Annotated in this window: 52 protein-coding genes (2 of these 52 only partly in view); 24 read left to right on the top strand and 28 right to left on the bottom strand. The window is 63.9% G+C overall.

Annotated elements, in window-relative coordinates:
* The 9 genes from FGK63_RS07605 to FGK63_RS07565 form a co-directional block, all read left to right on the top strand.
* Window positions 1-1,155 carry the 3' portion of a Zn-dependent hydrolase gene (locus tag FGK63_RS07605; RefSeq protein ID WP_138841007.1) on the top strand. Its footprint begins 96 nt before the window's first position, so the window shows 1,155 of its 1,251 coding nt (coding positions 97-1,251); its start codon lies off the left edge, out of view; the stop codon is at window positions 1,153-1,155.
* A gap of 83 nt (window positions 1,156-1,238) precedes the next feature.
* Window positions 1,239-2,693 (top strand): dihydropyrimidinase, encoded by a 1,455-nt coding sequence (gene hydA / locus FGK63_RS07600; RefSeq protein WP_138841006.1) that lies wholly within the window; start codon window positions 1,239-1,241, stop codon window positions 2,691-2,693.
* A gap of 54 nt (window positions 2,694-2,747) precedes the next feature.
* Window positions 2,748-3,542 (top strand): ABC transporter ATP-binding protein, encoded by a 795-nt coding sequence (locus tag FGK63_RS07595; RefSeq protein WP_138841005.1) that lies wholly within the window; start codon window positions 2,748-2,750, stop codon window positions 3,540-3,542.
* 27 nt (window positions 3,543-3,569) lie between these two features.
* Window positions 3,570-4,487 (top strand): ABC transporter permease, encoded by a 918-nt coding sequence (locus FGK63_RS07590; protein ID WP_138841004.1) that lies wholly within the window; start codon window positions 3,570-3,572, stop codon window positions 4,485-4,487.
* 58 nt (window positions 4,488-4,545) lie between these two features.
* Window positions 4,546-5,391 carry an ABC transporter permease gene (locus FGK63_RS07585; RefSeq protein WP_138841003.1) on the top strand — a complete coding sequence of 282 codons (846 nt, stop codon included), beginning with the start codon at window positions 4,546-4,548 and terminating at the stop codon, window positions 5,389-5,391.
* Between the two features lie 61 nt (window positions 5,392-5,452).
* Window positions 5,453-6,442: an ABC transporter substrate-binding protein gene (locus FGK63_RS07580; protein ID WP_138841002.1), complete on the top strand. Its 990-nt coding sequence runs from the start codon at window positions 5,453-5,455 to the stop codon at window positions 6,440-6,442.
* Between the two features lie 174 nt (window positions 6,443-6,616).
* Window positions 6,617-7,330: an ABC transporter permease gene (locus FGK63_RS07575; RefSeq protein ID WP_138841001.1), complete on the top strand. Its 714-nt coding sequence runs from the start codon at window positions 6,617-6,619 to the stop codon at window positions 7,328-7,330.
* Window positions 7,323-8,057 (top strand): ATP-binding cassette domain-containing protein, encoded by a 735-nt coding sequence (locus tag FGK63_RS07570; RefSeq protein WP_138841000.1) that lies wholly within the window; start codon window positions 7,323-7,325, stop codon window positions 8,055-8,057. The genes FGK63_RS07575 and FGK63_RS07570 overlap by 8 nt, the downstream gene beginning before the upstream one ends.
* Window positions 8,058-8,079: 22 nt before the next feature.
* Window positions 8,080-8,895 (top strand): ABC transporter substrate-binding protein, encoded by an 816-nt coding sequence (locus FGK63_RS07565; RefSeq protein WP_138840999.1) that lies wholly within the window; start codon window positions 8,080-8,082, stop codon window positions 8,893-8,895.
* A 48-nt stretch (window positions 8,896-8,943) separates the two neighbouring features.
* Here the strand turns inward: FGK63_RS07565 and FGK63_RS07560 are convergent, their stop codons facing one another.
* The 11 genes from FGK63_RS07560 to FGK63_RS07515 all read right to left on the bottom strand — a co-directional run bounded on the left by FGK63_RS07560 (window position 8,944) and on the right by FGK63_RS07515 (window position 18,461).
* Window positions 8,944-9,816 (bottom strand): helix-turn-helix transcriptional regulator, encoded by an 873-nt coding sequence (locus FGK63_RS07560; protein WP_138840998.1) that lies wholly within the window; start codon window positions 9,814-9,816, stop codon window positions 8,944-8,946.
* On the bottom strand, window positions 9,817-9,939 hold the full coding sequence (locus FGK63_RS21115; RefSeq protein WP_281282109.1) for a hypothetical protein: 123 nt from the start codon (window positions 9,937-9,939) through the stop codon (window positions 9,817-9,819). It lies immediately after the preceding gene.
* Window positions 9,936-11,207, bottom strand: a complete 1,272-nt coding sequence (locus FGK63_RS07555; RefSeq protein ID WP_138840997.1) for a c-type cytochrome — start codon at window positions 11,205-11,207, stop codon at window positions 9,936-9,938. The genes FGK63_RS21115 and FGK63_RS07555 overlap by 4 nt, the downstream gene beginning before the upstream one ends.
* Window positions 11,208-12,410 (bottom strand): formate dehydrogenase subunit gamma, encoded by a 1,203-nt coding sequence (locus FGK63_RS07550; protein WP_138840996.1) that lies wholly within the window; start codon window positions 12,408-12,410, stop codon window positions 11,208-11,210.
* Window positions 12,411-12,437: 27 nt separating this feature from the next.
* Window positions 12,438-12,788: a putative quinol monooxygenase gene (locus FGK63_RS07545; protein WP_138840995.1), complete on the bottom strand. Its 351-nt coding sequence runs from the start codon at window positions 12,786-12,788 to the stop codon at window positions 12,438-12,440.
* A gap of 76 nt (window positions 12,789-12,864) precedes the next feature.
* A complete protein-coding gene (gene fdh3B / locus FGK63_RS07540; RefSeq protein ID WP_138840994.1) occupies window positions 12,865-13,458 on the bottom strand; it encodes a formate dehydrogenase FDH3 subunit beta in 594 nt (197 codons plus the stop codon).
* Between the two features lie 11 nt (window positions 13,459-13,469).
* The gene (locus FGK63_RS07535; protein ID WP_138840993.1) at window positions 13,470-16,364 is read right to left on the bottom strand and encodes a formate dehydrogenase subunit alpha; all 2,895 of its coding nucleotides are present in this window, start codon (window positions 16,362-16,364) and stop codon (window positions 13,470-13,472) included.
* Window positions 16,365-16,470: 106 nt separating this feature from the next.
* On the bottom strand, window positions 16,471-16,659 hold the full coding sequence (locus tag FGK63_RS07530; protein ID WP_138840992.1) for a twin-arginine translocation signal domain-containing protein: 189 nt from the start codon (window positions 16,657-16,659) through the stop codon (window positions 16,471-16,473).
* 59 nt (window positions 16,660-16,718) lie between these two features.
* Window positions 16,719-17,330 carry a TorD/DmsD family molecular chaperone gene (locus tag FGK63_RS07525; protein ID WP_138840991.1) on the bottom strand — a complete coding sequence of 204 codons (612 nt, stop codon included), beginning with the start codon at window positions 17,328-17,330 and terminating at the stop codon, window positions 16,719-16,721.
* A 4-nt stretch (window positions 17,331-17,334) separates the two neighbouring features.
* Window positions 17,335-17,910 (bottom strand): DUF3306 domain-containing protein, encoded by a 576-nt coding sequence (locus tag FGK63_RS07520; protein ID WP_138840990.1) that lies wholly within the window; start codon window positions 17,908-17,910, stop codon window positions 17,335-17,337.
* Window positions 17,907-18,461, bottom strand: coding sequence for a DUF3305 domain-containing protein (locus FGK63_RS07515; RefSeq protein ID WP_138840989.1), 555 nt, complete (start codon window positions 18,459-18,461; stop codon window positions 17,907-17,909). Before FGK63_RS07515 ends, FGK63_RS07520 begins: the two co-directional genes overlap by 4 nt.
* Window positions 18,462-18,750: 289 nt before the next feature.
* Here FGK63_RS07515 and FGK63_RS07510 point away from each other — a divergent pair, with 289 nt between their 5' ends.
* Entirely contained in the window at window positions 18,751-20,706 is a 1,956-nt protein-coding gene (locus FGK63_RS07510; RefSeq protein ID WP_138840988.1) for a 4Fe-4S binding protein, read from the top strand.
* Here FGK63_RS07510 and FGK63_RS07505 read toward each other — a convergent pair.
* The gene (locus FGK63_RS07505; protein ID WP_138840987.1) at window positions 20,700-21,428 is read right to left on the bottom strand and encodes a cytochrome c family protein; all 729 of its coding nucleotides are present in this window, start codon (window positions 21,426-21,428) and stop codon (window positions 20,700-20,702) included. The two genes, FGK63_RS07510 and FGK63_RS07505, sit on opposite strands and share 7 nt — an antisense overlap.
* Before the next feature lie 64 nt (window positions 21,429-21,492).
* Here FGK63_RS07505 and FGK63_RS07500 point away from each other — a divergent pair, with 64 nt between their 5' ends.
* Genes FGK63_RS07500 through FGK63_RS07485 form a run of 4 tightly spaced genes read left to right on the top strand, consistent with a single transcriptional unit; the run spans window position 21,493 to window position 23,928 of the window.
* Window positions 21,493-21,690 carry a DUF6494 family protein gene (locus tag FGK63_RS07500; RefSeq protein WP_138840986.1) on the top strand — a complete coding sequence of 66 codons (198 nt, stop codon included), beginning with the start codon at window positions 21,493-21,495 and terminating at the stop codon, window positions 21,688-21,690.
* Window positions 21,687-22,748, top strand: a complete 1,062-nt coding sequence (locus FGK63_RS07495) for an Mrp/NBP35 family ATP-binding protein (protein ID WP_138840985.1) — start codon at window positions 21,687-21,689, stop codon at window positions 22,746-22,748. The genes FGK63_RS07500 and FGK63_RS07495 overlap by 4 nt, the downstream gene beginning before the upstream one ends.
* On the top strand, window positions 22,745-23,452 hold the full coding sequence (locus FGK63_RS07490) for a biotin/lipoate--protein ligase family protein (RefSeq protein WP_138840984.1): 708 nt from the start codon (window positions 22,745-22,747) through the stop codon (window positions 23,450-23,452). Before FGK63_RS07495 ends, FGK63_RS07490 begins: the two co-directional genes overlap by 4 nt.
* Complete coding sequence (locus FGK63_RS07485) at window positions 23,449-23,928, top strand: DUF6505 family protein (protein WP_138840983.1); 480 nt, start codon at window positions 23,449-23,451, stop codon at window positions 23,926-23,928. The genes FGK63_RS07490 and FGK63_RS07485 overlap by 4 nt, the downstream gene beginning before the upstream one ends.
* Before the next feature lie 8 nt (window positions 23,929-23,936).
* Here the strand turns inward: FGK63_RS07485 and FGK63_RS07480 are convergent, their stop codons facing one another.
* From FGK63_RS07480 to acs, 8 genes are all read right to left on the bottom strand, one after another.
* Complete coding sequence (locus FGK63_RS07480) at window positions 23,937-24,437, bottom strand: flavin reductase family protein (protein ID WP_138841211.1); 501 nt, start codon at window positions 24,435-24,437, stop codon at window positions 23,937-23,939.
* Window positions 24,438-24,545: 108 nt separating this feature from the next.
* A complete protein-coding gene (locus FGK63_RS07475; RefSeq protein ID WP_138840982.1) occupies window positions 24,546-25,961 on the bottom strand; it encodes a 3'-5' exonuclease in 1,416 nt (471 codons plus the stop codon).
* Window positions 25,958-26,482 carry a hypothetical protein gene (locus tag FGK63_RS07470; RefSeq protein WP_138840981.1) on the bottom strand — a complete coding sequence of 175 codons (525 nt, stop codon included), beginning with the start codon at window positions 26,480-26,482 and terminating at the stop codon, window positions 25,958-25,960. Before FGK63_RS07470 ends, FGK63_RS07475 begins: the two co-directional genes overlap by 4 nt.
* 82 nt (window positions 26,483-26,564) lie before the next feature.
* Complete coding sequence (locus tag FGK63_RS07465) at window positions 26,565-28,388, bottom strand: DUF294 nucleotidyltransferase-like domain-containing protein (protein WP_138840980.1); 1,824 nt, start codon at window positions 28,386-28,388, stop codon at window positions 26,565-26,567.
* A 115-nt stretch (window positions 28,389-28,503) separates the two neighbouring features.
* Window positions 28,504-30,288, bottom strand: coding sequence for a sodium:solute symporter family protein (locus FGK63_RS07460; RefSeq protein ID WP_138840979.1), 1,785 nt, complete (start codon window positions 30,286-30,288; stop codon window positions 28,504-28,506).
* Window positions 30,289-30,294: 6 nt separating this feature from the next.
* Window positions 30,295-30,576 (bottom strand): DUF4212 domain-containing protein, encoded by a 282-nt coding sequence (locus FGK63_RS07455; RefSeq protein WP_138840978.1) that lies wholly within the window; start codon window positions 30,574-30,576, stop codon window positions 30,295-30,297.
* 179 nt (window positions 30,577-30,755) lie between these two features.
* The gene (locus tag FGK63_RS07450) at window positions 30,756-31,445 is read right to left on the bottom strand and encodes an adenylate kinase (RefSeq protein ID WP_138840977.1); all 690 of its coding nucleotides are present in this window, start codon (window positions 31,443-31,445) and stop codon (window positions 30,756-30,758) included.
* A 7-nt stretch (window positions 31,446-31,452) separates the two neighbouring features.
* Window positions 31,453-33,417 (bottom strand): acetate--CoA ligase, encoded by a 1,965-nt coding sequence (gene acs, locus FGK63_RS07445; protein WP_138840976.1) that lies wholly within the window; start codon window positions 33,415-33,417, stop codon window positions 31,453-31,455.
* Between the two features lie 468 nt (window positions 33,418-33,885).
* Here acs and FGK63_RS07440 point away from each other — a divergent pair, with 468 nt between their 5' ends.
* From FGK63_RS07440 to FGK63_RS07430, 3 genes are all read left to right on the top strand, one after another.
* On the top strand, window positions 33,886-34,890 hold the full coding sequence (locus FGK63_RS07440; protein WP_138840975.1) for a C4-dicarboxylate TRAP transporter substrate-binding protein: 1,005 nt from the start codon (window positions 33,886-33,888) through the stop codon (window positions 34,888-34,890).
* A gap of 74 nt (window positions 34,891-34,964) precedes the next feature.
* Window positions 34,965-35,600 (top strand): TRAP transporter small permease subunit, encoded by a 636-nt coding sequence (locus FGK63_RS07435; RefSeq protein ID WP_138840974.1) that lies wholly within the window; start codon window positions 34,965-34,967, stop codon window positions 35,598-35,600.
* Window positions 35,600-37,000, top strand: coding sequence for a TRAP transporter large permease (locus FGK63_RS07430; RefSeq protein ID WP_138840973.1), 1,401 nt, complete (start codon window positions 35,600-35,602; stop codon window positions 36,998-37,000). Before FGK63_RS07435 ends, FGK63_RS07430 begins: the two co-directional genes overlap by 1 nt.
* Before the next feature lie 259 nt (window positions 37,001-37,259).
* On the opposite strand, the gene FGK63_RS07425 is transcribed toward FGK63_RS07430, so the two are convergent.
* The gene (locus FGK63_RS07425) at window positions 37,260-38,303 is read right to left on the bottom strand and encodes an ornithine cyclodeaminase (RefSeq protein WP_138840972.1); all 1,044 of its coding nucleotides are present in this window, start codon (window positions 38,301-38,303) and stop codon (window positions 37,260-37,262) included.
* Window positions 38,304-39,224, bottom strand: a complete 921-nt coding sequence (rocF, locus tag FGK63_RS07420) for an arginase (protein ID WP_138840971.1) — start codon at window positions 39,222-39,224, stop codon at window positions 38,304-38,306.
* An 86-nt stretch (window positions 39,225-39,310) separates the two neighbouring features.
* Between rocF and FGK63_RS07415 the strand changes: the two genes are divergently transcribed.
* The gene (locus FGK63_RS07415) at window positions 39,311-39,739 is read left to right on the top strand and encodes an Lrp/AsnC family transcriptional regulator (protein WP_138840970.1); all 429 of its coding nucleotides are present in this window, start codon (window positions 39,311-39,313) and stop codon (window positions 39,737-39,739) included.
* 11 nt (window positions 39,740-39,750) lie between these two features.
* On the opposite strand, the gene FGK63_RS07410 is transcribed toward FGK63_RS07415, so the two are convergent.
* A complete protein-coding gene (locus FGK63_RS07410) occupies window positions 39,751-43,926 on the bottom strand; it encodes a response regulator (RefSeq protein WP_138840969.1) in 4,176 nt (1,391 codons plus the stop codon).
* 49 nt (window positions 43,927-43,975) lie between these two features.
* Window positions 43,976-45,625 (bottom strand): Glu/Leu/Phe/Val dehydrogenase dimerization domain-containing protein, encoded by a 1,650-nt coding sequence (locus FGK63_RS07405; protein WP_138840968.1) that lies wholly within the window; start codon window positions 45,623-45,625, stop codon window positions 43,976-43,978.
* Between the two features lie 267 nt (window positions 45,626-45,892).
* On the opposite strand from FGK63_RS07405, the gene FGK63_RS07400 reads away from it, so the two are divergent.
* Genes FGK63_RS07400 through FGK63_RS07385 form a run of 4 tightly spaced genes read left to right on the top strand, consistent with a single transcriptional unit; the run spans window position 45,893 to window position 50,087 of the window.
* Complete coding sequence (locus FGK63_RS07400; protein WP_138840967.1) at window positions 45,893-47,449, top strand: trimethylamine methyltransferase family protein; 1,557 nt, start codon at window positions 45,893-45,895, stop codon at window positions 47,447-47,449.
* A 55-nt stretch (window positions 47,450-47,504) separates the two neighbouring features.
* Window positions 47,505-48,608 carry a mandelate racemase/muconate lactonizing enzyme family protein gene (locus FGK63_RS07395; RefSeq protein ID WP_138840966.1) on the top strand — a complete coding sequence of 368 codons (1,104 nt, stop codon included), beginning with the start codon at window positions 47,505-47,507 and terminating at the stop codon, window positions 48,606-48,608.
* A gap of 16 nt (window positions 48,609-48,624) precedes the next feature.
* The gene (locus FGK63_RS07390) at window positions 48,625-49,356 is read left to right on the top strand and encodes an SDR family NAD(P)-dependent oxidoreductase (RefSeq protein ID WP_171052591.1); all 732 of its coding nucleotides are present in this window, start codon (window positions 48,625-48,627) and stop codon (window positions 49,354-49,356) included.
* The gene (locus tag FGK63_RS07385) at window positions 49,353-50,087 is read left to right on the top strand and encodes an SDR family NAD(P)-dependent oxidoreductase (protein ID WP_138840965.1); all 735 of its coding nucleotides are present in this window, start codon (window positions 49,353-49,355) and stop codon (window positions 50,085-50,087) included. Before FGK63_RS07390 ends, FGK63_RS07385 begins: the two co-directional genes overlap by 4 nt.
* 17 nt (window positions 50,088-50,104) lie before the next feature.
* Here FGK63_RS07385 and FGK63_RS07380 read toward each other — a convergent pair whose 3' ends face one another.
* From FGK63_RS07380 to FGK63_RS07365, 4 genes are read right to left on the bottom strand one after another with little or no spacing between them, the layout of a single operon-like run.
* Entirely contained in the window at window positions 50,105-51,445 is a 1,341-nt protein-coding gene (locus FGK63_RS07380) for an NAD(P)/FAD-dependent oxidoreductase (protein WP_138840964.1), read from the bottom strand.
* Window positions 51,442-52,938 (bottom strand): aldehyde dehydrogenase, encoded by a 1,497-nt coding sequence (locus FGK63_RS07375; protein ID WP_138840963.1) that lies wholly within the window; start codon window positions 52,936-52,938, stop codon window positions 51,442-51,444. The genes FGK63_RS07380 and FGK63_RS07375 overlap by 4 nt, the downstream gene beginning before the upstream one ends.
* A gap of 5 nt (window positions 52,939-52,943) precedes the next feature.
* Window positions 52,944-53,861, bottom strand: coding sequence for a dihydrodipicolinate synthase family protein (locus FGK63_RS07370; RefSeq protein ID WP_138840962.1), 918 nt, complete (start codon window positions 53,859-53,861; stop codon window positions 52,944-52,946).
* A gap of 7 nt (window positions 53,862-53,868) precedes the next feature.
* The gene (locus FGK63_RS07365) at window positions 53,869-54,579 is read right to left on the bottom strand and encodes a GntR family transcriptional regulator (protein WP_138840961.1); all 711 of its coding nucleotides are present in this window, start codon (window positions 54,577-54,579) and stop codon (window positions 53,869-53,871) included.
* Window positions 54,580-54,741: 162 nt separating this feature from the next.
* Between FGK63_RS07365 and FGK63_RS07360 the strand changes: the two genes are divergently transcribed.
* Entirely contained in the window at window positions 54,742-55,824 is a 1,083-nt protein-coding gene (locus tag FGK63_RS07360; protein ID WP_138840960.1) for a quaternary amine ABC transporter ATP-binding protein, read from the top strand.
* An 11-nt stretch (window positions 55,825-55,835) separates the two neighbouring features.
* Window positions 55,836-56,680: the 5' portion of an ABC transporter permease gene (locus tag FGK63_RS07355; protein ID WP_138840959.1), read on the top strand. The gene runs 91 nt beyond the window's last position; 845 of the gene's 936 nt are visible here — the first part of the coding sequence; it begins with the start codon at window positions 55,836-55,838; the stop codon falls past the right edge of the window.

The raw sequence follows: 56,680 nt of genomic DNA, 5'->3' as shown, positions 1-56,680 counted from the left end.
AATAACCGCCAGACGCTGACCGACGAGGATGCCGAAGGCCGGGCGCTGTTCCGGACATGGTGCGAGGATGCCGGGTGCGAGATGGGCCTAGACCAGATGGGCAACATGTTCGCGCGGCGCGAGGGTGCCGACCCAGATGCCTTGCCGGTCTATGTGGGGTCGCACCTCGATACGCAGCCCACCGGCGGCAAGTATGACGGCGTCCTGGGCGTATTGGGCGGGCTCGAGATCATACGCACGCTGAACGATCTGGGCATCCGGACCAAGCACCCGATCGTGGTGACCAACTGGACCAACGAAGAGGGCACGCGGTTTGCCCCGGCCATGCTGGCCTCTGGCGTTTTTGCGGGGATGCACACGCAGGACTGGGCCTATGCGCGCGAAGATGCCGACGGCAAGAAATTCGGGGACGAATTGCAACGCATCGGCTGGCGCGGCGACGAAGAGGTTGGCGCACGCAAGATGCACGCCTTTTTCGAACTGCATATCGAACAGGGTCCGATCCTGGAAGCCGAGGGCAAGGATATCGGTGTCGTCACCCACGGGCAGGGCCTCAGCTGGACGCAGGTGACGATCACCGGCAAGGATGCCCATACCGGCTCGACCCCCATGCCCATGCGCAAGAATGCGGGGCTCGCCATGGCGCGGGTGCTGGAGAAGGTGGACGAAATCGCATGGTCCCACGCGCCTCACGCCGTCGGCGCTGCGGGGCATATCGACGTCTATCCCAACTCGCGCAACGTGATCCCTGGAAAGGCGGTGTTCACGGTCGATTTCCGCTCGCCCGATCTGGAGGTGATCCGGGACATGGAGAACCGCCTGCGCGTCGCCGCCGAGGACATCGCCGACGAAATGGGGCTGCAGATCGAATTCGAGAAAGTGGGCGGCTTCGACCCGGTCAAATTCGACGAAAACTGCGTGGCCGCCGTGCGCAACGCGACCGAGCGGCTGGGCTATTCGCATACGGACATCATCTCGGGAGCCGGTCATGACGCCTGCTGGATCAACCGGGTGGCGCCGACCGCCATGGTCATGTGCCCCTGCGTGGACGGGCTGAGCCATAACGAGGCCGAAGAAATCAGCAAGGATTGGGCCGCCGCCGGGGCCGATGTGCTGTTCCATGCGGTCGTGGAGACGGCGGAGGTCGTGGAATAGCCGGGGGCTCTGCCCCCGGACCCCCGGAGTATTTAAAAAAAGATGAAGAGAGGCGTGCTTGACGCGCCCGCAGGGAGAACAAAATGACCACAGTCATCAAGAACGGAACCATCGTCACCGCCGATCTGACCTACAAGGCGGATGTGCTGATCGAGGGCGGGGTGATCACCCAGATCGGACCCGACCTGAAGGGTGACGAGCAACTGGACGCGACAGGCTGCTACGTGATGCCGGGCGGCATCGATCCGCATACCCATCTGGAGATGCCCTTCATGGGCACTTACAGTTCGGACGATTTCGAAAGCGGAACGCGGGCCGGCTTGGCGGGCGGCACAACGATGGTGGTGGACTTCGCGCTGCCCAATCCGGGCGAGAGCCTGCTGGACGCGCTGAAACGCTGGGACAACAAGTCGACGCGCGCCAATTGCGACTATTCTTTCCACATGGCCGTGACCTGGTGGGGCGAGCAGGTTTTCGACGACATCAAGACGGTGATCGAACAGCGCGGGATCAACACGTTCAAGCATTTCATGGCCTACAAGGGCGCGCTGATGGTGAACGACGACGAATTGTTCGCCTCGTTCAAGCGGCTGGCCGAGTTGGGTGGCATCGCTCTGGTCCATGCGGAAAACGGCGACGTGGTGGCTGAATTGCAGGCCAAGCTGATGGCCGAGGGCAATACAGGCCCCGAGGCACATGCCTATTCCCGGCCACCCCAGGTCGAGGGCGAGGCCACCAACCGCGCCATCATGATCGCCGACACGGCCGGCGTGCCGCTTTATGTCGTGCATACCTCGTGCGAGGAGGCGCACGAGGCGATCCGCCGCGCGCGGATGCAGGGCAAGCGGGTCTGGGGCGAGCCGTTGATCCAGCATCTGACGCTTGACGAGAGCGAGTATTTCAACCCCGACTGGGATCATGCCGCCCGCCGCGTGATGTCGCCACCCTTCCGCAACAAGCAGCATCAGGACAGCCTTTGGGCCGGGTTGCAGTCCGGTTCGCTGTCGGTCGTCGCCACCGATCACTGCGCCTTCACGACCGAACAGAAACGCTATGGCGTCGGTGATTTCACCAAGATCCCGAACGGGACCGGGGGGCTGGAGGACCGGATGCCGATGCTTTGGACCCATGGTGTGAACACGGGCCGTCTGACTCCGAACGAATTCGTGGCAGTCACGTCAACAAACATCGCCAAGATATTGAATTGTTATCCGAAAAAGGGCGCGGTTTTGGTCGGCGCCGATGCGGACTTGGTGGTCTGGGATCCGGAGAAATCCAAGACGATCCGCGCGTCGTCTCAGCAGTCTTCGATCGACTACAACGTGTTCGAGGGGCACGAGGTCAAGGGCCTGCCGCGCTTTACCCTGACCCGCGGTCAGGTCGCGGTGCATGACGGGGAAATCCGCACCCAGGAAGGCCATGGCAAATTCGTGGCGCGCGAGGCGAACACCACCGTGAACAAGGCGCTCAGCACCTGGAAGGAACTGACCGCGCCGCGGCCGGTGGAACGGACGGGGATTCCGGCGACAGGTGTGTGATTCGAAGTCGGGCCGTTTCGGCGGTTCGGACCTTCATCTTTTCAAGGCGATAGAATGAATACTGAAAGCAATACCCAGCCCGTCATCGAGGCAAGGCAGTTGGATCTGGTGTTCCAGACCAATGACGGGCCGGTGCAGGCGCTCAAGGACGTGAACCTGACGGTGAACAAGGGTGATTTCGTCAGCTTCATCGGCCCCTCGGGCTGCGGCAAGACCACCTTTCTGCGCTGCGTGGCGGCGCTTGAAACCCCGACTGGCGGGGAATTGTCGGTCAACGGCATGACTCCGGACGAGGCGCGGAGGAAGCGCGCCTATGGGTATGTGTTTCAGGCAGCGGGACTGTATCCCTGGCGGACCATCGCCAAGAACATCAAACTGCCGTTGGAGATCATGGGATACTCTCGGGACGAGCAGGAAAGTCGCGTGAGAAATGTCCTGGAACTCGTTGATCTGGAAGGGTTCGGCGAGAAATTTCCCTGGCAGCTTTCCGGCGGGATGCAGCAGCGCGCCTCGATCGCGCGGGCACTCGCCTTTGACGCGGACATCCTTCTGATGGACGAACCCTTCGGGGCGCTGGACGAGATCGTGCGCGATCACCTGAACGAACAATTGCTGGCGCTGTGGACGCGAACGGAAAAGACCATCGGCTTTGTCACCCACTCCATCCCCGAGGCCGTCTATCTCAGCACCCGGATCGTGGTGATGAGCCCGCGGCCAGGGCGGATCACCGACATCATCGACAGCCCGCTGCCGAAGGAGCGTCCGCTCGACATTCGCGACACGCCGGAATTCATCGAGGTGGCGCACAGGGTTCGCGAAGGTCTGCGCGCGGGGCATTCCGATGACTGATCGCGGCACTGGAACGGGAGAGGTGTCATGAAATCGGTGCTGGCCGTTCTGACGGTTGTCGCGGCGATCGTCGTCCTCTGGTACGGCGCCTGCGTTCCGATGAACATCAAGGGCGTTCTGACCGAGGTCGAGCGTGCCGGCGCCGAGGTCGTACCGCCCGGCGCGAAAGAGCGGCGCGACCTGAGCGAATTCGCGCTTGCGGCGCGCAACAGTTTCGCGATCCCGGCCACTTGGGCGCAAGAGCGGCCTCGTCTGCCTGCACCGCATCAGGTCGCCGCCGAACTGTGGGACACCACCGTTGCAAAGAAGATCACGTCTAAACGATCGCTGATCTATCATGGCTGGGTCACGTTGAGCGCGACGGTGCTGGGCTTTGCCATCGGTACGGGATTGGGAATCCTGCTGGCGGTCGGGATCGTGCATTCCCGGGTCATGGACATGTCGGTAATGCCCTGGGCCATCGTCAGCCAGACCATTCCGATCATCGCGCTTGCGCCGATGATCATCGTGGTGCTCTATTCGGTCGGCGTGCAGGGGATCATCCCCAAGGCGGTGATCTCGGCCTATCTCAGTTTCTTTCCGGTCGTCGTCGGCATGGTGAAGGGGCTGCGCAGCCCTGACATGATGCAGCTCGACCTGCTGCGCACCTACAACGCCACGAACGCACAAGGCTTCTGGAAACTGAGGCTGCCGGCGTCGATGCCCTATCTCTTCGCTTCTCTCAAGATCGGGATCGCGGCCTCGCTGGTGGGCGCGATTGTCGGTGAGTTGCCGACCGGGGCCGTTGCGGGCCTTGGCGCGCGGCTGCTGGCGGGGAGTTATTATGGCCAGACCGTCCAGATCTGGTCGGCGCTGTTTGCCGCAGCCATCCTGGCCGCCTGTCTGGTGGGCCTTCTCGGTCTGATCGAGCGTGCGGTGCTAAGGCGAATGGGGATCGCGGCATGAGGCGGATGCGGTACACACCCAGTTCCTTCGGGAAAAAACAGCAGGGGGACGGCGCGTCATGGTGATGGTTGCCTTTGCGGTCGCTCTTTGGGGGGTGGGCTGGTGGGTGAATACCCGGTTGGCCGAGGGTCCGAACTCCGGTTCGCGGGCGGTGCAGCTTGCGGTGCCCTTGATCTTTGGACTGACCGTCATCGGCGTCTGGGAATTGCTCGTGCGCGGGCTCGACGTGCCGCTGGTGATCCTTCCGGCCCCATCGACCATCGCGGTGCGGTTCTCCGATAGCATTCCGATCTTGTGGGCGGATTTCGTGCAGACGATCCTGAAGGGCGCGCTCAGCGGGTATCTGATCGGCTGCATCGCGGCCTTTCTGACGGCGATCGCGGTGGACCGCTCGGATTTCCTGCGCATGGGCCTGTTGCCCGTTGGCAGTTTCGCGGCCGCCTTGCCCATCGTCGGAACCGCGCCCATCCTGGTGATGTGGTTCGGCTTCGACTGGGAGTCCAAGGCTGCCGTCGTCGTCGTCATGGTGTTCTTCCCGATGTTGGTCAACACCGTGGCGGGCCTGCGCGAGGCAACCGCCATGCAGCGGGACCTGATGGAGACCTATGCGGCCTCCTACTGGCAAAGCTTCTTCAAGCTGCGCCTGCCGGCGGCGATGCCGTTCATCTTCAACGGGCTCAAGATTTCGACCACGCTGTCCCTGATCGGGGCGATCGTGGCCGAGTTCTTCGGCTCGCCGACGGTCGGGATGGGCTTCCGCATATCGACAAGCGTGGGGCAATTGTCCCTGGATATGGTCTGGGCCGAGATCGTCGTCGCGGCGCTGGCGGGAACTGCGTTCTACGGTATGGTGGCAATGATCGAAAAGGCGGTCACTTTTTGGCATCCGTCACAGCGCGGATAAGATTAGAATAACCAAACAGACCCCGGGAACGGGGCGGAAATCGCAACAAGGAGAGTCGAATATGAAAAAGATGATGTGTGGGGCGGTCGCCGCCTTTGGTCTGGCTGCTGGCAGCGCATGGGCGGCGGACGAGGTGACGCTGCAACTGAAATGGGTGACCCAGGCGCAATTCGCCGGGTATTACGTGGCGCTGGATCAGGGATTCTACGAAGAGGAAGGTCTGGATGTGACCATCCTGCCCGGTGGTCCGGACATCGCGCCCACGCAGGTGATCGCGGGCGGCGGCGCCGACGTGACGGTCGAATGGATGCCGGCCGCGCTGGCGGCGCGCGAAAAAGGGCTGCCGCTGGTCAACATCGCGCAACCTTTCAAGAGTTCGGGCATGATGCTCACCTGCTGGAAGGACGCGGGCATCACATCGCCCGAAGACCTCAAGAACCGGACGCTGGGCGTCTGGTTCTTCGGCAACGAGTTTCCGTTCATGAGCTGGATGAGCCAGCTGGGCATCGATACTGGCGGCAAGGGCGAAAACGGCGTCGAAGTACTCAAGCAGGGTTTCAACGTGGACCCGCTGCTGCAGCGGCAGGCCGATTGCATCAGCACCATGACCTACAATGAATACTGGCAGGTCATTGATGCAGGCGTCAGCCCGGATGAGTTGGTGACGTTCAAGTACGAGGATCAGGGCGTGGCGACGCTGGAGGACGGTCTGTACGTGCTGGAGGAAAATCTGAGCGACCCGGCGTTTGTCGACAAGATGGAACGTTTCGTGCGGGCCTCGATGAAGGGCTGGAAATGGGCCGAGGAGAATCCGGAAGACGCGGCGATGATCGTGCTGGACAACGATGCGACCGGCGCTCAGACCGAAGAGCACCAGAAGCGCATGATGGGCGAGATCGCCAAATTGACTGCCGGTTCGAACGGTTCGCTTGATCCGGCCGATTTCGAGCGCACGGTAAGCACGTTGCTGGCAGGAGGTTCGGATCCGGTGATCACCAAAGAGCCCGAAGGCGCCTGGACTCACCAGATCACGGATGCGGCGTTGAACTGACGATCACCTTTTGAGTCCGCTTAGACGGACAAAAAAGCGCAGAACGCGGTCCCGAAAGGGGCCGCGTTTTTTCATGCGAGCGTCGGTTTTGTTGATGGAGATTTAGCGCCAATGGGTTAGAATAATAAGGCAAATTGGCGCACATTGTCCGGTTGGGTGAAAACTCGGTAGAAAATGCAGGATTTCGCAGCAGAAATCAGCGATGCGATGCTCTTGATCCTTCAAGGGGATGCCGAGTTGTGGGCGATCGTTCTGCTGTCCTTGCGCGTTTCTCTTCTGGCGGTTCTGGTTTCGGCGGTGATCGGGATGCCGCTGGGGGCGGCTTTGGCCGTCGGACGCTTCCCGGGCCGGCGCGCGGTGATCGTGCTGCTGAACGCGCTGATGGGTCTGCCGCCGGTGGTCGTTGGTCTGCTGGTCTATCTGATGCTGTCGCGCTCGGGGCCGCTCGGGGTCCTGGAATTGCTTTATACCCCGACCGCCATGATCATAGCGCAGGTGGTTCTGGTCTCGCCCATCATCGCCGCCCTGACCCGGCAGGTGGTCGAAATGCTGGCCGAGGAATATTCCGAGCAGTTGCGCTCGCTGGGCGTATCCCGTCTGGCTTCGGTCCCCGTACTGTTGTGGGACGCCCGACTGGCTCTGATCACCGCGCTGCTGGCCGGTTTCGGACGGGCGATTGCCGAGGTTGGAGCGGTGATCATCGTCGGCGGCAACATCAACCACGTGACCCGCGTGATGACCACCACCATCGCGCTTGAGACTTCCAAGGGCAATCTGGCGTTGGCGCTGGCCCTGGGCGTGATCCTGATCGGCATCGCCGTGGCGGTGAATGCACTCGTCAGTGCGCTGAGTCTGCGGGCCGAGCAGGAGGGGCTGACCCATGCGTGACCTGGCATTGGAACCGCTTGCGGGTCTCGAAGTCCGGGACATTCGCATAGGGCGCAACGGCGGAACTTTGCTGAATGTTCCGCATCTGATGCTCGACGGACCCGGGCCGACCCTGATCCTTGGGCCAAACGGCGCGGGCAAAAGCCTGTTGTTGCGCTGTCTGCACGGGCTTATCGCCCCGGACGTGGGGCAGGTGCTGCAGGACGGCATGCCGCTCGGAGCACGGCAAAAAGCGCAACAGGCGATGGTGTTCCAGCAGCCGGTCCTGCTGCGGCGGTCGGTGGCGGGCAACTTGGACTTCGTGCTCAGGCGGCAGGGGTTGAACCGGACGGCACGGCGCGCCCGGATCGAGACGCTTTTGCAAGAGGGCGGCCTGACGGCGAAGGCCAGGCAGTCGGCGCGGTCGCTTTCCGGCGGCGAGGCGCAGCGGCTTGCGATCCTGCGGGCGCTGGCCACCGGACCCGAGATCCTGTTTCTCGACGAACCGACAAGCGCGCTGGACCCGGCGGCCACGCAGACGATCGAGCGGATGGTCCTGCATGCCTCGGCGCAGGGCGTGCGGATCGTGATGGTGACACACGACATCGGTCAGGCGCGGCGCCTGGCTGCGGACGTGGTGATGATGCAGGGCGGTCGCGTGGTCGAACATGGCCCGGCCAGCGAAGTGCTGGACACCCCGCGAAGCCAGGCGGCGCAACTTTACCTCGCCGGCGGATTGATCATCTGAAAAAACAACAGGAGAGCAGGCAATGATCGGAACTTGGATCCGGGCGGGCGCGGTCGCGCTTGGGCTGGCGGCAGGCACCGCGCAGGCCGAAGAGTCCTTCATCGTGGTGCAGTCGACCACTTCGACGCAGAATTCGGGACTGCTGGATTACATCCTGCCGGGCTTCGAAGCCGAGACCGGTATCGATGTCCGGGTGGTTGCCGTCGGCACGGGGCAGGCGATCAAGAATGCGATGAACGGGGACGGTGATGTCCTGCTTGTCCACGCCAAGCAGGCGGAAGAGAAATTCGTCGCCGAAGGCTGGGGCGTCGAGCGGTTCGACGTCATGTACAACGACTTCGTTCTGGTGGGTCCAAGATCAGACCCGGCCAAGGTCAAGGGAGGCACGGATATCGTGGCGGCCTTGACCGCGATTTCCGACACCAGGGCCCCCTTCGTCTCGCGCGGTGACAACAGCGGGACACACAAGGCCGAGTTGCGGCACTGGAAAGAGGCGGGGATCGACGTGGCCGATGCCTCGGGCAACTGGTACCGCGAAACCGGTTCGGGAATGGGGGCGACGTTGAACGTGGCCTCGGGAATGGACGCCTATGCGCTGACCGACAGGGCCACGTGGCTGGCCTTTGGCAACAAGGGTAAACTGAATATCCTCGTCGAAGGCGATCCGAAGCTCTTCAACCAGTATGGCGTGATCCTCGTGAACCCCGACAAGCACCCTGGCGTTCGCGTTGCGGCTGCCCAGAGGTTCATCGACTGGCTGCTGAGCGAAGAGGGGCAGGCGGCGATCGCCTCTTTCAAGCTTGACGGGGAACAGTTGTTCTTTCCGAACGCGCAGTGATCGGTCCGCGGCGGGAACGGATGGTGCCGGTGACGGCGTCTACTGTGCCTAACCGCTGGCGCCGTTGTGATGGACGGTGCCCAGCCCGGTAAGGTCGTAACCACCAAGTTCTTCGGCCCGTTTCGCAAAGCGGGAAGAACGCAGGAAATCCATCAAGCTTTGCATCGGCGGATCGAAATAGGCGCGGCGCCACACTGCAAGGTCAAAGCGTTCCTCGTGAGTGGGAACGAAGCCAAGACCGTAAAGCCCCGCCAAAGCGCCCAGTCCGAAACCGGCCTCGGCCTTGCCGTCATGGAGCGCGATGGCCAGTTCCTCCTCGGTGCGGGCGCAGGCGGGCAGGGTTTTCAGGTCATCGCGTTTCAAGCCGTGCGCATCGAGTTGCGCATCGAACAGTCGCTGGCTGGCGGCGCTGTCCTGGCGGAGAACCACACGGCGGCCCCCGAGGTTGGCAAATCCGGCAATTCCTGTGGTGCCCGGGGCAAGCAACAGACCACGCCGGCGGTGCGCGATCTCGATCAGAACGACCGGAGATTCACCGACCGCCTGACGCAGGGCGGTCGTGTTGAAGCCGCCATCCTCATGTATGTGCAGCGCCGCAGCCTGCGCGCTGCGATCCCTGAGCCGTTCCAGACCGTCAAAGGAGCCGTCGTAGTAGGTGGCCAGCCCCGATCCGCTTTCGCGCAGGGCCCAATCCAGAAGCGGATCGTGGCTGCCCGCGACGATCGGGGGCAGGGGTGGGTCCGCGACCTGCGGCCCCGACCGCGAGGCGTTCAGCCAGGCCAGGATCTCGGAGCGTGGGAACAGCAGTTTGCCCATGGCGCGCACATGCGGAATTTCACCGGATGATGCCAGGTCATAAGCCTTGCGCTCGCCGATGCGCAGCAGGTCGGCCAGCTCTCGGGTGGTCAGGAATTCGGGCATTCAGTCGAGGCGAACGGAAGAACTTGTCGAGCCGTCGGCGGAAAACCCTGCCTGTTCCAGTGCCATTGGTGCGACCGCGGCGATCACGACCATGGTGGCGACGGCGGCCAGAAACGCTTTCATCTCTCCTCCTCCTGCGAAGTGGCGCGGCGTAGAAAATCGACCAGGTCGGCGCGGTCCTGCGCAGCCGTGATCCTCTGCATCGGCATCTTGGAGCCCGGAATGTAATGGTCCGGGCCCAGATCGAAAAGAGCATTAATGCTGTCGTCATTCCAGACGATATCGGAATTTTTCAGCGTATCGGAATAGAGATAGCCGGGAACGGTTCCTGCCGGTCGCCCGAACACCCCGTGCAGCGTCGGCCCGGCGCGGCGGCCGCCGTCGTGTGTCAGCGCGTGGCAGATCGAGCATTTGCGGGCAAACTGCCGCTCGCCGTTTTCCATCTCGCCCGGGTCTTTCAGAAAACTTTGCTCGACTTTGGCCATCTGCTGGTGTTCGCCTAGCGCGGATACGGGCCAGCTGTACATGGCATCGTCGATGCCGCCCGCATGGATGTTCTCGCCATCGGGCGAATAGGCCAGCGCCCAGACCGGCCCGCGCAGGGTGGCGCGGAAATCCCGGGCGATGTTCCAGGTCCGGGTGTCGATCACCATGATGAATCCTTCGCCATCGCCAACGGCAAGCTGGCTGCGGTCGGGGCTGAGGGCAAGCGCCAGGATCGGTCGGCGTTCGAGGGTGAAGTCGCGCTCTTCGCCGGTGCTCAGGTCAAGTATCCGGGTCACGCCGTCCACGGCACCATAGGCGATCCATCCGTCGGCCTCGTTCAGGATCAATTCGTTGATCCCGAACCCGTGCTTGAGGACCCGATTGGTCTCGGTGCCGCTGGCCAGATCCCAGAGGCGGAGCGCGCCATCGGCACCGGCGGAATACAGCTGCGTGCCGTCCGCCGTGAACGCCACCGCGTTCACGCCGCTGCCGATGGGACCAAGCATCCGGGGTTCCGAGCCGTCAACCGGCCACACTCCGATGGTCCCGTCCCAACTGGCAGTCGCCACATGCATCTTGGACGCAGCGATCCCCACGATCTTGCCCTGATGCCGCCCGACCACCTCGCCGTCCGGCCACCGGCGCAGGGTAAAGTCGTCGCCAGCGGAATAGACGGCGGTGCCGTTGAATACCACGGCATTGACGGCGGCCTCATGCCCTTCGAGCCAGTTCGGGTTGTGGCCATTCCACAGGCCCACGGAATTGTCGAAGCTGGCCGTGGCGATCCGCCCGTCCGCCGCGGCGGCAATGTCCATGATCGGCCCGCCATGCCCCTTGAGCGTGAAAAATTCGGCCGCCCACAAGGGCAGCGGACAGAACGCCAGCGCGAAGGCCAGCGCTCGCATCTATTCCGCCGGTGAGGCCGCGCCCTTGGAGGCCTCGGCCTCCTCGACCTCCTCCAGCCACAGCGAATGGTGCTCGCGCGCCCATTGTTCTTCGACCTCGCCGGTTCCCATCGCGTCAAACGCGCCCTCCATGCCAACCGAGCCCAGGTAGATATGGGCCAGGATGATGGCGATGAAGCCGTAGGCGACCATAACGTGCCAGATCTGCGCGTATTGCATCTCTTCATGCGGCGACATCTGTTCGGGCAGGTTCAGGCCCAGCAGTTCGGGAACGCCGGTGGCGTTGGCGATGACGAAGGTCTTGGCGAACATCGGCATCTCGAAGGGAAACAGCAGCGACAGGCCCGACAGGCTGATAGACACGCCAAGGATGACGCAGAGCCAAAAGATGATCTTTTGCCCTGCATTGAATTTTCTGGCAGGGGGGTGGCTGCCCTTGGTAAACAGCCCGCCTCCCGCGGCAAGCCATTTCAGGTCGCCCATGTTGGGGATGTTGTGAACCACCCAGTTGACGGTGATGATGACCAGACCAAGCATGAAGGCCCAGGCGATGTTGTTGTGGATCCATTTGCTGGCCAGCGCGAAGGTGGCGAAACCGTCCTTGCCGAAAACCGGTATCAGGAAATCGCGGCCGTAAAGCGCGATCAGGCCGGTCACGCCCAGGATCAGGAACGAGCCGCCGAACAGCCAGTGCCCGAACCGTTCAAAGCCGGAGAACCGGGTGACGGTCCGGCCGGTCTTTTCCCCGTCGATGCGGATCTTGCCGCGGATCAGGTAAAAGAGCAGCAGCACGACCAGCATTCCGCCCAGAATGTAGGTGCCGTAGGTGCGCAGCGGACCCGAGCGGAAGTCGAGCCACCACATGCCTGCGTCCTGGATCACCACGGCGGACCCGGGGCTGCGCGAGGAAACCGTGACGTCCGCCGTTCCGTAACGCAGGGCGCGGTACAGTTCGCTGTCCGAGGCGGTGCCTCGCGTACCAAGTTGCCCGATCAACCCTTCCACATTGCCCTGGCCCGTGTCGCTCGAGCGAAAGGTGTCGTCCACTTTTTCGCCGCGCTGACGGGCAAGAATGTCCTCGAGCGTGGTAGCACCGCCAGTGGCGGAGCGGTCAGGCGCTGAGGGTGCCTCCTGCTGAGCCTCCTGCGCCCAGGCGAAGGTACCCCAGGTCAGAAGGACGAGAACGGAGAGTATCAGGCGCATCGGACGGGCCTCCCTTGACTTGCCCGGTCAGCGGCTGAAGCCGCCCACCTGGTCGTAGAATTTTGCGTTCAGCGCCGAAAGCGTCTTGTGCAGCTTTTCATCGACGGCGCCGTAGACATCCTGGCCGGTCGGCTTGAGGATCGCCATGAACCGGTCGGCGAAATGCGCACCGAAATTGCCCAGGTGAATCAAGGCGTCTTCAGCGCTGGCGTAGCGTTCAAAGATATGCACCTCGGACCCCGCGCGATGCCATTCATAGGCCCTGGCTCCGCTCTCATTCAGCGTGGCGGCCACCATGTCGCCCATCAGCGTCTCAAAGGCCGCGTCCTGCCCATCCCGGATGGTCAGACGCAGGATCCAATAGACGTCTTCCGTCATCTTGCAGCTCCGAATGCGCGTGAAGATGCGCGGCGGCGGGTGGGCCGCCGCCGCGCGTCAGGATCATCAAGCGGGATCAGCCGCCTTTCTGGTCATAGGCCGTGCCCCAGCCCCACGCGCCCGAGCCGAACCCGCGCGCCACGACGCGTTCGCGGTATATGGCCGAGACCACGTCGCCGTCGCCTGCCAGAAGCGCCTTGGTCGAGCACATCTCGGCGCACAGAGGCAGCTTGCCTTCGGCGATCCGGTTGCGCCCGTATTTGGCGAATTCCGCGGTCGAATGGGTCTCTTCGGGGCCGCCGGCGCAGAAGGTGCACTTGTCCATCTTGCCGCGGGATCCGAAATTGCCCGCCTGCGGATATTGCGGTGCGCCGAAGGGGCACGCGTAGAAGCAATAGCCGCAACCGATGCACAGGTCCTTGGAATGCAGCACCACACCGTCTTCGGTCTGGTAGAAGCAGTCCACCGGACAGACAGCCATGCAGGGCGCATCCGAACAATGCATGCAGGCCACCGAGATCGAGCGTTCGCCCGGTTTGCCGTCATTGATCGTCACGACCCGCCGGCGGTTGATGCCCCAGGGCACCTCGTGCTCGTTCTTGCAGGCCGTCACGCAGGCATTGCACTCGATGCAGCGTTCAGCGTCACAGAGAAACTTCGCTCTAGCCATTGTCGTCCTCCTTACGCTGCCCAGATCTTGCAGAGAGTCGCCTTGGTCTCCTGCATCTGGGTCACTGAATCATAGCCATAGGTCTGTGCGGTGTTCGTGCTTTCGCCCAGAACGTAGGGGTCGGCGCCCGCGGGATACTTGTGCCGCAGATCATCGCCCTGGAAATGGCCGCCAAAGTGGAATGGCATGAAGGCCACCCCTGCGCCGACCCTTTCGGTCAGCATCGCCATCACCTTGACCTTGCCGCCTTCGGGACCTTCGACCCAGACCTGGCTCCCGTCACGGATGCCAAGGTTGTTGGCGTCGCGCGGGTTGATCTCGACGAACATGTCCTGCTGCAGCTCGGCCAGCCACGGGTTCGACCGCGTCTCGTCGCCGCCGCCCTCGTATTCGACCAGACGACCTGAAGTGAGGATTATCGGGTAATCCTTTGAAAAGTCGTTCTTCTGGATCGATGCGTAGAGCGTCGGAAGGCGATAGGCGTGCCGGTCCTCGTAGGTCGGATAATCGGCCACGAGGTCGCGCCGCGGCGTGTAGAGCGGCTCGCGGTGCAGCGGGATCGGGTCCGGGAAGGTCCAGACCACCGTGCGGGCCTTGGCGTTGCCGAACGGGGCGCAGCCATGCTTGATCGCGACCCTCTGGATGCCGCCCGAGAGGTCGGTCTTCCAGTTGGTCTTTTCAGCTGCGATGCCGTCGATCACCGCCCGTTCCTCGGCCGTCAGGTCGCCGTCCCATCCGAGATCCATCAGCATCTGCATGGTGAATTCCGGATAGCCGTCCTGAATCTCCGACCCGACGCTGTAGACCCCTTCGGCCAGCAGGTTCTCACCGTCCCGCTCGACGCCGAAGCGCGCGCGGAAGGTCAGGCCGCCTTCGGCCACCGGTTTCGACATGTCGTAGAGGTTCGGCGTGCCGGGATGGCCCATCTCGGCCGTTCCCCAGCAAGGCCAGGGCAGGCCGTAATACTCGCCGTCGTTCGGTCCGCCGATCGCCTGAAGCGTCGTTCTGTCGAACGTGTGCTGGTTGGCCATGTGGCTCTTGAGCCGTTCCGGAGATTGACCGGTATAGCCGATGGTCCAGAGTCCGCTGTTGAACTCCCGCGTGATGCTCTCGACGTTCGGGGTTTCCGGATCCTCCATCTCGATGTTGCGGAACAGCCTGTCCGACCAGCCGAACTTGTTGGCGAACTTGGCCATGATGACCTCGTCCGGCAACGATTCGAAGAGCGGCGCCACCACGCGGTCGCGCCATTGCAGCGAGCGGTTCGAAGCCGTGACCGAGCCGCGGGTTTCGAACTGCGTGCAGGCCGGCAGCAGATAGACGCCGTCGGTGCGGTCATGCAGCACGGCGGAAACGGTCGGATACGGGTCGATCACGACCAGCATGTCGAGCTTTTCCATCGCCGTCTTCATTTCCGGCCCGCGTGTCTGCGAGTTGGGCGCGTGGCCCCACAGGACCATGGCCCGGACGTTGTGGTCCTGGTCCATGTTGGCCGGGTCTTCCAGGACGCCGTCGATCCAGCGGCTGACCGGGATGCCGCTTTCGTTCATCAGCGGCTTGTCCTTGCCATCCTTGTCCTTGATCGTGGCGAACTGGCCCTTGAGCCAATCCAGATCCTCGCCCCAGACGCGCGACCAGTGGCCCCATGCCCCGGCGGACAGACCGTAATAACCGGGCAGGGTGTGCGACAGCACGCCCAGATCGGTTGCGCCCTGCACGTTGTCATGGCCGCGGAAGATGTTGGTTCCGCCACCCGAAGTGCCCATGTTGCCCAGCGCAAGCTGAAGCACGCAATAGGCGCGGGTGTTGTTGTTGCCGTTGGTGTGCTGGGTGCCGCCCATGCACCAGATGACGGTGCCCGGCCGGTTGTTGGCCATGGTGAGCGCCACGCGGCGAAGCTGCGAACCCGGAACGCCGGTCACGCGCTCGGTTTCTTCGGGGTTCCACTTGGCGACCTCGGTCTTGATCTGATCCATCCCCCAGACGCGGGTGCGGATGAACTCCTTGTCCTCCCAGCCGTTCTCGAAGATGTGCCACAGGATGCCCCAGATCAGCGCCACGTCGGTGCCGGGGCGGAAGCGGACAAATTCGTCGGCATGGGCCGCGGTGCGCGTGAAGCGCGGATCGCAGACGATCAGCGGCGCATTGTTCTGCTCCTTGGCCTTCAGGATATGCAGCAGCGAGACGGGATGCGCCTCGGCAGGGTTGCCGCCGATCAGGAAGATGGCCTTGGAGTTGTGGATGTCGTTGTACGAATTGGTCATGGCGCCGTAGCCCCATGTGTTCGCAACGCCGGCCACCGTGGTCGAGTGGCAGATCCGCGCCTGGTGGTCCACGTTGTTGGTGCCCCAGTAGGCCGCGAACTTGCGGAACAGGTAGGCCTGTTCGTTGTTGTGCTTGGCCGAGCCCAGCCAGTAGACGCTGTCAGGTCCGCTTTCCTCGCGGATCTTCATCATGCCGTCGCCGATCTCGTTGATCGCCTCTTCCCAGCTGATGCGCTTCCACTCGCCGCCCTCTTTCTTCATCGGATACTTCAGGCGGCGTTCGCCATGCGCGTGCTCGCGCACGGATGCCCCTTTGGCGCAGTGGGCGCCCAAGTTGAAAGGGCTGTCCCAGCCGGGTTCCTGGCCGATCCAGACGCCGTTCTGAACTTCGGCGACCACGGTGCAGCCGACCGAGCAGTGCGTGCAGACAGATTTCACGTTCTCAACGGCGGTGGCCGCCGCTGTCTGGGCCGATGCCGGCGTCACGGTGCCCCCCGTGGCGCTGATCGCGGCAAGGCCGCCGATCGTCAGGCCCGATCCGCGCAGGAACGCGCGACGATCAACGGTTTTTTCGCCGATCGTGGACAGGATCGAAGTCCGCTGGGGGCGTCTCGCAACCCCGTTGGTCTTTTTCCTAAGCATTTCCATCCTCCCTTGCGTGCCATGCGCAGGGCATGGCTGGCTTGGTGCTCCCAAAACCGGCGTCAGGGCCTCACGCAACCGTCGACCGGGTGTGACGGCGTCCGGATCAGAACCGGGCGCTGTCGAGGTAGGCGCGGGTATGCGCCGTATCCTGGATGCGGGTTTCGTCCGTCGCCGGCTCTGCCGCCTCGGCCTTTCCGCTCAGGCTGGCTGCGGCGACGGCAGCGGGCGCTGCGGTTCCGGCCAGTTTCAGGAAATCGCGGCGGGTTGCGCCGTTTTCCTTGGTCTTGCCCATGGGATACTCCTTTCCCATTTGCGTTGTGACGCCCGGTCGGGCGCCGGTGAAGTGGCGGCTCAGTCCGCCATCATTCGGAACGCCTCGCGCTCGATCTCCATGAACACCCGGCCGGCGGTGCCGACCGAGGCATAGAGAACCGAGTTCTCGGCTGCTTCCAAATCCGAAAAGAAATGCCCAGCCCAGGGGCTGATGTGCTTGTTCCAGAAGGTCTTCTGGTCCTCGAGCGAGGCAGGAGCGCCAAATCGGCCGACGATCATGCCGCCCATCATTTCCATCAGCGAGGCGATGTTATCCTCGGGCTCGAACACGTTGGCGGCGCGGGTAATGCCGCGCGACGCCATGTCGTTGCGCAACTGCGCCAAGGGCTTCTCGTTCAGGAAGCCGGTAAGGTAGAAGCTGGCATAGGGCAGCAATTCGCCCCGTCCCAGGCCGATGAACAGCGCGTTGAACTCGCGTTCCGCCGCTGCGGGTTTGGTCACCTTGGCGACGCGGGCCATTGATCGGATGGCCTGGCCCAGTTCGGACTCGTCGCCGCTCAGCCCGGCAATCTGGTCCAGCAGCATCTGCTGCGGTGGGGCGGACAGCAGCAGCCCAAGGAAATTGTAGAAATCCGCGCGCAGCCGATCTTCTGCCGAAATGTCCAGAGTCTGCGCGTTGCCTGCGGCCATGTCGTTATCCTTCATATTCAAACCGCATCCGGCGCGGGGCCGGGGCGGATGTCGGTTCTTCGTCGGGCTCGGTAGCAACCATCCGTGCGTCCGGCGCGGCGGGCTCGGCTGGCGGCTCCACCTCGGCGCTTTCGAATTCCACTTCGCCAAAGGTCTCTTCCGCGGCCGGCTCTTCGTCCTTGACGGCCAGCGCTTCCAGATGCGCCAGCATGCCCTTGCCGACCTGGTAGGCGGTCTGGAGGTTTTCGATCACGCAGGCTGCATCGGTGTAGTCCCCGCCATATTCGACCAGCCCATCCACATTCGCCAGCACCGGGTTCAGCCGCCACAAACGCCGCAGGGCGCGGCGGCGGATGCGGTCAGGCACCGCCCGAGCCATGAAGCCCGCAACGTCGTCGCCGGGTTGCAGGTTGTCGGGGTCCGGAAGGTCGAGTTCAGCAAGGATCTCGGCGTCGCTTTTTTCCTCGAGCTCCGCCTGCTGCTGCGCCAGCGCCTTGGCCGTCTCGGCGGCATGTTCCACTTCGGCCTCGGCCTGAACGGCCGCTTTGCGGCGGCTCCAGAAGTCGCGCGACTGGTTCATTGCGCGATCCTCCGCGGTGCGCGGTAGACGTCCGAATCCTGCCGAATACGCGCATCGCCCCGTCCGTCCTCGACCAGATCGATACGCGACTTGTCGCGGCGGCGCTTGACGAAGGCTTCGTCGCGGTGGTGTTCAAGCGTGAAATCGCGGACCCAGGCGATCAGGCCCTCGGTCATCGGGATCTTTTCGACGATGTCTTCTCCGCTGTCTGCGTAGTCCTGTCCTTCGAAAGGTGAGGCGGTGACAAGAACGGCGTTCATCGGCCGGTCGCTTTCGGCCTCGTCACGCATCACCAGGTAGATCGAAGGCTGGCTGTCCGCGAGATTGGCCATATACGCCTCGGTCTCGGCAGCCCAGAGTGTCAGGGGCAGGGTGGCGGCGTGATATTCGACCGCGTCGCCCTCGCGGCGCAATTCGACCCAGTCAGCCGGACCCGCGCCCGGCAGAACCGCGACGGCCCGCCAGTTCCAACTGGCCCAGCGGGTTACACCGGGCGTCTTCCGGACAACGACGCCCAGAGGCATTTCGATGTGGATTGCGGCCTTGGCCACGTGTTCCTCCCTGGAAGGCTCTCGCCTGCCTTCCCTTTGGTGAACTATGGTACACAAACCCGCATTCTGCCAAGCCCGCATTTGCCCGAAGCGTCGGATTTTTCCGTTTTTTGGTCGCCTTCCTGTCAGGGCAGGTATTCTGGCCAACCGGAGCTGTTGAACTATAGTGCAGACTCGGGACGGGGCGCGGCGGGCCGGCGAATGACCGTACCGACTGTCAATCCGTCTTTACGGTCGGCCGCACTGCTCCTAGGCTGACGGCGGGCCCTAATTCGCCCGAGGGGAGGACATGGTCAAAAAAATCATTCTGTGCGACTGCGGCGGGACGCAATCGTTGGACGCCGACGGTATCGCAGAGGCAACCGGCGCCGTCTGTTCCAAGGTTCACCGTGCCTTGTGCACCGGTGAACTGGGCAAGGCGGCAGAGGCGATGCAGAACGGCGACCAGATCGTGATCGCCTGCGGTCAGGAGAAGGTCGCCTTTCGCGAACAGGCGTCGGATCTGGGCGTGGATGAGCTTGGTTTCGTAGACTTGCGCGACCGGGCCGGGTGGTCGGAGCAGGGCGACGACACCGCGCCCAAGATGGCGGCGCTGGTGGCCGAGGCTCTGTCGCCTGTGCCTGTGACCCCAAGCATGGATGTGACCAGCGAAGGCGTCTGCTTCATCGTCGGGCCGGGCGAGGTTGCCTATGGCCTGGCCGAGCGGTTGGCGGATTTGCTGGCGGTGACGGTTCTGGTCACCGACGATGCCCAGCCGATGTCGCGGGCCTATGACGTGGTGCGCGGCCGGGTGCGGCAGGTGCGCGGCGCTCTGGGCAGGTTCGAGTTGAAGCTGGACGCTCTGCAGCAGATCGAACCGGGCGGCCGTGGCAGTTTCGGCTGGTCCGCACCACGCGATGGGGCGGCATCCCAATGCGACATCGTCATCGACCTGACGGGCGGCACAGCCTTGTTGCAGGCTCCGCAAAAACGCGAGGGGTACCTGCGGGCCGATCCCCGTGACCCGATCGCCGTCGAAAGGCTGGCGCTTGACGCGTCGCAACTGGTCGGAACATTCGAGAAACCGCTTTATGTCCGCCTTCAGGAAAGCCTCTGCGCCCATTCGCGGGCGGGGCAGGTTGGGTGTTCCAACTGCCTCGACATCTGCCCGACCGGAGCGATCACGCCGGCGGGTGATCACGTCGCCATCGATCCGATGGTATGCGCAGGCTGCGGCGAATGCGCGGTGCTGTGCCCGTCGACCGCGATCACCTACGAGGATCCCACCGTGGGCACGCTGCTGTCCCGGATGCAGGTCCTGGCCAGAACCTACCGGAAGGCCGGGGGATCGTCTCCGCGGCTGCTGGTCCACGATCCCCACGGGGCCGAGATGATCGGGATGGCTGCGCGGTTCGGCCGCGGATTGCCTGCTGATGTGATCCCGTTGGAACTGGGCGTGGTTTCGGGCTTTGGCCATGCGGAAATGCTTGCCGCGCTGGCGCACGGATTTGCCCGCGTCGATATCCTGCTCGCGCCGACGACCGAGCGGGACGCCTTGCTGCGGGAACTGGAACTGGCGCAGGCGATTGCCGGTGTCGGGCGCCTGGGCTTGATCGACGAGCGTGACCCGGACGCGATGGCCGATCTGCTCTATGCACAAGACGTGCCCGCGCCCGTGGCGGAACCGGTATTGCCCTTGGGCAACCGCCGACAGATCGCGCGCCTTGCGGCCAAGGCGCTGAACCCCGATGCCGGCGTCCCCTTGCCGTTGCCGGAGAATGCCCCCTATGGCGCGGTGCTCGTCGATACCGGCGCCTGCACTTTGTGCCTAAGCTGCGTCTCGCTCTGCCCGTCGGGCGCGCTGATCGATAACCCGGACAAGCCGCAGCTGAACTTTCAGGAGGATGCCTGCCTGCAATGCGGTTTGTGCCGCAACATCTGCCCGGAAAACGCGATCACGCTGGTTCCGCAACTGGACCTGAGCGATGCGGCGCTGTCACAACGCGTGCTGAACGAAGAGGAACCCTTTGCCTGCATCGAATGCGGCGCGCTGTTCGGTGTCAAATCGACCGTGGACCGGATCATGGAGAAGCTGGCGGGAAGCCATCCGATGTTCGCCTCGTCGGATCAGGCGCGGATGATCCAGATGTGCGACGATTGCCGGGTGAAGGCGCAGTTTCACAGTGAAAACAACCCGTTGGCATCGAAACCTAAACCGCGCGTCGTGACCACCGAGGACTATTTCGGCAAGCGCAAGGATCACTGAAATTGCAGGGGCGCGCCCAGATCGGCCGCCCGGACGGCGGCGACGAAGTCGAGGATGGCGTCAAGGTCATCCAGCGTGATCGACAGCGGGTGGATGGGCGACGGGCGTTCGGGATCGAACGGAGGCGTGACCCCGTCGACCTGGGTAAAGGCGGGATGCGGGTTCAGGGCGTAGAATTGCTGGAACCGGTCCAACCAGTCCGGCAGCGCGCGCAGCACCGAGAAGGACGGCGTCGAGCCCAGCCCGTTCATCCGGTTCTGCGGCCCGATCACGTGGCACCGCCCGCAATGCGTCAGCGACAGCTTTTCGCCCAGCGCGGCTTTTTCACCGACTTCGTGGATTTCGGCGGCGGCCACGACTTCGAAACTGGCGCTGAACGGCGCCCCATCCTGCGGCTGGAAACCTTCGACCGTGCGCTTGCCGATGTCCGACAGAAGCCAGTCGCGGAACCGCTGCTGTCGGGGATCGTCTTCGATGCGCAAATGATAGATCGTGCCGCCGCGCTGGAAGACCGGATCGCCCGGCCCGGACGCGGCGATTTCCATTGGGCCCGCCTCGTCCGCGACAACGCGTATCCCGGTCTTGAGCGAAAAGCGCGGAAGGATATGTTGCAGGATGCCGGACCGTGCCACCTCGTCCGGGCTCGCCACTCCAAGCGCCTCCTCGCTCATGGAGGGGCTGGCGGAAAGGACGAGGCTCAGGCACAACAGGGCAAAGCGCATGCCTCAGACTAGTGTCGGCGGGTGGAGCGCGTCAAATGAAGCGAATGATACGGAGACACATGCGATGAGCGGCGACTACAACATGTCCATGCGCAAATTCCTCAAGCAGGTCGGCGTGACGAGCCAGAAGGCCATCGAGGAAGGGCTGCGCAAGGCAGGCAATCCTGCCGGAAAGAGCTTTGAAGCCAAGATGGTGCTGACCATCGACGGGCTGGAGGTCGAGCATGTGGTGACCGGCAGGATCAAGGACGGCGACGCATGAGCATCCGCGATGCGGTTCTTGCGAACCTGAAGAAGATCACCGACCCGGTCTCGGGCCAGGACATCGTGAGCGCGGGAATCGTCCGCGCGCTGAATGTCGAGAACGGCACCGTTCGGTTCGTGCTGGAAATCGACCCGAAACAGGCCGAAAAAATGGAGCCGGTACGCGTTACGGCGGAACAGGCCGCGCGGATGGTTGAGGGCGTCGAACAGGTCTCGGCCATGATGACGGCCCATTCCGAAAAGGCGCCCCCGGACCTCAAGCCGAAACCGAAACCCTCGCAGACCGGGCTGCAACCCGTGCCCGGGGTGGACCGGATCATCGCCATCGCCAGCGGCAAGGGCGGGGTGGGCAAGTCCACGGTCGCGGCCAACCTTGCCTGCGCGCTGGCCGCCGAGGGCCGCCGGGTCGGGCTGCTGGACGCCGATGTCTACGGTCCCTCGCAGCCGCGCATGCTGGGTGTTTCGGGCCGCCCGGCAAGCCCCGATGGCAAGACGATCCTGCCGCTGCGCAATCATGGCGTTACCATGATGTCGATGGGTCTGATGGTGAACGAGGGGCAGGCGGTCGTCTGGCGTGGCCCGATGCTGATGGGCGCGCTGCAGCAGATGATGAGCCAGGTGCAATGGGGCGCGCTTGACGTGCTGATCGTCGACCTGCCGCCCGGCACCGGCGACGTGCAACTGACGCTGAGCCAGAAGTTCAAGGTGGATGGCGCCATCGTGGTCTCGACCCCGCAGGACGTGGCGCTGATCGACGCGCGCAAGGGCATCGACATGTTCCGCCAGCTCAAGACTCCGATCCACGGGATGATCGAGAACATGTCCACGCATATCTGCTCGAACTGCGGGCACGAGGAGCATGTGTTTGGCCATGGCGGGGTAGCTGCCGAGGCCAAGGCGCTGGATGTTCCCCTATTGGGCGAGATCCCGTTGCACCTGGACATCCGGGTGGCGGCGGACGGGGGCGCGCCGATCGTGGTCGGCAAGCCCGACAGCCCGCAGGCCGAGGCGTTCCGCCGGATCGCCCGCGACCTGATCTCCAAGGGCGACGCATGAGCGAACCGACCTTCCCCCCCCTGCTGCAGGGGCATCCCGTGCAGGGCGGGGAAGACCCGTTCGAGCGGGCGCAGGCCATGGCCGCCCTGGGCTGCGATGCGGGAACCGTGGTCTACAACATTCAGGCGGACCGGCTGCGGGCCGCCATCGTCTTTGCGCCCGAAGTGCCATTGCGGGATGCGATGGCGATGCTGCCGCTCTGCGCGGTCGGATTCCAGAACGCGCTGGGGGCGCTGGCCCCGCCCGAAGTGGCCGTCCATCTGGACTGGGGCGGGCTGATATGCGTGAACGGCGCGGCTTGCGGACAGTTCCGCGTCGCCGCCGCCAGCGCGAGTCCGGCCGAGATACCCGATTGGCTGGTCGTCGGCTGGGAGGTCGCGCTGATGCGGACCGTCGATGCTCCGGGAGAGACGCCGGACGTGACCGCGCTCTACGACGAAGGCTGCGCCGACGTGTCCCCGGTTCACCTGATCGAAAGCTGGTCTCGCCACACGTTGACTTGGCTCAACCGGTGGGAAGAAGACGGCAACGCACCTCTGCACGGCGAATGGATGGGCCTGCTGCGCGGCGTTGGCGAGACGGTCGAACACGGAGGGACCGGCGGTGTTTTTCTTGGAACGGACGAGCGGTTCGGTATGCTGATCCGCAACGACACCGGCACGCATCTGCAGCCGATGAGCGCCTTGTTGGGGAGAGAGACATGAAACTGGCCCGCGCGATCCATTTCGACGAAAGCGACCTCAACGTCTTCCACTCGCCCGCGCGCACCGGCGAATGGTGCATTTCGGGTGGGTTCGAGTTCTCGAACTGGGGCGAGGGCGATCTGGAGGGCAAGGCCCGCCAGGCCTTCGCAAACGGCTGGCTCGGGCTGGAAACCTTCGGGCGCGTGACCTTCGTTGCCGTCACCCGGATAGAGGAGGCCGAGTTGGAACCGCTGGTGCAGGGCCTGGCGGACCATTTCGTGCGCTACTACGGCGCGCCCTCAGCCGAGGCGGCGATAGGCGTCGCGCGGGACGAGATCGCCCACATGGCCGAACTGTGCGACGAGCACGCGCCCAACACCCTGCTGACCGTCGCGCGATCACTGACGGATGCCGGGGTGCACGAGGCTTTTCGGGTGATCACGCCACAGGACGCCGAACTCGAGGCGCTGGCGGTTCACGGTTCGTTGGATGAATGAGCCCGGAGCTACAGCAAATCGATGAAACCGCCGTATTGGCCACGCTTGAACATCAGCCCCTTGCCCGTGCGGTACATCACGCGCTTGACCTCTCCCACCACGATCACGTGATCTCCGGCCTCGTGCTGGGCCGAAAGGCGGCAGTCGAACCGGGCGAGGCATCCTGACAACAGAGGCGTGCCGGCTTCGTCCGGGGTCCAGTCCGCATGGGAAAAGACCCAGCCATTGCGGGCGAAGCGCAGCGCCTGATCATGCTGATCCTCGGACATCACGTGAATGGCGTAGTTTTTCGCGGTGCTGAAGGCATCGTAGCGGTTCGACTCCTTGCCGAGGCACCAAAGCACCAGTGGCGGGTCGAGCGAAACCGAGGAAAAGGAGTTGACGGTGATGGCGACCGGTCCGTTCTCGGTGCCGGTCGTGATCACCGTGACGCCAGTGCCGAAACATCCCAAAGCCTCACGAAAGGCGAGTTTGGTGTCGGGGCCGGGGGTGAAACTGGTCTCGGTCATCGCGCGTCTGGGTCCTTGGGTGCGCCCCACGTGCCACGGCACGCAGGGTTTGTCCATGGATAACAAGTCTTTCAGATACACCTTGTCCGGTTCGCGGCAAGGGCCGGATCAGTTCAGATCTTCCAGCAAACGGCCGTGTTTGCGGGTTTCGGCGATCACATCGCCGAACGTCCTGAAACCCCGCGCCTGCAGCATCGGCAGCATCCTGACCAGAACCTCGGCCGTCGCCCGCGCGTCCCCCAGCGCGGTATGGCGCAACTCCTTGGGGATGACGACGCCCAGCCGGTCGCAGAGCGCGTCGAGCGTGTGGGTCTCGCCGGCGCCGAACAGCACCGCCGACACCAGTACCGTGTCGAGGATGGCGTGGCTGTTCCAATCGACATCCATCTTGTCGGAGTGACGACGAAGGAAAGCCATGTCGAACGGCGCGTTATGGGCCACGATCACCGCATCGCGCGAGAAATGGTGCAGCTTTCTGCCTGCCTGGGCGATGCCGGGTGCGCCCTTGACCATCTCGTTGGTGATCCCGTGAACCCGCGTCGACGAACGTGGGATCGGTACTCCGGGATCGACGAGCACGTCCATGTTTTCGCCTTCGACGATGCGTCCGCGCACCACGCGCACCGCGCCGATCTGTACGATCTCGTCCTTGTGCGGCAAAAGACCGGTGGTTTCCGTGTCGAAGACCACGAAGACCAGATCGCTGATCTCGGTGGTTTCGAAGGCGGCATCGGCAGGCACTTCCAGCAGGTCAAAGTCGTAGGTCAGCGGCCGTTCGGCCTGCGGCGAGATATGCGCCTCGCTGTCCTCGAAGATCAGCATGTAGCCCGGAGCGTCGCCCAGGGGCTTCATGCGCACCGAAAAGCCGATTGCACCGTCGAAACTGTCCAGATGGGCCGAGACTTCCTTGCCGGTTTCCACGAGCCGGGCATAGGCTTCCGTCACCGCGTCGGGCTGGAAATAGTCGAAAAGCGAAGCGTTCAGCCGCGGGTGTCCGACCTGCGCCAGCACGGTGGCGGCTTGACCGTCATAGAGAACGATCTGATGCGCAGGGTTCACCAGCGCGATCGCCATCGGAATCTCGGTGAGCAGGCGGGTAAGCCTTTTCTTTTCCTCCGCCAGTCGCTCGGTCTCCGCGGCAACGGCGGCGGCCGTTCCGACGGCGGATTCGGTCAGTTGCCCCGACAGCCCTGCCGCGGCCGGCGCAAGGTCTCCAAGGAACCGGGCGGCTTTGGGATCCATCTTCATGCCGACGCCGGAATGGGCGTGGGTGCGCATCTCTGCGGCCAGTCGTTCGGCGGGCCGGGCGATCTTTTCGTCGAAGAACAGCCAGGCGCCTGCGATCATGGCGAGCAAACCGAAAGCGATGAGCATTCCGCCAAGAACGAAGGCATCGTAAATGCCCGGCACCTCGGCGCGGGAATAGGCAAAGAACAGCGAAAAACCGGTTATCCCGAGTCCCCCCGCCGCCAACAGCGCAAAGAACAGCAGAATGCCCTTTCGGAAGGTGAGATCCGGTATCATGAGGCCACTCCGCAAGTCGCGTCGACGATCGGGTCATCCGCGGGCACAACGACCCAATCGGCATTGCTTACGCTGCCGTCGTCCGCAAATTCGACGCCATCCGCAAGGTTGGCGCGGCGCAGCCCGTCGCAGTCGACAGCGACCGGCACCTTGGACACCGGCGACCAGCGGCCAAAGAAATAGAGATCGACCAGCCGCTGTCCTGGAACCTGTTCGTTGGTCTGGACCGAAGCGGTGTCGATGGCGGCAAATCGGGACACGTAGGGAACCGCATAGGTCCAGGGCTGGTAGAACGCCCGGTTTTCGACCTCTTGCACGACGGTAATGCCTTCGGGCAGCGCCGCTCGCGTGCGTTCATACCAGGAATATTCGCTGGCAATGGTCACGCCGAGCATTCCCAGGCCCGCGGCAACCGGCGCCAGCCAGCGCGGCAGCCGCCCGCCGGTTGACCTGTTCACCAGCATCACCACGCCCGCGACCGCGAGGCCCGCAAAGATCGTACCGATCAGTTCCAGAAACATGGTTCTCCTCCCAACCGCCGGTTCTTCATCTCTTTACAAATACTCCCGCCGCAGGCGGTCCGGGTTTGTCTTGCCGCCGGCCTCAGCCCAGCATCCCCTTGCCGTGTCCGACCGCCGACTGCATCGTCTTTACCACGACGAAAGCGTCGCGCAGATGGCTGCGTTCGAAATCCGACAGATCGGTGGGGGCCAGATAGTTGTCCGGCGCCTTTCCTTGTCTCACCAGCGCCACCTGATGTTCGAGGCGGGTTTCAGCGATCAGGTCATAGGCGTCCAGCAGATCCCGCGCGCCGGACGGGCTCAGAACGCCTGCCGCCTCGGCCGCTTTCAGGCGGGCGCGGGTGTTTGCCGCGGTCAACCGCCCCTGCAGCGCGTATATCCGCGCCAGGTCGACCACCGGCACGACGCCGTTGTGCTTCAGGTCCAGTGTGTTCCGGTGTTCGCCCGATCGGATGGTGGCGAAGCCGCGCAGCAGGCTAAGAGGCGGCGTGTGCTTCAGCGAATTCGAGATCATGTGCGCCACGAAGATCGAATTCGCGCTGGCCGCCTTCAGCGTGTCCGCCTGCACGTCGTCAAAGAGGTCGACCTTTCCTCCGATGGGGCGCAGGTCGAACATGACCGAGGCCAGCATCTGCGCCTCGGGGTTCGGCTTGGCGATCCAGCCCTTGAAATAGTCGCGCCAGACCCGGACCGGCTGACACCAGCGCGGGTTGGTCGCCATCATGTCGCCGGGGCAATAGAAATAACCGCAGGCGTCCAGCCCGTCCGACACGAACTTCGCCAGTTCCGCGAAATAGGGCATGTCAGCATCGGTCGCGGCATCGTCCAGCATCAGGCAGTTGTCCTGGTCGGAAACGCCGGTCTGCTCCTGCCGGCCCTGGGACCCGCAAGCCAGCCAAAGATAGGGCACCGGCGGCGGCCCGAGCTTTTCCTCGGCCATGGCAAGCAGGCGGCGCGTGGCGGTGTCTGCGATGTCGGTGATCAGCCGCGTCACCACCTCGTGCCGGTTGCCGCCGGCCACCAGTTGCACCAGCAGGCGCGGAATCTCGGCCGTCACCTTGGCCATTTCTTCGGTGTCCCGCGCTCGGGCAAGGGCGCTGACCAGTTCGGCCGAACTAACCGCCTGATACCTCGTCATGTCCGTCCGGGTGACCATGCCCACCAGCCGCCCGCCTTCGGTGATCGGGATGTGGCCGATGCGGCGCTCCATCATCGCGTGCAGCACGTCCGAGCCGATATCGCCCGGCGACAGGGTCAGCGGGTCCGGTGTCATTATGCGCGAGACCGGCGTCGAGGCGGGCAGGGCTTCGGCAACCACCTTGGAGGAAAGATCGCGCACCGTGACGATCCCTTTCAGCGCGTCGCCCTCGGTGATGCAGAGCGAAGAGATGCCGCGTTCCCGCATCAGCCGCGCCGCCTCCTGTACGGCGGTGTCGGGCGTGCAGGTGGCCGGGCTGCGGGCCATCAGCGCGTCGACCGTGCTGGTGGCCAGCCGGTTTTGCTGCGGCCGTGGGCTGCGGGCGCGATCGAAGAACCTGGCGACGACATCGTGCGTCGCGCTCAAGTCGCGGAACAGGTCGGCCGGCAGCACCAGCAGAGTGCCATTCGCATCGGCGCGAGCGCTCGAGACCGCCTTGCCCCCGCGCAGCAGCCCCCGTTCGCCGAAGGAGTTGCGCAGGCTGAGATGGGAAACGACGACGCCGTTCTCGTCGGTGATTTCGACCTGGCCTTCGTAGATGATGAACAGCCCCGGCAGCGTGTCGCCCAACTCGAAGATCGTGGAACCATGACCGACCTCCCGTACCTCGACCTGGGGGGCGATGGTTTCCAGTACCTCGACGGGCAGGGCGTCATATGGGTGCACGGATTTCAGAAAGTGGGTGATCTGTTCGGCGGTCAGGGACATCGTGTCATTCACAACGGTTGAAATGAAAAAGCCCCGCCCGGACAAGCGCCGGGCGGGAACGGTGGATCAGAAAGGGCGGCCCTCTCTGGGGAGAGAGAATGAGAGGGCCGGCACCTCAGTGGTCCTGGGCCGCACCCGCACCACGCGGGATGCGAACGCTTTCGACCAGGTCCTTGATCTCCTGCGGCGTGTCCTTGGTCATGCCGGAGACCACGTAGGCGACACCGAAGTTGATCAGGGCTCCGACTGCGCCGAACGAGGTCGACTGGATCGGACCCAGCAGCGGGTCGGCGTCGGTGAACGAGTTGGTGCCCGGAATGAACAGCCAGCCCTTGTGCAGGAAGATGTAGACCAGGGTCACGATCAGACCTGCCAGCATCCCAGCCACGGCGCCGGTGTTGTTGATGCGCGTCGAGAAGATGCCCATCATCAGCGCCGGGAAGATCGAGGCTGCGGCGAGACCGAACGCCAGGGCGACCGTTTGCGCGGCGAAGCCCGGCGGGTTCAGACCCAGGTACGTGGCGACCGCAATTGCTACGGCCATGGCGATCCGTGCCGACAGCAGCTCACCCTTTTCCGAGATCGACGGGTTGATCGAACCCTTGATCAGGTCGTGCGAGACAGCCGACGAGATGGCCAGAAGCAGACCGGCGGCGGTCGACAGCGCGGCAGCGAGACCGCCGGCTGCGACAAGGCCGATCACCCAACCCGGAAGGTTTGCGATCTCCGGATTTGCCAGCACCAGGATGTCACGGTCGAACTTGGTCAACTCGTTACCGACCCAACCCTTTTCAGCAGCGATTGCCTGCATTTCTTCGGATTTGTCGTTGTAGTACTGGATCTTGCCGTCGTTGTTCTTGTCTTCCCAGTCAAGCAGCCCGGTCTTCTGCCAGGTCGACATCCAGTCGTAACGGGCGTCGTTTTCGATCTGCTCGAGTTTCACGGCTCCACCTTCGATGCCGCCGTTCGGCCACATCATGTCGGTGATGTTCAGACGGGCCATGGCGCCGACGGCCGGAGCGGTCAGGTACAGCAGCGCGATGAACACCAGGGTCCAACCGGCCGACCAGCGCGCGTCCGATACTTTCGGCACGGTGAAGAAGCGCATGATCACGTGCGGCAGACCGGCGGTGCCGATCATCAGCGACAGGGTGAACAGAACCATGTTCAGCGTGTTCGAATGGTGGGCAGTGTATTCGGCAAAGCCCAGTTCGGCCACGATCGCGTCCAGCTTGGTCAGCAGCGGCTCGCCGCCTGCGGTGTCGCCGAACAGGCCCAGCGCCGGGATCGGGTTGCCGGTCAGCTGCAGCGAGATGAAGATCGCCGGGATGGTGTAGGCTGTGATCAGCACGCAGTACTGTGCGACCTGGGTGTAAGTCACGCCCTTCATACCGCCGAACACCGCATAGGCGAACACGACACAGGCACCGATCAGCAGACCAGCTGTGTTCGAAACCTCGAGGAAGCGGCCGAAGGCCACGCCGACACCGGTCATCTGACCGATCACGTAGGTCACCGAGGCGACGATCAGGCAGATCACGGCCACGATCCGCGCGGTCGGGCTGTAGAAGCGGTCACCGATGAACTCGGACACCGTGTACTTGCCGAACTTGCGCAGGTAGGGGGCAAGCAGCAGCGCCAGCAGAACGTAGCCGCCGGTCCAGCCCATCAGGAATGTGCTGTTGTCGTAGCCGGTGAAGGCGATGAGGCCCGCCATCGAGATGAACGACGCGGCCGACATCCAGTCCGCTGCCGTCGCCATGCCGTTGGTGACCGGGTGAACGCCGCGGCCGGCGGCGTAGAATTCCGATGTGGAGCCCGCACGGGCCCAGATCGCGATGCCGATGTAAAGCGCGAAGGATGCGCCCACAAACAGCAGGTTGATGGTAAACTGATCCATGACGATTTATTCCTCCACGCCGAATTCACGGTCGAGCTTGTTCATCCGCCAGGCGTAGAAAAAGATCAGGCCCAAGAAGACCAGGATCGAGCCTTGCTGGGCGAACCAGAAGCCCAGGTCGGTGCCGCCAACGGCGATGCCCGACAGCATGGGGCGCAGCAGGATGCCGAACCCGAAGGACACCAGCGCCCATATGACGAGGCTGATGATGATGAGCCGCACATTGGCTTGCCAGTAGGCCTTGTCGGCCTCTGAGGCTTGTGCGGAGTTATTGTTTTGATCCGCCATTGCGGTTCCTCCTTGCTTCCTCCTGAGCGGCCCCTCGCCAGTCTCCTCGTGGTCGCCGGGCCATCTCTGCGAAATGCCGGCTGCCGGATGGGCAGCAGACAAACCTCCACCGGTCCGCCAGGGCGGCTCCTTTGGGGTATTCCTTTGTGGGATCAAGGCCCGGGGAGGGGCCTCGGGTCCTAGCTTTGGTCCATCGCTCCTTTCACGATGGTTTCGAGGTTGTGGGCGATCTCGCCGATCTCGCCCATCGCGTCGATCTGTTTCAGAACGCCCTTGCCCTTGTAGTATTCGATCAGCGGGGCGGTCTGTTCATGATAGGCGGCAAGCCGGCTTGCCACCGTCTCGGCATTGTCGTCGGCGCGGCGCTTGAATTCCGTGCTGCCGCACTTGTCGCATTTGCCGGACTGGGCCGGCTGTTTGAACGTGTCGTGATATCCCTCGCCGCAACCGGCGCAGGTGTAGCGCCCGGAGATGCGCGAAACCATCTCGGCGTCTTCCACCTCGAGGCTGATGGCGGCGCCGATCTTCTGGCCGGTTTCCGCCAGCAGCCCGTCCAGCGCCTCGGCCTGAACGGTGGTGCGGGGAAAGCCGTCGAGGATCACGCCGCGGGCGCAATCGGGCTCGGCCATGCGGTCGCGCAGGATGGCGATGACGATGCCGTCGCTCACCAGTTCACCGGCCTCCATCACGGCCTTGGCGACCTTGCCTGCCTCGGTTCCCGCGGCCACGGCGGCGCGCAGCAGGTCGCCGGTGCTGAGCTGCACCAGCCCGAACTTTTCTTCCAGCATACGTGCCTGCGTGCCCTTCCCGGCGCCCGGAGGGCCGAGAAGGATCAGAACTGCGGGGGTGGTTTTCACGGCAGCGTCCATCTCACCCTCACTTGCTGGCACGGTTGGCGATCAGGTCATCGACCACCGACGGATCGGCCAGGGTCGAGGTGTCGCCCAGCGAGCCGAAGTCGTTCTCGGCGATCTTGCGCAGGATGCGGCGCATGATCTTGCCCGAACGGGTCTTGGGCAGGCCCGGGGCCCACTGGATCACGTCGGGGCTGGCGATCGGGCCGATCTCGGTGCGGACCCACTTGCGCAGTTCCTGACGCAGTTCCTCGGTCGGCTCCTGGTCGTTCATCAGGGTGACGTAGCAGTAGATGCCTTGCCCCTTGATCTCGTGCGGATAGCCGACAACGGCGGCCTCGGCCACGGCGGCATGCGCCACCAGCGCGCTTTCCACCTCGGCGGTGCCCATGCGGTGGCCCGAGACATTGATCACGTCATCCACGCGGCCGGTGATCCAGTAATCGCCGTCCTCGTCGCGGCGGCAACCGTCGCCGGTGAAGTAATAGCCCTTGTAGTCGGCGAAATAGGTCTTTTCGAACCGCTCGTGATCGCCCCAGACTGTGCGCATCTGGCCGGGCCAGCTGTCCTTGATGCACAGGACACCCTCGACGCCGTTGCCGTTCAGTTCGACACCCGATTGCGGGTCCAGGACCACGGGCTGAATGCCGAAGAAGGGCTTCATGGCCGAGCCGGGCTTGAGCGCATGGGCGCCCGGCAGCGGGGTCATCAGGTGACCGCCGGTTTCAGTTTGCCACCAGGTGTCGACGATGGGGCAACGACCCTTGCCGACGACATCGTTGTACCAGTTCCACGCTTCGGGGTTGATCGGCTCGCCCACGGTGCCCAGCACCTTGAGGTCGCTCAGATCGCATTTCTCGACATATTCCTTGCCCTGTCCCATCAGTGCGCGGATTGCGGTGGGGGCAGTGTAGAACTGGTTCACCTTGTGCTTTTCGCAAACCTGCCAGAAGCGGCTGGCATCGGGATAGGTCGGCACGCCTTCGAACATCAGCGTGGTCGCGCCGTTGGCCAGCGGGCCGTAGACGATGTAGCTGTGCCCGGTGACCCAACCCACGTCGGCTGTGCACCAGTAGATGTCGCCGTCATGGTAATCGAAGGAGATCTCGTGCGTCATCGCGGCATAGACCAGGTAGCCGCCGGTGGTGTGCACCACGCCCTTGGGCTGCCCGGTCGAGCCGGAAGTGTAAAGGATGAACAGCGGGTCTTCGGCGTTCATCTCGGCGGGGGCGCAGTAGTCGTCCGCCTCCAGCGCCATCTCGTTGTAATCGTAGTCGCGGCCGTCGATCCAGGTGGTCTGGCCACCGGTGCGCTTGACGACAAGGCATTTCACCGAGTCCTTGCAGTGCAGCAGCGCGGCGTCGGCGTTCGATTTCAGCGGCGTCTTGCGGCCGCCGCGCGGCGCCTCGTCGGCGGTGATGATGACCTTGGCGTCGCAGCCGTTGACCCGGGCCGCCAGCGCGTCGGGCGAGAAACCGGCAAAGACGATGGAATGGATCGCGCCGATGCGGGCGCAGGCCAGCATGGCATAGGCCGCTTCGGGGATCATCGGCAGGTAGATGACCACGCGGTCGCCCTTGCGCACGCCCATCGACTCGAGGATGTTGGCCATTCGGCAGGTGCGGCGGTGCAGTTCGGCATAGGTGATGTGCTGCGCCTCGTCGGTGGGCTCGTCCGGCTCCCAGATGATCGCGGTCTGATCGCCGCGGGTCTTCAGGTGGCGGTCCAGGCAGTTGGCCGCAACGTTCAGCGTACCGTCGGCGTACCAGTTGATGCTGACATTGCCGAAGCTGTAGTTGACGTCCTTGACCTGGGTGTAGGGTTTGATCCAGTCGAGCCGCTTGCCCTGTTCGCCCCAGAAGGCAGCGGGATCGGCGATGGAGGCCGCATACATCTCTTCGTACTTCGCCGCGTTCACGTGGGCGCGGGCAACGGTTTCGGCGGATGGCGGATATGCTTTGACTTCTGCGTGAGCTGCGGCTGTCATGCTGAGGCTCCTCCCTCTGACTGAATTACGTACAACCGTTTTCGTCCCTGTATCGGGTTTTGTCGATCCGGTTCGTGCCTTGTGCTGGATAATACGGGGTTCTGAAAATAAGGAAATAAAATGCTGTAATACAAAGGTTTGTCTGTAAATTTGTTTTTCTTTCCCTGTCAAAGCTGTAAATCATATTACCGGAAGCCCGGCTAAAACCGTTCAATTTCAATATTTAGAGAGTCAATGCCTCGACGGGTTCGGGCCGTGTTTCCGGCCGTGGGAGGCGCCGCAAGGACTGGATAGTTCACCAACTTGCCCGCGACATTTTGTTGCTGCAGACGTCCCGGCGCCGCAATTCCCGTTCGGAAGCGCGCCCGGCTCCGGCAAAAACTCTGGGCTTGGCAGAGCCGAAGCGTAACGCTAGCTTGCCTGCAAGCGGGCCGGTCAACAGGTCCCGCGGAGATGGGAGAAAACCACATGAACCGCATCCTGACGGGCGCCTGCGTGGCCGCCCTTGCAACCGCCTTCGCCGCCGAGGCAATGGCCACGGAATGGAACGTCTCACTTTGGGGCAAGCGGCGCGCCTTCACCGAACATGTCGAGAAACTCGCTGAACTGGTCAGCGAAAAGACTGGCGGTGAATTCACGCTGAACATCAACTACGGCGGTCTGTCCAAGAACACCGAGAACCTTGACGGGATCTCGATCGGCGCATTCGAGATGGCGCAGTTCTGCGCCGGCTATCACGCCGACAAGAACCCTTCGATTACCGTTCTGGAACTGCCCTTCCTGGGCGTCGGTACGCTTGAGGACGAAATCAAGGTCTCGATGGCGGTCTACCAGCATCCGGCCACCGTGGCCGATCTGGCGCGCTGGAACGCCACGCTGCTGATGCCGTCACCGCTGCCGCAGTACAACATCGCAGGGGTGGGCGAACCGCCGCGTTCGCTGGCTGAATTCGACGGCCTGACCGTGCGCGCCACCGGCGGCATCGGCGAGGCGCTGACCCTCGTCGGGGCGGTGCCGACCTCGGTGACGTCGGAAGAGGCGCGGCAGGCGCTCGATTCCGGTATCGTCAAGTCCATCGCCTTCGCGCCTCACGCGCACATGTCCTTCGGCATCACCGAAGCCGCCAAGTGGTGGACCGACAACCTGAACCCCGGCACCGTCAACTGCCCAGTCGTGGTCAACACCGACGCGCTGAACGCGCTGAGCGATGCCGAGCGCGAGGCGCTGATGTCGTCGATCGACGAGTCGATGCAGCACTACGTCGATTTCTACGAAAATGAGACGATGGCCAAGTGGTGGCCGATGCTGGAAGAGAAGGGGATCGAAACGATCAGCTTCGACGACGGCCGCCTTGCTGAATTCCGCGAAAAGGCGGCCGGCCCGGTTGCGGCCAAATGGATCGAAGAGAACTCCGCCCGCGGTCTGCCGGCGCAGGAACTTTACGATCTGGTGATCCAGACGTTGAACAACTGATCTGACCAAGGCCCGCGCGCCGCGCTTGCCGCAGTCGCGCGGGCCACTTTCATTTTCTCTGCAGGAGAACTCTCATGGCGATGCGAGCCTCGGTGCTGAGCGACGACACGTTGCTCAGTCGGGCGGACCGCGCACTTTACCGGCTTGAGCAAGCGCTTGGGCTGGTCAGCGGTCTTTTTGTCTTTGGCCTGATGCTGCTGGCGGTCTACTCCGTCGGCGGGCGCAACCTGATGAACGAGCCCGTGCGCGGCTATGTCGACTGGATCGAGGTCGCCATGCCGTTCATCGCCATCGCCGGAATCTCCTACGCCCAGAGGGATGGCGGCCATATCCGGATGGACATCCTGGTCGGCGCGCTGAAGGGACGGGCGCTGTGGATCGTGGAGTTCTTCTCGACCCTGCTCATCCTGCTTCTGGTGGTGCTGCTGATCTGGGGCTCATGGGCCCATTTCGCGCGCAGTTTCGACTGGGCCGCGCCGCTTTTCAGCCGCGACAGCACCATTGACATCCGCCTGCCCATCTGGCCGGCGAAACTGGTGGTGCCGCTGGCGTTTTCGGTGATGGGCCTGCGACTGGTGCTGCAACTCTGGGCCTATGGCAGGGCGATCGTTCAGGGCACGAATGCGCCGGTGGCGGTTCCGTTGATCGAGGATGCGGCAACCATAGCGGCGCGCGAAGCGGAAGCCGTCAGCGGCGAAAGGGAAGACTGATGGAACCGGTCGATATTGGGATCGCCGTCTCGCTCGGCATGCTGGTCGTCATCATTCTGGGCATGCGCGTGGCCTTTGCCGCCGCGATGGCGGGTCTGGTCGGGCTGGTCTGGATTTTCTGGGCCAAGAAGGGTTACGACCCGGACCAGTTCTTCTGGGCGCTTACCGTGGCGGCCAAGACCGCCGGACAGGTGCCGCATTCCAAGGTGGCGAGCCAGGCGCTGAGCCTGATCCCCACCTTCATCCTGATCGGTTATCTGGCCTATCACGCCGGCCTGACGCGGGCGCTGTTCGAGGCCGCAAAACGCTGGTTCGCCTGGGTGCCGGGCGGACTTGCGGTATCGACCGTCTTCGCCACCGCCGGGTTCGCGGCGGTGTCGGGCGCGTCGGTGGCAACTTCGGCGGTCTTCGCCCGCATAGCCATCCCAGAGATGCAGGAGATTGGCTATGACAAGCGGTTCGCCGCGGGCGTGGTGGCGGCCGCGGGGACGCTGGCCTCGCTGATCCCGCCTTCTGCCATTCTGGTGATCTACGCGATCATCGTCGAGCAGGACGTGGGCAAGCTGCTGCTGGCGGGCTTCATTCCCGGCGCCTTCTCGGCGGTGGTCTACACCGTGCTGATCGTCGGCATCGCTCTTCTGTGGAAGAACATCGGCCCGCCCGTCCGCGGCTTTACCTGGGGCCAGCGCTTTGCCGCGCTGCCGCCCGCGTTGCCCATCGTCGCGGTGGTCGTGATCATCATCTTCTTCGTCTACAACCCCTTTGGCGACGCCTGGGGTACGCCCACCGAGGGCGGTGCGATCGGCGCGTTCATCGTCTTCTGCATGGCGGTCTATCACGGAATGCGCTGGGCGGAGTTGAAGTCGGCGCTGCTGGAAACCGCCAAGCTGACCGTGATGATCTTTACGATCATCTGGGGCGTTCTGATCTACGTGCGCTTCCTCGGCTTTGCCGATCTGCCGGGGGCCTTCGCGGAATGGATCACCGGGCTGGCCATGTCACCGATGCTGATCCTGATCTGCATCCTGCTGGCCTATGCGGTGCTTGGCATGTTCATGGATGCCATCGGAATGCTGCTTCTGACCCTGCCGGTAGTCTACCCGGCTGTCATGGCACTGAACGGAGGCGAGGCGGTCAGCGCCGCTGACAGCACTTTCGGCATGTCGGGGCCGATGTGCGCCATCTGGTTCGGCATTCTGGTGGTGAAGATGGCCGAGTTCTGCCTGATCACGCCGCCGATCGGCCTGAACTGCTTCGTCGTCGCGGGCGTGCGCCCCGACCTGAGCGTTCAGGACGTGTTCCGCGGAGTCGCGCCGTTCTTCGTGGCCGACGCGGTGACGATCGGCCTGCTGGTGGCGTTTCCAAGTATCGTGCTGTTCCTGCCGTCGCTCGCCGGATAGGTCCTTGGGACATTCGCCCGGAGCGGCGGCGGAGTCCGTTGGCATGATTTCATGCGAGGCTCCGCCTTGCGCTCCGGGGAATTTGCCGCCAGATGAACAAGCGAGCCGCTCCCCGGCGCCAACCGGGGAGCTTCACCTGGCGCAGTCATCGGCGCCCCCGCCTGTACTGCCCGTTCGTGTACGGTGAAGCAGGTTAAGGATCCGTTTCTTCATCTGGCCCGCCCCCTGGGGGGTATTCGCCGCAGAAACGTGGCGCATTTCACACCGCGCGCATGAGCATGCCGAACAGGTCTCGCGGATCGTCCGGGTCGGCCAGCATGTCGAGCGGTTCGAAAAAGACCGTGCCCCGGATTGCCTTCTTGATGTAACGCAGGGCCGAGAAATCCTCGATCGCGAAGCCCACGCTGTCGAACAGCGTGATCTGGTTTGCGTTCCTTCTCCCCTCGGCCTGGCCCGTGATCACCTGCCAGATCTCGGTCACGGGATGATCGGGGTCCAGCGCCTGGATCTCGCCCTCGATCCGGGTCTGTTCGGGGTATTCCACGAAGATCTGCGACCGCAGCAGGATGTCGCGGTGCAATTCGGTCTTGCCGGGGCAATCGCCGCCGATGGCGTTGATGTGAACGCCGGGGCCGACCATGTTGTCCGTCAGGATCGTGGCGTATTTCTTGTCGGCGGTGCAGGTGGTGATGATCTGCGCGCCTTCGATGGCCTCTTCGGCTGATCCGCAGGACACGACGGTCAAACCCTTGCCGGCGAGGTTGGCGGCGCATTTCGCCGTTGCCCCCGGGTCGACGTCAAACAGCCGTACCGTGTCGATGCCGCAAAGTGCCTTGAAGGCGAGGCATTGGAACTCGGACTGGGCGCCGTTCCCGATCATCGCCATGGTGGTGGCGTTCTTCGGGGCCAGGTATTTGCCGACCAGCGCCGACGTCGCCGCTGTTCGCATCGCGGTCAGCATCGTCATCTCGGTCAGAAGGGTCGGATAGCCGGTGTAGACATCCGCCAGCAGGCCGAATGCGGTCACGGTCTGCAGCCCTTCGGACGTGTTCTTGGGGTGGCCGTTGACGTATTTGAACCCATAGGCCTCGCCATCCGATGTGGGCATGAGTTCGATCACCCCATGCGGCGAATGCGCCGCGACGCGCGGGGTCTTGTCGAAGCTTTCCCAGCGCCTGAAATCCGCCTCGATCTCGGCGGCCAGGCCGGTGATCATCTTCTCGATGCCGATGTGGTGGATCAGCCGCATCATGTTGTCGACCGAAACGAAGGGAACCAGTGCCTTGTCGGAAGGTTGGGTCATTTAGAAGCTCCGGGTTGGGCGGTCGAAGATGCGGCGGCCCATCAGCGAGGCGGCCAGATCGACCATCAGTTTCGCGGTGCGCCCGCGTTCGTCGAGAAACGGGTTCAGTTCAACAAGGTCCAGCGAAGAGACAAGCCCGCTTTCGTGCAGCAGTTCCATCACCAGATGCGCCTCGCGCTCGGTGGCGCCGCCCGGAACCGTCGTGCCGACCGCGGGCGCGATGGCGGGCTCCAGGAAATCCACGTCCAGCGAGACATGCAGCAGGCCGTCGGCCGCGCGCACCCTGTCCAGAAACGCCATCAGCGGGGCCTTGATGCCGTGTTCGTCGATGCTGCGCATGTCCGCCAGCATCGCGTTGTCCTTTTCCAACGCCGCGCGTTCGGCGGGATCGACCGAGCGCAACCCGATCATGCCGACGCGGTCCGTCGGCACCGGCGCGGGCAGGGGCGGGAAGGCCTCGAACCCGGCCTGACCGGTGAAATAGGCGACGGGCGTGCCGTGCAGGTTGCCGCTGCCGGTGCTCTGCGGCGTGTGGAAATCGCTGTGCGCGTCCAGCCACAGCACGAAAAGCGGGCGGCGCTCGGCATCGGCATGGGCCGCCATGCCCGCGACCGTACCCATCGAAAGCGCATGATCGCCCCCCATGAAGATCGGTACACCGCGCACGGCGGCGTCCTGCGCCGCGCGGGCCAGAGCCCGGGTCCATCCGATGCACGCCGGCAGCGAGAACAGATGCTCGTGCTCGGGCATGTCGATGGGGTCGGGGGCCACGTCGCCCAGGTCGATCACCGCGTGCCCGAGGTCCGACAGCGCCTGCTCGATTCCGGCCACGCGATAGGCATCCGGGCCCATCCGGCAACCCTGACGCCGTTTGCCCGCATCCATCGGGGCGCCGACAAGAAGAAGATCACGTTGTTTCATGATGCCATTTTGCTGACGCTTCGCACTTGCCGGAAGAGATCAAAATGCTCAAAATGGAACCAATATTGTCGGAACGGATTTCCCGCATGGACGAACTGGATAATCGACTTCTCAGCGCACTGCATCGCGACGCCCGGGCGTCCCTTTCGGAACTGGCGGAACAGTTGGGCGTGACCCGCACCACGATTCGGACCCGGCTGCAAAAGCTCAAGCAATCCGGCGAAATCGTGGGGTTTACCGTGACCACGCGTCAGGATGTGGCGCAAAGCCCGGTGCGCGGGTTGATGATGCTCGGGATCGAGGGGCGCGGCACCGAGCGCATCATGTCGAGGATCTCGGCAATGCGGCAGGTGCGGGCGGTGCATTCGACCAATGGGTCATGGGATCTCATCGCGGAAATCGGAACCCAGACGCTGGAGGAACTGGATGAGGTGCTGTTCACGATCCGGCGCATGGACGGGGTGACGCGGTCCGAGACGAACCTGCTGCTGTCCACCCGCCGGGGCAGGGTCTGATCGGGGCTTGGTCAGACCGTCTGTGACAGGATTTTCTTCACCGCCGCCTCGCAGCGTTCCAGTTCCGCCGCAAGTTCCTGCTGCGCCGGTGGCACGTCCTCGAGCTTGCCGTCGCGCCCCAGGTTTTCAAGCTTGAGGGCGGCCTCGGCCACCGGAACCGCGCCGATCACGTTTGCCGACCCCTTCAGTGTATGTGCGGCACGGCGCAATTCCTGCGCGTCACCCTTTTCACGAGAGGTTTCGATGGCGGAAACAAGCTTGGGAAGCTCCGAAAGGAACATCTCGGCCATCTCGCGCAACAGCCCCTCGTCTCCCAACCGGTCGAGCGCGTCCTGCCAGTCGATCGGGTCCGCCGCGCCATTCTCGGTGGTTTCGGTTCCCGTATCGTCTGCCGCTTCGGTGGCCGCCGCCGCGTCGGGCGCCTGCTCCGAATGCAAGGGTGCGGCACTGCTTTCCACCGGTTCCCCGGGCAGGGAACCGGCGTCGCCGGCTACCTGTTCGACGATGCGCAGCAATTCGTTGGCGCGGAAGGGTTTGCCGACGAAATCGTCCATTCCGGCGGCCGCGCAACGTTCCCGGTCGGCGGGCGTGACGCTGGCCGTGCAGGCCACGATCGGCAGGCGCCTGCCGCCCTCGGCCTGTTCCCGGGCGCGGATCTGCTTGGCGGCCTCGACACCGTCCATCACCGGCATGTGCATGTCCATCAGCACGATGTCGTAGCCGTCCTTTTCTGCTGCATTTACGGCTTCCTGTCCGTTCTCGGCCACGTCCACGCTGTGACCGCGCTTGGTCAGCAGATCGACGGCGACCTTCTGATTGACCAGCCCGTCCTCGGCGAGCAGGATCCTGAGCGATCGTGCCGCGGTTTCTCCCTCCGACGCCGCAGGCGCGACCTTGCGCGCGGCGGCGCCGACCGCGTCCAGCACCGCGTTCAGAAGATCGGATTGCTTGACCGGCTTGACCAGCATCCGGCGGATGCGCAGGTCCCGCTGCCGCTCTTCCAGACCGCCATATCCAGCTGACGACATCACCAGGATGGACATGGCGTCCAGCGCCGTGCGTTTTCGGATTTCCGTCGCCAGCTCGATCCCGTCCATCTCCGGCATCATCAGATCCAAAAGGGCAAGACGCGGCATCGATGCCTTTTCGATCATCTCGTCAAGGCGGGCAAGCGCGGCCTTCCCGTCCTGCGCGAGGGTGGGCGTCATCCCCCAGTTTTCGACCACTTCCGCGAGGATCCTTCGGTTGGTCTCGTTGTCGTCGGCGATCAGAACCGGCATCCCCCGCAACTCGCTGGGCACCGCCGCTCGGGGCAGGTCGCTTTCGCTGGCAAGACCCAGCTTCGCGCGGAAGGAAAAGCTGCTGCCCTCGCCGGGCGTGCTTTCAAGCTTCATTTCGCTGCCCATCTTGCGCGCGAGTTGCGCCGAGATGGCCAGGCCCAGCCCGGTACCGCCATAACGGCGCGTCGTCGAGGTGTCGGCCTGGCCGAACGCCTCGAATATCTTCTGCTGCTGGTCCTCGGGTATGCCGATGCCAGTGTCGCGCACCGCGATTTCCAGCGTCATTTCCGTATCGCTGCGGTCGATGAGCCGGGTATCGACCACCACTTCGCCTTCTTCCGTGAACTTGATGGCGTTGCCGACAAGGTTGACGATGACCTGACGCAGGCGCGTCGGGTCGCCGATAACGCGGTCCGGCACATCGGGCGGAATGTGGTGGGCCAGTTCCAGCCCTTTTTCGCCGGCCCGCATGGTCAATGTCTGCAGCGTATCGCCCAGCAGGTCGCGCAGGCGGAAAGGCACTTCCTCCAGTTCCAGCCGGCCCGCTTCGATCTTCGAGAAGTCCAGGATGTCGTTGATCAGATCCAGCAGCGTGTCGCCCGACCGCATGATGATCTGCGCGTATTCCTTCTGCTGCGGCGTCAGGTCGGTGCCGCAGAGCAGTTCCGCCATGCCGATCACCCCGTTGAGCGGTGTCCGGATCTCATGGCTCATGTTGGCGAGGAATTCGCTTTTCGCGACGCTCGCCTGCAACGCGGCATCGCGCGCCTTTTCCAGTTCGACATGCGAGCGGCGCAGTTCTTCGGTGCGCTGTTCCAGTTCGGCTGTGCGCTCGGCGACAAGCTCCTCCAGCCGGTTGCGGTGCTCCTGCAACTCGGTGATGTCCGTATAGGCGCAGACGGTTCCGCCATCGCTGGTCTTGTGCTCGCTGATCCAGATGCAGCGGCCGGTCGTGTGTTGCAAGGCGAAAGGCTTGCCCGGATTGCGGTGCAGCGCCAGCCGTCTTTCCATCCATTCTTCGACCGGCATGTCCCCGAGTTCCAGCAATCCGGCCTGGTATGCCGCTTGCAGGACCTCGGCAAAGGTCATGCCCGGCTCGAGCCTGGCGTCGCGGGGATAGAACTTGTTCCTGAAGATGGAATTGAACAGAACCAGCCGGTCGTCCGCGTCGTACAGAATGAAACCCTCTTCGACGGATTCGATCGCGTCAACCAGTTGGGTTCTGGTGAATTCGGCCCTCGCCCGCGCCTCCTGGACCTCGGCCTCGGCGCGTTGGCGTGCCACGACGATCCCAAGTTGCACGCCGATCTGCGCCATGACCTCCAGCAGCTTGGGGTTTTCAACTTCGACCTGGCTCGAGAAAAACTCCAGCACCGCGACGACGTGCCCGTTCGCCTTGACCGGAAAACCCGCCCCGGTCTTGACGCCGATTTCCTTGGCCATCTTGGCCCGCGGGAAGTTCGGGTCGCTCAGCACGTCGGGTATCCACGCCGGCTCGCCGCTTTCGAATACGCGCCCGGGCAGGCCCACGCCCGGGGCAAAGCGGGCCTGCTCGGTCACCTTCCGGAAAGCCTCGAAGCCCTTCGGATCCTCAAGATACCAGACATCAGAGGGCGCCAGTTCGCCCGCTGCCTCGTCGTGGAGATAGACGTGCCCGACCGGCCATCCCATCAGCTTGCAGACCTCGTCAAGCGCCACGCGAAACGCGTCCTCGATGCTTTCCGCCTCGTTCGCGGCGCGGGTGATCACCTGGTTGCACCGCAACAGCGCCGAGCTTTCCCTCAGCGAGGCCTCGGCGCGGGTCCGTTCGGTGATCTGCCGGGTGAGGGATGACAGAAACGCAACCAGAATGGCCGTCACCGACAGCCCGCCGGCAAGCGTCACAGACGCGCCCGAAATCCAGTGAGTGGGGCGGAAATCCTTGGCCGGGACCGCAAGAAACGTCCAATTGCGGCCGAGGATGTCGAACTGCGATGAATGGTCGAGATCGGCCGCCGCAGTCAGTTCGTCCATAGTCGCATCGGGCAGTTCCGCGGTTTCCGTCTCGTCCTCGCCCTGCGGACCCGCGTAGATCTCGCCGCTTTCACTGTCGAAAAGATAGATGTGGATGTGATCTTCGGGAAAATATTCCAAAGCGTCGCTCATCACGTCATCGACGCGCAAGGTGATCGCGACGACGCCCTTGATCTGCTCGCGTTGCAGTACTTGCCCGGCCCTGCCGAAATACGGCGCGACGATCGCGATGCGAGGCTGTTCCCCAACCATGCCTGGCAAGGTGATCTGTGCCGTGGCCGCCGCCGCGCCGCTGTCGCGCGCCCGCTTTATCGCTTCGAAGAATACCGGGTCCGAGGCGAGGTCGTAGCCAAGCGCCTCTCGGGACAAGCTGCGGCGGGATGCGACGAAGAATACCGGAAAATGCAGATCGCGCGCCTGTTGGGGCACACGCTCGCCGTTCGGTGCGATCTCGAACAGGTTGAAATCGTCGGCCAGTTGGGCGCGCCCCAGGTTTTCCCAGAAGGACACAAGGTTGTCCGGAACACTGGGCGCAAAGAGCGCGACCTCGACATTCGGAAGATCGTTCAGGAACGGTTTGGAGAAAACGTCGAATTCACTGCGTTCGACCGATCGCGAACTTTCGTAAAGACCATGCAGCGCCTTGATCATCGATGCGCCCTGCAGAACCTGCCGCTTGACGGCCTCGATCCGGCGCGAGGCCACGCGGTCAAATTCGGCCTCGGCCCTTTGGCGCTCTTCGCGCAACAGGACCTGCCAGACGATCAGGGTCAGCGCCAGGCTCAGCAATCCGACGGTGCCGATGACCCAAATACGGCCCCGGACCAATATCCAGTTCACCACCGACGGGCGCTTGTTGCCGGAGATCCCGGATGAGTCTGGTGTTTTCGCCATCGGGTCAGTCTCCCTGAACCGTGCCGGTTTGGCGCGAGATGCTCCCGTGTTATGGGAACAGCCCCCGCAGTAGCTTGGCCTCGGTCACCCGCTGCACGCCCTCGACCAGCGCGGCGGTGCGCATGTCTATGCCGTCGCGGGCGGCGCGTTGAACGGTGCGGTCGAAAGCGTCGAGCATGATCTGCTTGAGGCGGCCGTTGATTTCGTCGAGCGTCCAGGTCAGGTTCTGAGTGCCCTGCACCCACTCGAAATAGGACACTGTCACGCCGCCGGCATTTCCCAGAACGTCGGGCACGATCATGATCCCCTTTTCGTTCAAGGTCTCGTCCGCCTCCAGCGAAGTCGGGCCGTTGGCACCCTCGGCCAGGATCTTGCAGTCGATCCGGTCCGCATTCGCTGCGGTCACCTGGTTCTGCAGCGCGGCGAGGGCCAGGACATCGCATTTCGTCTCGAGCAGTTCGGCATTGGTCACGTGATCGGCCTCGGGATAGTCCTTGAGAACCCGGTTTTCGGCCACGTAGTCGATCAGCGCCTGGACCCCGAGACCCTTGGGATTGTATATCCCGGTGGACACGTCGCTGACGGCAACGATCTTGGCGCCGGCCTCTTCCAGAAATTTCGCGGTGAAACTGCCGACATTGCCGAAGCCCTGCACCACCGCCGGAGCACCCTGCAGGTCCAGCCCGGTATGCCGCGCGGCGGCCTCGATCATGTAGACCAGCCCGCGCCCGGTCGCTTCGCGCCGCCCAAGCGAACCGCCAAGAACGACCGGCTTGCCGGTGACCACCGTCGGAACGGTATAGCCGACCTGCTGGCTGTAGGTGTCCATCATCCAGGCCATGACCTGTTCGTTGGTGCCCATGTCAGGCGCCGGGATGTCCTTGTCCGGGCCGATGATGTCGATGATTTCGGCGGTATACCGGCGGGTCAGCCGCTGCAGTTCGTTGCTGGACAGGGTGGTCGGATCGACGCGCACGCCGCCCTTGGCGCCGCCATAGGGCAGGTTCATCAGGGCGCATTTCCAAGTCATCCAGGTCGCCAGCGCCGCGACCTCGCCCAGATCGACATCCTCGTGATACCGGACACCGCCCTTGGTCGGACCCATCGTCAGCACATGCTGCACCCGGTATCCGAACACCGTCTCGACCTGCGAGCGGTCGTCGCGGAAGAAGGGGAAGGACACCACCTGGGTCCGTTGCGGGAACAGGAGCCGCTGTCGGATGTTGTCGTCCAGCCCCATGATCTGCGCCGCCTTCAGGAACTGCTGCTGCGCCAGCCGGAACATCGGGGAATCCCATTCTCCGGTGCGGGCCCGCGCGCGGGCCAGCGTATAGCGGATGGCCCGGCCCAGGGCGACGGCGTTCAGGGTCGACTTGACCAGAAAGGCGCTGGCCCCGGCCTCGACGGCGCTGGCGGCAAGCTTCAGATCGTCCATTGCCGTCAGGATCACCACCGGCATGTCCGGCGCGGCAGAGTGGACCCGAAAGAACGTGTCCAGTTCCTGGCTGTCGGGCAGCACCAGATCGAGTAGCACAAGATCGATGCCGCCTTCCTTCAGCAACGCAAGCCCGTCCGCAAGGTTCTCGGCGGATTTGACCGAGCATTTCAACTGCGGTTCGCCTTCGATCAGGCGCACGATCAGTTTCGCGTGAAGGGGGTTATCCTCGATCAGTAGGATGTTGACTGCTTGATCGGACATGCGGTGTCCTTTCAGTTCAGTGCAAGATAAGGCGCTAAGCCCCTTTGATGCTGATCCAATCCGGCGCGGCAGTCATGCTTTTCGTGGCTCAATCGCCAAGAAGTGATCGGAAATCATCGTGCCTGCGCGCCCATGCGCGATTGGCGGTATCTCGCCCAGTACTGCATACGACTATCCTGCATGTCGTTTCCTGCAAGCCGATATCGCTTTCCTGCAAGTGGCCATCGCCGGGTTCGGAATAACTCGAACCGAAAAGGAGATCGCCACATGACACAGCCAGCCACCGCCATTCGGTCCCGTTCCGGCGGACGCGCCGCGCGGCGCGCGATACGCACCGCTCCGGTCTTCGACATGCTGCCCAGCCTTGCCCGCGGCATCCCGCTGTGCGAGGTCATGGACGACGCCCAGGTCGAACGCATCGACAGCGCCTCGATGGACATTCTGGAGAACGTGGGCGTGCAGTTTCGCGACCCGATCGCCCTGGAGGACTGGAAAGGCGCCGGCGCCAAGGTCGTGGGCGAAATGGTCTACCTCGACCGGGGTCTGGTGCGCGAACTGATCACGACAATTCCTTCCGATTTCACCTATCACGCCCGCGATCCGAACAAGAACGTGCGCCTCGGCGGGCGGCATTCGATCTTCGTGCCGATGACCGGAGCGCCGTTCCTGCGCGACCTCGACGACGTACGTCGCAACCCGACGCTGGACGACCTGGCGATGTTCCACAAGCTCAGCCAGATGATGCCCGCGCTGCATTCCTCGGCGCACCATATCGTAGAGCCCTACGACCACCCGATCAGCCAACGGCACCTGCGCATCACCTATTCGTCGATGAAACACTCGGACAAGACCTTCATGGGCATGACCACCTCGCCCAAGAACGCCGAGGACGTGATGGAGATGTGCGCAATCCTCTTCGGTGCGGACTACATGGAGGATCACCCCGTCACCACCGGCAACTGCAACGGCAACTCGCCGCTGGTCTGGGACGAGACCATGCTGGGGGCCATGCGCGCCTTCTGCCGCCGCAACCAACCGGTACTGTGCTCGCCGTTCGTGCTGGGCGGCGCCAACACGCCCGCCAGCGTACCCGCCACCGTGGCGCAACTGAATGCCGAGGCGCTTTCGGCGCTGGCTTACACGCAAGTGATCCGGCGTGGCGCGCCCGCGATCTATGGCCATTACCTGTCCACCGTCAGCATGAAATCCGGCGCGCCGATGGCAGGGACGCCCGAGATCAGCCTGATGAATTTCATGATCGGCCAAATGGCGCGGTTCTATGATGTACCGTGGCGCACCTCGAACACGTTGGGCGGCGCCAAGACCTTCGACGCGCAGGCGGGCTATGAATCCGCCACCACGTTGCAGGCCGTGCTCCATGCGGGGGCCAACTACATCTGGCATTCGGCGGGCTGGAACGAAGCCGGCATGCACTGCTCGGTCGCCAAGTTCATCGTCGATGCCGAGCAATGCGCCATGGCCTACCGCATGGCCGAAGGCCCGAAATGGCACGACTTCGACGAGGCCATTGCGGCCGTGTCGGATGTCGGTCCGGGCGGGCATTACCTGGGCCACCCCCATACGCAGGAGAATTTTCAGACCGCGTTCTTCATGCCGGAACTGTTCGACAACAATTCGATCGAGCAATGGGTAGCCGAAGGCGAGGTGGAGATCACGGGACGGGCCTTGCGCCGCGCCAAAAAGCTGCTGGCCGAATACGAAGAACCCAGGCTCGACCAAGCCAAGGACGAGGAACTCCGCGATTACATCGCCCGGCGCGAACGGGAAATCCCGGCGGCGGACGAGTTGAACCAGACCTACTGACACTCCCCACTGGCCCACCCGGATCCGGGTGGGCTTTTTTTCACGGATCCCGCGAATGAAGATCACCGAAATCCATATCTACAGCCATGACCTGCCGGTGAAAAACGGACCCTATACCATGGCCAATGCCGAGGTCTGGTCGCTCGAAACGACGCTGGTCAAACTGGTCGCCGACAACGGCCTGGCAGGCTGGGGAGAAACCTGCCCGGTGGGCCCCACCTATGCCGAGGCGCATTCCGCAGGCGCCCGCGCCGCGCTTGCTCAGATAGCGCCGGGGCTGATCGGGGCCGATGTGCAGCCGCTGCCGATCCACCGTCGGATGGACGGGTTGCTGAACGGCCATCACTACGCCAAGGCCGCCGTGGACATCGCCTTGCACGACCTGCTGGGCAAGCACCTTGGCGTCAGCGTCTCGGATCTGCTGGGCGGGGCGGTGACCGACCGCGTGCCGTCCTACTACGCCACCGGTGTCGGCGCACCGGACGAGATCGCCCGCTTGGCGGCTGAGATACGCGCCGAAGGCTATCCCCGCATTCAGGTCAAGGTCGGCGGCCGCCCGGTGGTGGTGGATATCGAAACCATCCGAAAGGTATGGGAAACGATCCGCGGATCGGGCATGAGGCTGGCCGTGGATGGTAACCGCGGATGGACCACCCGCGACGCGCTGCGGGTCAGCCGGGAATGCCCGGACATCCCCTTCATCATGGAACAGCCCTGCAACACGATCGAGGATCTGGCCAAGATCCGGCCCCAGATCGGCCACGCGATCTACATGGACGAGAACAGCACAAGCCTGAACACGGTCATTACCGCCGCCGGCACCGGCCTGGTGGACGGTTTCGGAATGAAGGTGACACGGATCGGCGGACTGATGCAGATGCGGGCCTTCCGCGACATCTGCGAGGCGCGCAACCTCCCGCATACCTGCGACGACAGCTGGGGCGGCGACATCATCGCCGCCGCCTGCACCCATATAGGCGCCACCGTGCGCCCGGACCTGCTCGAAGGTGTCTGGCTCGCGGCCCCTTACATCGAGGGCAACTACGACCCCGAAGACGGCATCCGCATCGAGGGCGGGCATATCATGAGGCCTGGGGGCGTCGGCCTTGGCGTCGTCCCGGACGAAACCCTGTTCGGCGCGCCCGTCGCGTCGTTCTGAAACCGGAGTCAACATCATGGAATTCAAAGGCAAAACCGCGTTGGTGACAGGCGCGGCGGGCGGCATCGGCGCATCGATCGTCGAACGGTTGCGCTCTGCCGGGGCGCGGGTCGCGGTGGCCGATCGCGACGTCGGCGGCATCGAGGCCGAGGCGCATCTGGCGGGCGATCTGATGGACGCGGCATATTCGGATGCGCTGCCGCAAATGGCGGCGGTGGCGCTTGGCGGGCTGGACATCGTGATCAACAACGCCGGCGTGATCACTCGTGGTCCGGTCACCGACACTTCGGATGCGGATTGGGACATGTCGCTTGGCGTCAATGTCGAAGCGCCGTTCCGCATCTGCCGCGCGGCCATTCCGATCATGGCCCGCTCGGGCGGCGGCGCCATCGTCAACACAGCCTCTTGCTGGGGGCTGCGCCCGGGTCCCAATCACGCGATATATTGCATGACCAAGGCGGCGATCGCGTCGCTGACACAGTGCATGGGCATGGACCACGCCCATCAGGGCATCCGCATCAACGCGGTCTGCCCGAACGAGGTGAATACGCCGATGCTGCGCACCGGATTCGCCAGGCGCGGTTTCGATCCGGATAGTGCCGTGGCCGAATTGGGCAAGACAGTTCCTCTGGGCCGCATTGCCGAGCCCGAGGACATCGCAGATGTGGTATTATTCCTGGCGTCGGATGCGGCGCGCTACATCTGTGGCGCGCTGATCGAAGTCAACGGAGGTAAACCGGTGTCATGAGACGGTTCGAAGACAAGGTTGCGTTGGTCACTGGCGGACGGTCTGGCATAGGTCAGGCGATCGCCCGGCGACTGCGCGATGAGGGCGCAAGGGTCTTTACCGCGCAGCGGGGTGCCGATGCCGAGTTTCCCAGCATCGACGCCGATTTCGCGGATATCGAATGCCCGGCGCAGGTCGTCGCGGAACTGGTGGCGAGGGCAGGGCGGCTGGACGTTCTGGTCAACAATGCCGGCATGATGCAGGAGGTGCGGGTCGAGGATATGTCGCCCGAGGATTGGCAGCGCAACCTGACGGTCAACCTGACTGCGCCCTTTCTGATGATCAGGGCGGCGTTGCCGCATCTTCGCAAGACCCGCGGCAGCATCGTCAATACCGGTTCGATCGAGGGGTTGGGGGCCAATCCCGGCCATGCCGCCTATTGCGCGTCCAAGGCGGGGCTGCATGGCCTGACGCGGGCGGTGGCGGTGGATCACGGGGCCGAGGGGATACGCTGCAACGCCGTGGCGCCGGGCTGGATCGACACCGAGCTCAACGTCGATTTCATCGAAAGCATGCCCGATCCCATTGCGTTCCGCGCCAACATCGGCCGCATCCACCCGGTGGCCCGCACGGGCAAACCCGAAGAAGTGGCGGCACTCGTGGCCTTCCTCGCTTCGGACGAGGCGGCTTTTGTCACGGGGCAGATTTATTCCGTCGATGGCGGGCGCATGGCAAAGCTCAGCCTGCCCTAAAGGCCAGTGGCGCGGGGCTATTCGTCCCGCGCACGCCATTCCTTCCAGCGCAGCACCGCATTCGCGCCGATCCGGGCAAAGGGCTGCGGCGGCAGGCGTTTGGGCCGGTCCTCGCCGCCGAAATGCCGGGTGATGGCGGATTGCTCGCCGCAGGCCAGTTCGGCCGCACCGATGCCCGTAAGCGTGCCGCGGGCGGTGCCGAGGCCGTTCTGCACGCAGCCCGAAAACACGCCGTCGTCGATCTGGCGCATGACCGCCACGCCGTTGAGGCTGAGGCACAGATGCCCGGCCCAGGCATATTGCATCCGCATCCCCGCCAGTTGCGGGAAACGCTGGTCGAACTTGCGCTGCATGACCTGCGCCGCCCGGTCAAGGCTGGACTGCGACGGGTTCATGCCCGGTACCAGCTCGGCGCAGGTGCGGGTGATGATCCGGTTGCCGCCCTGACCAGTGTCGATCCGGCGCATGGTAGTGCCCATCGGGTCGGACGGGGTGACGCCCCAGCGCGGCTGCCCTCCCAGTCTGCGCAGGACATCGGCGTCCAGTTCCGGCGTCATGGTGGCGAACAGGAACAGCTGCATCAGCCTGCCGCGCTCGACGCCGAAGCTTTCCAGATGCCCGTTCGCCGTGACGATGACGCGGGCGGTGCTGACGCTGCCGTTGGGCGTGGCCACTTGCCAGCCGCTGCCCTGCTTTCGGAACCCGGTGACGGGGCTGTTCTCGAATATCTCGACCCCCGCGCCGCGCAATCCCTGCGCAAGCCCCCGAATATACCCCGCCGGCTGAAGCATCACGGTTCCGGGCGTGTAGAGGCCCGACATGTAATGGGTGCTGCCTGTCAGTTCCGCCATCTGCTGACGGTCCAGCAGTTCGGATGCTTCTCCAAGGCCGCCCAGATGCTCGGCATAGCTCAGGTTGTGCGCGTGCGCAGCCTCGCTCGCCGCTCCGTTCACCTTGCCCGCCGGATCGAAGAAATTCGGATCGATGCCGAATTCTTCGACCGCGCCCAGAGCGAAACCGATGGCCTGCCGGTTCAGGGCGATCAGCGCGCGATCGTCCCCGGCGCCGGCATAGTCATCCGAGGCCAGATCGTGCGGCAGGTCGATCATGAAGCCTGAATTGCGCCCCGAAGCGCCCTCGGCCAGTTGCCCGGCCTCCAGCACCGCGATGCGGGCGCCGGGCTGCAACTGGGTCAGGCGCCGCGCCGCCGACAGCCCGGCAAACCCCGCGCCGACCACGACGAAATCCGCGGTCCGATCGCCGCTCAGCGCCGGCCCGGGCGCGTACGGTCCCAGAATGGCGGCCCAGGCTGCCGGTCCGCGATGAACCGGCAACCGAATGGCGGAATAGCTTGTCAATCCACGGCCTCGTCTGCGTCGTCGCTCAGGTCGATCCATATGGTCTTGAGCTGCGTGTACTGGTCGTGGGCGTGAACCGAGTTGTCGCGCCCACCGAAACCGGACTGCTTGAAGCCGCCGAAGGGCGTGGTGATGTCGCCTTCGCCAAAGCTGTTGACCGTAACCGTTCCGGCGCGCAGGGCCCGGGCGCCCCGGATCGCCCGCTTGGCGTTGGCGGTGAAGAGAGCGGCGCAGAGCCCGTAGTCGGTGTCGTTGGCGACGCGGATCGCCTCGTCGAACCCGCCCACCTCGATGACCGACAGGACGGGGCCGAAAATCTCTTCGCGCGCCAGCCTGTGGTCGTTGCCGGGCACCTCGACGACAGTGGCCTCGACGAATCCGTCCTTGGCCGTGCCGCCCAGAACGATGTTCTTGGCGTCCTTCAGATAGCCGCAGACCTTGTCGAAATGCGCCTTTGAGACCAGCGCGCCCATCCGGGTCTCAGGGTCCAGCGGATCGCCCACGTTCCAATGCCGCGCATGTGCCGCGATACGTTCCAGAAGTTCGGCCTTCACGTCCCGATGCACGATCAGGCGCGACGAGGCCGAGCAGTTCTCGCCCATGTTCCAGAACGCGCCGTTGACGACGTGCTGCGCCACGCGGTCCAGGTTCTCGGCGTCGTCCATGACGATGGCGGGGTTCTTGCCGCCCATTTCCAGGACGACTTCCTTGGCGTTGCTTTCGGCCGAGTAGGTCAGAAACCGCTTGCCGGTCACGGTCGATCCGGTGAAGGACACCATGTCGATATCCATGTGCCGGCCGATCGGCTCGCCGACTTCCGCCCCGCCGCCGGGCACCACGTTCAGAACCCCGCGCGGCAGACCCGCCTCCATCGCCAGTTCGGCCACGCGCAGCGCGGTCAACGTGGTTTCGGCGGCCGGTTTGACAACGACCGAGCATCCCGCCGCCAGCGCCGGGCCGATCTTCCAGGCCAGCATCAGCAGCGGAAAGTTCCACGGCAGCACCAGGCCGACCACGCCGACCGGTTCACGCACCACCATCGCGATGTGATCGTCCGAGGCGGGCGACACCTGGTCGTAGATCTTGTCGATCGCCTCGGCGTGCCATTTCAGACAGTGGATGCTTTCGGGCACGTCGACGGTTTCGCAGTCGAAAATGGTCTTGCCGCTGTCGAGGCTCTCCATCACCGCCAGTTCGCGGGCATTGCGTTTCATCAGCTTGGCAAGGCGGATCAGGACATCCTTGCGCGCCGACGGGTGCATCCGCGACCAGCGGCCATCCTCGAATGCCTCGCGGGCCTTGGCGACCGCGAAATCCACGTCCTCCTGCGCGCAGGCGGCGATCTCGGCCAGTTTCTCGCCCGTGGCGGGGTTCACGCTGGCGAAGGTCTTGCCCGATGCGGCGGGTCTGAAACCGCCGTCGATGAAGGCGTTCACGGGGAGGGTCAGCTCGGCCGCGATGGCGCGATATTCGTCTTTGGTCAGCAGATCCATTGCTCTTACCCCTCTGCCTGAATGTCCGCGATGGTGCGTTTCAGCACCTTGATCACCTGTTCCAGCGCACGCTTGTCATCCTTGTTCAACCCTTTCAGTGGCGGGCGCATCGGGCCGGTGTCGATCCCGTTCAGGGTGACGCCGTGCTTGATGCACTGGATGAACTTGCCACCCTGTTCCAGCACCCGCATCAGCGGCATCATCGCCGACATGATCCGGCGGCCCTTGCTGAAATCGCCTTGGACCGCGCAGGCGTTGTAAAGCGCGACATGTTCCTCGGGCAGGAAGTTCGAGCCGCCGCAGACCCAGCTGCGCGCGCCCCATGCAAAGAACTCCAGCGCCTGGTCATCCATGCCGCAGGACATCTGGATATGCGGATAGTCGCGGGCCAGCAGATGCACCCGGTTGATATCGCCCGAGCTTTCCTTGATGGCGCAGATGTTGCGCGACCGGCCCACGCGGTCCAGGAATTCCTCGCCCATGTGCACACCCATCCGCCCCGGATAGTTGTAGAGCATCACCGGCAGGTTCGCCGCCTTGTCGATGGCCAGCGCGTTCAGCGCGTTCTCGCGTTCGGTCGGCACCGAATAGGGCGGGGTGGCCAGCAGGATCGCGTCCGCTCCCAGTTCCCGCGCGCCGGTCGCCAGCGCGATGGAATCCGGCGTCATCATCGCGCCGGTGCCGACGATCAGAGGCACCCGGCCCTTTGAGCGTTCGCGGGTGAATTTCGCGACTTCCAGCCGCTCGCCGACGGTCTGGGCATAGTTCTCGCCGGTCGAGCCGCCAGAGATCAGGCCATGCACGCCCGCGCCGACAAGATATTCGATCACGTCGGCCAGAGCGTCCCAATGGACGCTTCCATCCTCGTGAAACGGCGTCACGACTGGGGTGTAGATCCCTTCGAACTGGAAAATCGGGGTCATCAGGTCCTCATGCAGGGGTTTTACCGGCCGCCGAGCCAAGCGGCACGTCCAGCCCCGAAGGCATGACGAACAGCTCGATCTGGTCGCGCGACAGGTTCCAATGGTCGATCGCCAGCTGCGCCGCCGCGGCGTCGTCACCGTCTTCGATGGCGGCGATGATGGCGTCATGCTGCTGGCTTGCCAAAGACAGGTTTTCCGCCATCTTGGCGTCCCGCGGGCGGTAGAAGGTCATCCCGATCCGGGCATGGTCGATCAGCAGGCGCTGAAAGGACGGCGCAAGATAGATGTTGTCCGCCATCTCGCCCGTGATCTCGTGAAAGCGGTTGTTGGCCATGGCGCGGTCCGCGCCCGAGCCCGTGCGTAGCGCGGCCTTGAAATCCTGCTGCGCCGCCTTCAGCGCCTCGATCTGATCCGGGCGGGCGTTCTTGGCCGCCAGCGTCAGCACCGCGCCGTACATCATCGGCGCAGTCAGAAAGAAATCCCTCAGCGTCGTGTGCGACATTTCGCTGACCCGCGCGCCGCGGTGTTCGCGCAGATCGACATATCCCTCGCCGGCCAGCTGCCGCAGCACTTCGCGCAGCGGGGTGCGGGACAGGGCGAACTCCTCGGAAAGACTCGATTCGTCCAGATCCGCGCCCGGGCGCAGCCGAAGCGTCATGATCGCCGTCTTCAGGTGATCGTACAGCTCTGATTTCCGGCTTTTCGAGGCGTCTTTCATCCCTGTCTCCAATCGTTGCTTCCGGTTCCGTCCGGGCGAACTTGCCATCGCCGAAGAGGGCCGTGCAACCAATCTGCTCATCTTGTGTTAGTAGAAAATACAATTTGTGTACACAGAAAAAATGTGCAGTATGCGTTGAGCGATCAAGAGGGGGAGGGACCGTTGACCGGAGCAGGGCAAGAGGCCGTCATCGACTGCCGCAATCTGTGGAAGATTTTCGGGCGACGCGCCGACGAGGCGATGAAGGCCGTTCAGAAACAGGGGCTTGGCAAGATCGAAGTGCGCGATCAGTTCGATTGCGTCGTGGGCGTGCAGGACGCGACCTTCACCGTCGGGCGCGGTGAGATCTTCTGCATCATGGGATTGTCCGGTTCCGGCAAGTCGACGCTGATTCGTCACGTGAACCGGCTGATCGAACCGACCTCGGGCCAGCTTTTCATCGAAGGGCAGGACGTCAACCAGCTTTCGGCGCGCCAGCTGCGCGAGGTGCGGGCAGAAAAGATCGGCATGGTGTTCCAGAACATGGCGCTGATGCCGCACCGGACCGTGCTCGAGAACGTGTCCTTCAGCCAGGAGGTGCGCGGCCATTCCCTGCGCGAACGGCGCGAGAACGCCCTGCGCGCGATCGATGCGGTGGACCTGAATGGCTGGGACCAGAAATACCCTGACGAGCTGTCCGGCGGCATGCAGCAGCGCGTCGGCCTGGCCCGCGCGATCGCCGCCGACCCGTCGATCCTGCTGATGGACGAACCGTTCTCGGCGCTGGACCCCCTGATCCGCCGCCAGCTGCAGGACAAGTTCATGTCGCTTTCGGCCGAGATGAAAAAGACCACGCTTTTCATCACGCACGATCTCGACGAAGCGATCCGCATCGGCCACCGCATCGCCATCATGAAGGATGGCGCGCTGGTGCAGGTGGGCACGCCCGAGGATATCGTCACCAACCCGGCCGACGACTACGTTGCCGATTTCGTGGCCGGCATCTCCAAGCTCGAACTCATCTCGGCCGGCAAGATCATGGAGCCCGTGGCCGTCTTCGAGAAACGCGAAGGCCCCGTGGACCTCAGCACGTGGCCCGAGGCGCACCCGGATCATTCCCTGGATGATCTGGTCAACCTTTCCATCGCCACCCAGCACCCGGTGGTCGTGAAAGCCAACGGCCACCCGATCGGCATCGTCACCAAGAACGCCCTGCTGCGCGGCATCAAGGGCGAAGTCGATGTCATGAACACCGCGGCGGAGTGAGGAACAGGACCATGGCAGAAACGCAATTCAGCATTCTCGACCCGTTTTCCTCGGTTGATCTGGGGCTCGCGCAATCGGCGGACGGCGTCAAGCAGTGGGCGATCGACAACAGGGGCGTCATCCAGCCGATCAAGAACTTCTTCAACGACATGATCGTCGGCATCGACACGGCGCTCAACGCTGTGCCGCCGATGATCATGCTGCTGATCATGGTGCTGATCGCGTGGCAGGCGGGGGGGCGCCGCGTCGCCATCCTGGTCGCGGTCTGCATGTTCGCGCTGGGTTTCCTGTCGCCCAACGCCTGGGGGCTGGCCATGACGACACTGGCCATCGTCATCTCGGCCGTGATCCTGTGCTTCATCATCGGCCTGCCGCTCGGCATCCTGGCCGGCAAGAACGACCGCTTCGAAGCCGGCATCCGCCCCGTTCTGGACACGATGCAGACCATCCCCGCCTTCGTCTACCTGGTGCCCGTGGTCATGCTCATAGGCATCGGCAACGTCTCGGGCGTGATCGTCACGATCATTTTCGCCCTGCCGCCGCTGATCCGCCTGACTTCGCTGGGCATTCGTGGCGTGAACCCGTCGGTGGTCGAGGCCGCGCGGGCCTTCGGGGCCAATCCGCGGCAGATCCTGTTCAAGGTCGAACTGCCGCTGGCGACTCCGACGATCCTGGCCGGTGTGAACCAGACCATCATGCTGTCGCTGTCGATGGTGGTGATCGCCTCGATGATCTCGGTCAAGGGCCTGGGCAACGAGGTTCTGCGCGCCATGGGCCGGCTGGACGCCGGCAAGGCGCTGGTCGGCGGCCTGGGCATCGTGATCCTCGCCGTCGTTCTAGACCGCATCACCCAGGG

This window comes from Ruegeria sediminis (genome assembly GCF_005938215.1).
Lineage (GTDB): Bacteria > Pseudomonadota > Alphaproteobacteria > Rhodobacterales > Rhodobacteraceae > Ruegeria > Ruegeria sediminis.
Note: the sequence above shows the minus strand (reverse complement) of the source record. Positions and strands in the feature narration are given on the sequence as shown.

Bases quoted from the DNA above. Each gene is read 5' to 3' on its own strand.
- FGK63_RS07575 (WP_138841001.1), top strand. From the start codon at position 6,617: ATGCAGGATTTCGCAGCAGAAATCAGCGATGCGATGCTCTTGATCCTT.
- FGK63_RS07375 (WP_138840963.1), bottom strand. From the start codon at position 52,938: ATGGATCTGCTGACCAAAGACGAATATCGCGCCATCGCGGCCGAGCTG.
- FGK63_RS07565 (WP_138840999.1), top strand. From the start codon at position 8,080: ATGATCGGAACTTGGATCCGGGCGGGCGCGGTCGCGCTTGGGCTGGCG.
- FGK63_RS07370 (WP_138840962.1), bottom strand. From the start codon at position 53,861: ATGACCCCGATTTTCCAGTTCGAAGGGATCTACACCCCAGTCGTGACG.
- FGK63_RS07590 (WP_138841004.1), top strand. From the start codon at position 3,570: ATGAAATCGGTGCTGGCCGTTCTGACGGTTGTCGCGGCGATCGTCGTC.
- FGK63_RS07495 (WP_138840985.1), top strand. From the start codon at position 21,687: ATGAGCATCCGCGATGCGGTTCTTGCGAACCTGAAGAAGATCACCGAC.
- FGK63_RS07525 (WP_138840991.1), bottom strand. From the start codon at position 17,330: ATGGCCGCAGGCAACGCGCAGACTCTGGACATTTCGGCAGAAGATCGG.
- FGK63_RS07485 (WP_138840983.1), top strand. From the start codon at position 23,449: ATGAAACTGGCCCGCGCGATCCATTTCGACGAAAGCGACCTCAACGTC.
- FGK63_RS21115 (WP_281282109.1), bottom strand. From the start codon at position 9,939: ATGAAAGCGTTTCTGGCCGCCGTCGCCACCATGGTCGTGATCGCCGCG.
- FGK63_RS07400 (WP_138840967.1), top strand. From the start codon at position 45,893: ATGACACAGCCAGCCACCGCCATTCGGTCCCGTTCCGGCGGACGCGCC.
- FGK63_RS07405 (WP_138840968.1), bottom strand. From the start codon at position 45,625: ATGTCCGATCAAGCAGTCAACATCCTACTGATCGAGGATAACCCCCTT.
- FGK63_RS07385 (WP_138840965.1), top strand. From the start codon at position 49,353: ATGAGACGGTTCGAAGACAAGGTTGCGTTGGTCACTGGCGGACGGTCT.
- FGK63_RS07595 (WP_138841005.1), top strand. From the start codon at position 2,748: ATGAATACTGAAAGCAATACCCAGCCCGTCATCGAGGCAAGGCAGTTG.
- FGK63_RS07395 (WP_138840966.1), top strand. From the start codon at position 47,505: ATGAAGATCACCGAAATCCATATCTACAGCCATGACCTGCCGGTGAAA.
- FGK63_RS07440 (WP_138840975.1), top strand. From the start codon at position 33,886: ATGAACCGCATCCTGACGGGCGCCTGCGTGGCCGCCCTTGCAACCGCC.
- FGK63_RS07460 (WP_138840979.1), bottom strand. From the start codon at position 30,288: ATGGATCAGTTTACCATCAACCTGCTGTTTGTGGGCGCATCCTTCGCG.
- FGK63_RS07580 (WP_138841002.1), top strand. From the start codon at position 5,453: ATGAAAAAGATGATGTGTGGGGCGGTCGCCGCCTTTGGTCTGGCTGCT.
- FGK63_RS07585 (WP_138841003.1), top strand. From the start codon at position 4,546: ATGGTGATGGTTGCCTTTGCGGTCGCTCTTTGGGGGGTGGGCTGGTGG.
- FGK63_RS07455 (WP_138840978.1), bottom strand. From the start codon at position 30,576: ATGGCGGATCAAAACAATAACTCCGCACAAGCCTCAGAGGCCGACAAG.
- FGK63_RS07435 (WP_138840974.1), top strand. From the start codon at position 34,965: ATGGCGATGCGAGCCTCGGTGCTGAGCGACGACACGTTGCTCAGTCGG.
- FGK63_RS07450 (WP_138840977.1), bottom strand. From the start codon at position 31,445: ATGGACGCTGCCGTGAAAACCACCCCCGCAGTTCTGATCCTTCTCGGC.
- FGK63_RS07520 (WP_138840990.1), bottom strand. From the start codon at position 17,910: ATGAACCAGTCGCGCGACTTCTGGAGCCGCCGCAAAGCGGCCGTTCAG.
- FGK63_RS07480 (WP_138841211.1), bottom strand. From the start codon at position 24,437: ATGACCGAGACCAGTTTCACCCCCGGCCCCGACACCAAACTCGCCTTT.
- FGK63_RS07465 (WP_138840980.1), bottom strand. From the start codon at position 28,388: ATGTCCCTGACCGCCGAACAGATCACCCACTTTCTGAAATCCGTGCAC.
- FGK63_RS07535 (WP_138840993.1), bottom strand. From the start codon at position 16,364: ATGCTTAGGAAAAAGACCAACGGGGTTGCGAGACGCCCCCAGCGGACT.
- FGK63_RS07410 (WP_138840969.1), bottom strand. From the start codon at position 43,926: ATGGCGAAAACACCAGACTCATCCGGGATCTCCGGCAACAAGCGCCCG.
- FGK63_RS07425 (WP_138840972.1), bottom strand. From the start codon at position 38,303: ATGACCCAACCTTCCGACAAGGCACTGGTTCCCTTCGTTTCGGTCGAC.
- FGK63_RS07430 (WP_138840973.1), top strand. From the start codon at position 35,600: ATGGAACCGGTCGATATTGGGATCGCCGTCTCGCTCGGCATGCTGGTC.
- FGK63_RS07470 (WP_138840981.1), bottom strand. From the start codon at position 26,482: ATGTTTCTGGAACTGATCGGTACGATCTTTGCGGGCCTCGCGGTCGCG.
- rocF (WP_138840971.1), bottom strand. From the start codon at position 39,224: ATGAAACAACGTGATCTTCTTCTTGTCGGCGCCCCGATGGATGCGGGC.
- FGK63_RS07570 (WP_138841000.1), top strand. From the start codon at position 7,323: ATGCGTGACCTGGCATTGGAACCGCTTGCGGGTCTCGAAGTCCGGGAC.
- FGK63_RS07365 (WP_138840961.1), bottom strand. From the start codon at position 54,579: ATGAAAGACGCCTCGAAAAGCCGGAAATCAGAGCTGTACGATCACCTG.
- FGK63_RS07415 (WP_138840970.1), top strand. From the start codon at position 39,311: ATGGACGAACTGGATAATCGACTTCTCAGCGCACTGCATCGCGACGCC.
- hydA (WP_138841006.1), top strand. From the start codon at position 1,239: ATGACCACAGTCATCAAGAACGGAACCATCGTCACCGCCGATCTGACC.
- FGK63_RS07505 (WP_138840987.1), bottom strand. From the start codon at position 21,428: ATGCGCTTTGCCCTGTTGTGCCTGAGCCTCGTCCTTTCCGCCAGCCCC.
- FGK63_RS07500 (WP_138840986.1), top strand. From the start codon at position 21,493: ATGAGCGGCGACTACAACATGTCCATGCGCAAATTCCTCAAGCAGGTC.
- FGK63_RS07475 (WP_138840982.1), bottom strand. From the start codon at position 25,961: ATGATACCGGATCTCACCTTCCGAAAGGGCATTCTGCTGTTCTTTGCG.
- FGK63_RS07560 (WP_138840998.1), bottom strand. From the start codon at position 9,816: ATGCCCGAATTCCTGACCACCCGAGAGCTGGCCGACCTGCTGCGCATC.
- FGK63_RS07555 (WP_138840997.1), bottom strand. From the start codon at position 11,207: ATGCGAGCGCTGGCCTTCGCGCTGGCGTTCTGTCCGCTGCCCTTGTGG.
- acs (WP_138840976.1), bottom strand. From the start codon at position 33,417: ATGACAGCCGCAGCTCACGCAGAAGTCAAAGCATATCCGCCATCCGCC.
- FGK63_RS07510 (WP_138840988.1), top strand. From the start codon at position 18,751: ATGGTCAAAAAAATCATTCTGTGCGACTGCGGCGGGACGCAATCGTTG.
- FGK63_RS07490 (WP_138840984.1), top strand. From the start codon at position 22,745: ATGAGCGAACCGACCTTCCCCCCCCTGCTGCAGGGGCATCCCGTGCAG.
- FGK63_RS07530 (WP_138840992.1), bottom strand. From the start codon at position 16,659: ATGGGCAAGACCAAGGAAAACGGCGCAACCCGCCGCGATTTCCTGAAA.
- FGK63_RS07545 (WP_138840995.1), bottom strand. From the start codon at position 12,788: ATGACGGAAGACGTCTATTGGATCCTGCGTCTGACCATCCGGGATGGG.
- fdh3B (WP_138840994.1), bottom strand. From the start codon at position 13,458: ATGGCTAGAGCGAAGTTTCTCTGTGACGCTGAACGCTGCATCGAGTGC.
- FGK63_RS07390 (WP_171052591.1), top strand. From the start codon at position 48,625: ATGGAATTCAAAGGCAAAACCGCGTTGGTGACAGGCGCGGCGGGCGGC.
- FGK63_RS07550 (WP_138840996.1), bottom strand. From the start codon at position 12,410: ATGCGCCTGATACTCTCCGTTCTCGTCCTTCTGACCTGGGGTACCTTC.